This window comes from Acinetobacter sp. G11, assembly GCF_049808495.1.
Lineage (GTDB): Bacteria > Pseudomonadota > Gammaproteobacteria > Pseudomonadales > Moraxellaceae > Acinetobacter > Acinetobacter kookii.
Genome location: NZ_JBNCAT010000004.1, coordinates 1 through 57671 on the forward strand (window position 1 = coordinate 1; position 57671 = coordinate 57671).

General features: G+C 43.7%; 46 protein-coding genes, 2 pseudogenes and 1 riboswitch (1 of these 49 running past the window's edge). Of the genes and pseudogenes, 34 read left to right on the forward strand and 14 right to left on the reverse strand.

Going from position 1 to position 57671, the window contains the following annotated elements; translation table 11 throughout:
• Window positions 1-408: hypothetical protein (locus ACPUEY_RS02530; RefSeq protein ID WP_425121044.1), on the forward strand; the 408-nt coding region annotated here is incomplete at its 5' end.
• A 471-nt stretch (window positions 409-879) separates the two neighbouring features.
• Window positions 880-1344 (forward strand): MarR family winged helix-turn-helix transcriptional regulator, encoded by a 465-nt coding sequence (locus ACPUEY_RS02535; RefSeq protein WP_261183288.1) that lies wholly within the window; start codon window positions 880-882, stop codon window positions 1342-1344.
• Window positions 1345-1720: 376 nt separating this feature from the next.
• Here the strand turns inward: ACPUEY_RS02535 and ACPUEY_RS02540 are convergent, their stop codons facing one another.
• A complete protein-coding gene (locus tag ACPUEY_RS02540) occupies window positions 1721-1912 on the reverse strand; it encodes a DUF3565 domain-containing protein (protein WP_092820543.1) in 192 nt (63 codons plus the stop codon).
• Between the two features lie 116 nt (window positions 1913-2028).
• Between ACPUEY_RS02540 and gshB the strand changes: the two genes are divergently transcribed.
• The 8 genes from gshB (at window position 2029) to lpxC (ending at window position 11413) form a co-directional block, all read left to right on the forward strand.
• Window positions 2029-2973 (forward strand): glutathione synthase, encoded by a 945-nt coding sequence (gene gshB / locus ACPUEY_RS02545; protein ID WP_425121045.1) that lies wholly within the window; start codon window positions 2029-2031, stop codon window positions 2971-2973.
• 324 nt (window positions 2974-3297) lie between these two features.
• Window positions 3298-4395, forward strand: a complete 1098-nt coding sequence (gene murG, locus ACPUEY_RS02550) for an undecaprenyldiphospho-muramoylpentapeptide beta-N-acetylglucosaminyltransferase (protein WP_425121046.1) — start codon at window positions 3298-3300, stop codon at window positions 4393-4395.
• A gap of 14 nt (window positions 4396-4409) precedes the next feature.
• The gene (gene murC, locus ACPUEY_RS02555) at window positions 4410-5858 is read left to right on the forward strand and encodes a UDP-N-acetylmuramate--L-alanine ligase (protein ID WP_261183292.1); all 1449 of its coding nucleotides are present in this window, start codon (window positions 4410-4412) and stop codon (window positions 5856-5858) included.
• A gap of 56 nt (window positions 5859-5914) precedes the next feature.
• Window positions 5915-6844, forward strand: a complete 930-nt coding sequence (locus ACPUEY_RS02560) for a D-alanine--D-alanine ligase (protein WP_092820535.1) — start codon at window positions 5915-5917, stop codon at window positions 6842-6844.
• Between the two features lie 3 nt (window positions 6845-6847).
• Window positions 6848-7702, forward strand: a complete 855-nt coding sequence (locus ACPUEY_RS02565; protein ID WP_092820534.1) for a cell division protein FtsQ/DivIB — start codon at window positions 6848-6850, stop codon at window positions 7700-7702.
• Window positions 7703-7773: 71 nt separating this feature from the next.
• Window positions 7774-9036 (forward strand): cell division protein FtsA, encoded by a 1263-nt coding sequence (gene ftsA / locus ACPUEY_RS02570; RefSeq protein WP_131274195.1) that lies wholly within the window; start codon window positions 7774-7776, stop codon window positions 9034-9036.
• A 159-nt stretch (window positions 9037-9195) separates the two neighbouring features.
• Window positions 9196-10386, forward strand: a complete 1191-nt coding sequence (ftsZ, locus tag ACPUEY_RS02575) for a cell division protein FtsZ (protein WP_092820530.1) — start codon at window positions 9196-9198, stop codon at window positions 10384-10386.
• 124 nt (window positions 10387-10510) lie between these two features.
• Window positions 10511-11413: a UDP-3-O-acyl-N-acetylglucosamine deacetylase gene (gene lpxC, locus ACPUEY_RS02580; protein ID WP_092820528.1), complete on the forward strand. Its 903-nt coding sequence runs from the start codon at window positions 10511-10513 to the stop codon at window positions 11411-11413.
• A 97-nt stretch (window positions 11414-11510) separates the two neighbouring features.
• Here lpxC and ACPUEY_RS02585 read toward each other — a convergent pair whose 3' ends face one another.
• Window positions 11511-11951: a DUF721 domain-containing protein gene (locus ACPUEY_RS02585; protein WP_425121047.1), complete on the reverse strand. Its 441-nt coding sequence runs from the start codon at window positions 11949-11951 to the stop codon at window positions 11511-11513.
• A gap of 108 nt (window positions 11952-12059) precedes the next feature.
• Here ACPUEY_RS02585 and ACPUEY_RS02590 point away from each other — a divergent pair, with 108 nt between their 5' ends.
• The 10 genes from ACPUEY_RS02590 (at window position 12060) to recJ (ending at window position 25719) form a co-directional block, all read left to right on the forward strand.
• Window positions 12060-12749: a M23 family metallopeptidase gene (locus tag ACPUEY_RS02590; protein ID WP_092820524.1), complete on the forward strand. Its 690-nt coding sequence runs from the start codon at window positions 12060-12062 to the stop codon at window positions 12747-12749.
• Window positions 12750-13017: 268 nt separating this feature from the next.
• The gene (gene aceE / locus ACPUEY_RS02595) at window positions 13018-15732 is read left to right on the forward strand and encodes a pyruvate dehydrogenase (acetyl-transferring), homodimeric type (protein ID WP_092820522.1); all 2715 of its coding nucleotides are present in this window, start codon (window positions 13018-13020) and stop codon (window positions 15730-15732) included.
• 2 nt (window positions 15733-15734) lie between these two features.
• Window positions 15735-17768, forward strand: coding sequence for a 2-oxo acid dehydrogenase subunit E2 (locus ACPUEY_RS02600; RefSeq protein ID WP_425121048.1), 2034 nt, complete (start codon window positions 15735-15737; stop codon window positions 17766-17768).
• 245 nt (window positions 17769-18013) lie between these two features.
• Window positions 18014-18160: riboswitch (yybP-ykoY riboswitch) on the forward strand.
• Between the two features lie 73 nt (window positions 18161-18233).
• Window positions 18234-18812 (forward strand): TMEM165/GDT1 family protein, encoded by a 579-nt coding sequence (locus tag ACPUEY_RS02605; protein ID WP_092820518.1) that lies wholly within the window; start codon window positions 18234-18236, stop codon window positions 18810-18812.
• 180 nt (window positions 18813-18992) lie between these two features.
• Window positions 18993-19790: an MBL fold metallo-hydrolase gene (locus tag ACPUEY_RS02610; protein ID WP_092820552.1), complete on the forward strand. Its 798-nt coding sequence runs from the start codon at window positions 18993-18995 to the stop codon at window positions 19788-19790.
• 97 nt (window positions 19791-19887) lie between these two features.
• The gene (locus ACPUEY_RS02615) at window positions 19888-20253 is read left to right on the forward strand and encodes a YkgJ family cysteine cluster protein (RefSeq protein ID WP_092820516.1); all 366 of its coding nucleotides are present in this window, start codon (window positions 19888-19890) and stop codon (window positions 20251-20253) included.
• 173 nt (window positions 20254-20426) lie between these two features.
• Complete coding sequence (gene guaB / locus ACPUEY_RS02620; RefSeq protein WP_092820514.1) at window positions 20427-21893, forward strand: IMP dehydrogenase; 1467 nt, start codon at window positions 20427-20429, stop codon at window positions 21891-21893.
• A gap of 125 nt (window positions 21894-22018) precedes the next feature.
• Complete coding sequence (gene glmM / locus ACPUEY_RS02625) at window positions 22019-23350, forward strand: phosphoglucosamine mutase (protein WP_261183297.1); 1332 nt, start codon at window positions 22019-22021, stop codon at window positions 23348-23350.
• 9 nt (window positions 23351-23359) lie between these two features.
• Window positions 23360-24016: a pyridoxamine 5'-phosphate oxidase gene (gene pdxH / locus ACPUEY_RS02630; RefSeq protein ID WP_131274187.1), complete on the forward strand. Its 657-nt coding sequence runs from the start codon at window positions 23360-23362 to the stop codon at window positions 24014-24016.
• Window positions 24016-25719, forward strand: a complete 1704-nt coding sequence (gene recJ, locus ACPUEY_RS02635) for a single-stranded-DNA-specific exonuclease RecJ (protein WP_425121130.1) — start codon at window positions 24016-24018, stop codon at window positions 25717-25719. Before pdxH ends, recJ begins: the two co-directional genes overlap by 1 nt.
• Window positions 25720-25763: 44 nt before the next feature.
• Here the strand turns inward: recJ and ACPUEY_RS02640 are convergent, their stop codons facing one another.
• Together ACPUEY_RS02640 and ACPUEY_RS02645 are read right to left on the reverse strand one after the other, a co-directional pair.
• Window positions 25764-26519 (reverse strand): putative porin, encoded by a 756-nt coding sequence (locus ACPUEY_RS02640; RefSeq protein WP_425121049.1) that lies wholly within the window; start codon window positions 26517-26519, stop codon window positions 25764-25766.
• 179 nt (window positions 26520-26698) lie between these two features.
• On the reverse strand, window positions 26699-27487 hold the full coding sequence (locus ACPUEY_RS02645) for a putative porin (protein ID WP_092820504.1): 789 nt from the start codon (window positions 27485-27487) through the stop codon (window positions 26699-26701).
• Window positions 27488-27907: 420 nt separating this feature from the next.
• On the opposite strand from ACPUEY_RS02645, the gene prfB reads away from it, so the two are divergent.
• From prfB to ACPUEY_RS02670, 5 genes are all read left to right on the forward strand, one after another.
• A protein-coding gene (gene prfB / locus ACPUEY_RS02650) for a peptide chain release factor 2 (RefSeq protein WP_131274184.1) occupies window positions 27908-29003 on the forward strand; the annotation gives its coding sequence in 2 pieces (ribosomal slippage) (window positions 27908-27979 and window positions 27981-29003; 1095 coding nt in all).
• Window positions 29004-29235: 232 nt separating this feature from the next.
• Complete coding sequence (locus ACPUEY_RS02655) at window positions 29236-29538, forward strand: ArsR/SmtB family transcription factor (protein ID WP_086198995.1); 303 nt, start codon at window positions 29236-29238, stop codon at window positions 29536-29538.
• A gap of 39 nt (window positions 29539-29577) precedes the next feature.
• Entirely contained in the window at window positions 29578-30654 is a 1077-nt protein-coding gene (locus ACPUEY_RS02660; protein ID WP_425121050.1) for an alkene reductase, read from the forward strand.
• 110 nt (window positions 30655-30764) lie between these two features.
• The gene (locus tag ACPUEY_RS02665; protein ID WP_425121051.1) at window positions 30765-32045 is read left to right on the forward strand and encodes a 3-deoxy-D-manno-octulosonic acid transferase; all 1281 of its coding nucleotides are present in this window, start codon (window positions 30765-30767) and stop codon (window positions 32043-32045) included.
• 203 nt (window positions 32046-32248) lie between these two features.
• A complete protein-coding gene (locus ACPUEY_RS02670) occupies window positions 32249-32962 on the forward strand; it encodes a 16S rRNA (uracil(1498)-N(3))-methyltransferase (RefSeq protein ID WP_425121052.1) in 714 nt (237 codons plus the stop codon).
• On the opposite strand, the gene ACPUEY_RS02675 is transcribed toward ACPUEY_RS02670, so the two are convergent.
• Together ACPUEY_RS02675 and ACPUEY_RS02680 are read right to left on the reverse strand one after the other, a co-directional pair.
• A complete protein-coding gene (locus ACPUEY_RS02675) occupies window positions 32945-33922 on the reverse strand; it encodes a mechanosensitive ion channel family protein (RefSeq protein WP_425121053.1) in 978 nt (325 codons plus the stop codon). The genes ACPUEY_RS02670 and ACPUEY_RS02675 overlap by 18 nt on opposite strands.
• Window positions 33923-34032: 110 nt before the next feature.
• Window positions 34033-34614 (reverse strand): DUF805 domain-containing protein, encoded by a 582-nt coding sequence (locus ACPUEY_RS02680; protein ID WP_425121054.1) that lies wholly within the window; start codon window positions 34612-34614, stop codon window positions 34033-34035.
• A 296-nt stretch (window positions 34615-34910) separates the two neighbouring features.
• On the opposite strand from ACPUEY_RS02680, the gene acs reads away from it, so the two are divergent.
• The 3 genes from acs (at window position 34911) to ACPUEY_RS02695 (ending at window position 39040) form a co-directional block, all read left to right on the forward strand.
• A complete protein-coding gene (acs, locus tag ACPUEY_RS02685; protein ID WP_425121055.1) occupies window positions 34911-36854 on the forward strand; it encodes an acetate--CoA ligase in 1944 nt (647 codons plus the stop codon).
• Window positions 36855-36985: 131 nt separating this feature from the next.
• Window positions 36986-38167 (forward strand): acyl-CoA dehydrogenase family protein, encoded by a 1182-nt coding sequence (locus tag ACPUEY_RS02690; protein ID WP_425121056.1) that lies wholly within the window; start codon window positions 36986-36988, stop codon window positions 38165-38167.
• Between the two features lie 702 nt (window positions 38168-38869).
• Window positions 38870-39040, forward strand: coding sequence for a hypothetical protein (locus tag ACPUEY_RS02695; RefSeq protein WP_162622360.1), 171 nt, complete (start codon window positions 38870-38872; stop codon window positions 39038-39040).
• 26 nt (window positions 39041-39066) lie between these two features.
• Here ACPUEY_RS02695 and ACPUEY_RS02700 read toward each other — a convergent pair whose 3' ends face one another.
• Window positions 39067-39435, reverse strand: a complete 369-nt coding sequence (locus tag ACPUEY_RS02700; protein WP_425121057.1) for a hypothetical protein — start codon at window positions 39433-39435, stop codon at window positions 39067-39069.
• A 409-nt stretch (window positions 39436-39844) separates the two neighbouring features.
• On the opposite strand from ACPUEY_RS02700, the pseudogene ACPUEY_RS02705 reads away from it, so the two are divergent.
• Window positions 39845-40096: pseudogene (locus tag ACPUEY_RS02705) on the forward strand (ISNCY family transposase); the annotation flags it as partial.
• A 508-nt stretch (window positions 40097-40604) separates the two neighbouring features.
• Here ACPUEY_RS02705 and ACPUEY_RS02710 read toward each other — a convergent pair.
• From ACPUEY_RS02710 to msuE, 3 genes and pseudogenes are all read right to left on the reverse strand, one after another.
• Window positions 40605-42020, reverse strand: a complete 1416-nt coding sequence (locus ACPUEY_RS02710; protein WP_425121058.1) for a PQQ-dependent sugar dehydrogenase — start codon at window positions 42018-42020, stop codon at window positions 40605-40607.
• A 235-nt stretch (window positions 42021-42255) separates the two neighbouring features.
• Window positions 42256-42585: pseudogene (locus tag ACPUEY_RS02715) on the reverse strand (dimethylsulfone monooxygenase SfnG); the annotation flags it as partial.
• Between the two features lie 97 nt (window positions 42586-42682).
• On the reverse strand, window positions 42683-43417 hold the full coding sequence (msuE, locus tag ACPUEY_RS02720) for an FMN reductase (protein WP_092820474.1): 735 nt from the start codon (window positions 43415-43417) through the stop codon (window positions 42683-42685).
• A gap of 376 nt (window positions 43418-43793) precedes the next feature.
• Between msuE and ACPUEY_RS02725 the strand changes: the two genes are divergently transcribed.
• The gene (locus ACPUEY_RS02725) at window positions 43794-44444 is read left to right on the forward strand and encodes a response regulator (RefSeq protein WP_086196617.1); all 651 of its coding nucleotides are present in this window, start codon (window positions 43794-43796) and stop codon (window positions 44442-44444) included.
• 97 nt (window positions 44445-44541) lie between these two features.
• Here ACPUEY_RS02725 and ACPUEY_RS02730 read toward each other — a convergent pair whose 3' ends face one another.
• Window positions 44542-45309: a hypothetical protein gene (locus ACPUEY_RS02730; RefSeq protein WP_092820472.1), complete on the reverse strand. Its 768-nt coding sequence runs from the start codon at window positions 45307-45309 to the stop codon at window positions 44542-44544.
• 426 nt (window positions 45310-45735) lie between these two features.
• Complete coding sequence (locus tag ACPUEY_RS02735) at window positions 45736-49227, reverse strand: hybrid sensor histidine kinase/response regulator (protein ID WP_131274171.1); 3492 nt, start codon at window positions 49225-49227, stop codon at window positions 45736-45738.
• 182 nt (window positions 49228-49409) lie between these two features.
• On the opposite strand from ACPUEY_RS02735, the gene ACPUEY_RS02740 reads away from it, so the two are divergent.
• The 3 genes from ACPUEY_RS02740 to ACPUEY_RS02750 all read left to right on the forward strand — a co-directional run bounded on the left by ACPUEY_RS02740 (window position 49410) and on the right by ACPUEY_RS02750 (window position 52438).
• The gene (locus ACPUEY_RS02740) at window positions 49410-49739 is read left to right on the forward strand and encodes a DUF485 domain-containing protein (protein ID WP_131274170.1); all 330 of its coding nucleotides are present in this window, start codon (window positions 49410-49412) and stop codon (window positions 49737-49739) included.
• A 4-nt stretch (window positions 49740-49743) separates the two neighbouring features.
• On the forward strand, window positions 49744-51459 hold the full coding sequence (locus tag ACPUEY_RS02745) for a cation acetate symporter (RefSeq protein ID WP_092820468.1): 1716 nt from the start codon (window positions 49744-49746) through the stop codon (window positions 51457-51459).
• 283 nt (window positions 51460-51742) lie between these two features.
• Entirely contained in the window at window positions 51743-52438 is a 696-nt protein-coding gene (locus tag ACPUEY_RS02750; RefSeq protein WP_425121059.1) for an ion channel, read from the forward strand.
• A gap of 47 nt (window positions 52439-52485) precedes the next feature.
• Here the strand turns inward: ACPUEY_RS02750 and omp33-36 are convergent, their stop codons facing one another.
• Window positions 52486-53367 (reverse strand): porin Omp33-36, encoded by an 882-nt coding sequence (gene omp33-36, locus ACPUEY_RS02755; protein ID WP_425121060.1) that lies wholly within the window; start codon window positions 53365-53367, stop codon window positions 52486-52488.
• A 1401-nt stretch (window positions 53368-54768) separates the two neighbouring features.
• On the opposite strand from omp33-36, the gene ACPUEY_RS02760 reads away from it, so the two are divergent.
• A complete protein-coding gene (locus tag ACPUEY_RS02760; protein ID WP_425121061.1) occupies window positions 54769-56475 on the forward strand; it encodes a GGDEF domain-containing protein in 1707 nt (568 codons plus the stop codon).
• A 39-nt stretch (window positions 56476-56514) separates the two neighbouring features.
• Here ACPUEY_RS02760 and ACPUEY_RS02765 read toward each other — a convergent pair whose 3' ends face one another.
• Window positions 56515-57671, reverse strand: the 3' portion of a protein-coding gene (locus ACPUEY_RS02765; protein WP_425121062.1) for an anti-phage deoxyguanosine triphosphatase. The gene runs 181 nt beyond the window's last position; only the last 1157 of its 1338 coding nucleotides appear in the window; its start codon lies beyond the right edge, outside the window; its stop codon occupies window positions 56515-56517.

Below are 57671 nucleotides of genomic sequence, written 5' to 3' on the forward strand. Positions count from 1 at the left end.
TCTGATGTGACAAAACCTGAGTCCTTGGTCGTTAAAGTGTTTGTTCGCACTTATATTTTAACTATTCGGACTCAGGTTTTTTTATTTAAAGTAAACTATGGGACAGCAGTGAGCCCTGTGCTTCCTTTTGATCATTTTTTAACTTATTCAGCGCTAAGACGGGAAAAGATTAAAAGAAAATTCTTCTTTCCTCAGGCTCCGTTGACGGATAGCCCTTTTTTAATTTTGCCCCTCAGAAAATTCGCTATTTCCGAGCAAAAATTCTGCTTTAAATTTATTTTAATAAAGATATCTAATAAATTAGTGAATATTCAACAAACTATACAAAATGCATATTGTGAGAAAGTAAAGAAATGTTATTTTTCTTTTATTTTTTCAACTTTATACTCTAAAAGTATAAAATTTTAATATGTAAAAATACGAAATTAAACAGTATTTTATTTTTATCAAAAAATATAAAAAAATTCATAAACTCAATTTAAACTTATTTTAATAAGCTAAAAATTGTAGAAAATAGACGATTTTTCCAAAATAAATTAATGTTAACTCTGTCACATTTTTACACATCTGCAAAAATAAAATGGTATTTTTTGTGATAGATCATTTAACCATTAAAGTGATTTAATCATTTTGCCTAATAACAATAAATAAATATAAAAGGGAACTGTGCCTGAAATTGGACTCTCTAATTCTTTTTATTAAAAAGAGGCTCGCAGAAGCAAAAAAGAATTAGAGAGTTAATTTTAAAAAGAGAGTAGAAGGGGGATAATGAATCGCAGATATTGAGTGGGTAAAATGTAACAAAGATTAAAGAGAAAAAAAATAAAATGCATTTTAAAAGAGTTTTAATGGTCCTAATGGGTTAAAAGAGGTGAGGTCGTGGCAAAAAAGTACAATAGGTTTTTATCTGGCTCTGCAGATTTTAATTTAGAAAATTCTCTATATCACTGGATTACTCAAGTGCATGCTCAATATATACAAAACGTTGATCATGCATTAAAGAAATATGGTTTAGATAATTCACGCCGTCGTGTCTTGCTGGCATTAAAATCTAAAAATAAAGCCAGCGTATCTGATCTGTCGGAAATGTTGATTTCTAAAATGTCGACCACCACTAAAGTGATCTATCGCTTAAGAGACGAAGGATTGGTGAGTACTTATTGCTGTGAGAAGGATGCCCGAATTACTCGAGTATTATTAACAGAGAAAGGACAACAAACAATTCAGAAAATTAATGATCTCAGCCTGATTGTATTAGAACAGTCCTTTGATGGTTTAACTCCCCTACAAATTGAGAAAATGCTGGATAATCTTAAACATATTTTTAAGAATCTTGCGCCTTAAATTAATGAAAGTAAATAAATGTTTAATAGATTGCTAATTTTTATTTTAAGGGGTAAATGTGATTTATTCTATATGGGAAATAATTTAATAGTAGGGGCTTAAATAAAAAATTAATAAAGTTGATTATAATATCTGGTCAAATCATTATTTTTTTTATTATATAGAGTTTGATTTAACAGGGGTGAATATGTTGAATTGAGGTTTTATTTTTAAATGGTTAATTTAAATGATCTGTTTTTGGGGTTTTAAACTCTTTTAATTTATGTAATTGAGAATAAAAATCATTCTTCTGGCATGGCTAAAGAAAATTGTAATATTATATTTTAGATAAATATCTTATTATTTATGCTTTATCTGAACTTTATATGAGAAAGCATTAATCTGGTTCTTCACATTTCTTGCATTCCAGCATTATCCCGATTTTCTCCTTTCGACCCTGCTCGGTCATGACCCAAGGGCGGTTTTGCCAGGGCGGATTATGTCGCACATGTTGCGTATGACCACAGGCCAGGTCTGCGACCCAATGATTTTCTTCATCTAGATGAAATCCAATAATGGCTTGTTGCATAAAGTATTCCTGTCAGTATTCAAAGTATTCCATACAAGCTTTACTAAAATTGAGAAAAAAGAAAGATTAAACTCCGCTATACTTTTCTCAATTTAAAAATACATGAGCAGATCGATATGCGCGTACTTGTTGTGATGGATCCCATTGAAAATGTAAACCTGAAAAAAGATTCCTCTATGGCCATGCTCTGGGCTGCCAGCCGTCGTGGACATGAGTTGGGTTATGCATTACAGCAAGATTTATACATCGATCAAGGTAAAGCCTTCGGTTTGATTTCACCGCTGAAAGTGTTTGAAGACTATAACCATTATTATGAATTGGGTGAAAAGAAAAAAGAATCGATCGCGGCTTATGACGTGGTGCTGATGCGTAAAGACCCGCCTTTCGACATGAACTTTGTTTATACCACATATATTCTGGAACAGGCCGAGCGTGAAGGGGCGTGGATTATTAACAAGCCGCAAAGCCTGCGTGACTGTAATGAAAAACTGTTTGCGACCCAGTTCCCGGAACTTCAGGTACCGACTTTAGTGACCTCAAATGAAGGTTTGATTCGCGAGTTTCTGAAAGAACACGTCGATGTAATTGTCAAACCACTGGATGGAATGGGCGGCACAGGCATTTTCCGCTTGTATCAAGATGGCATCAATATTGGATCGACCATTGAAATGCTGACCAATAATGGTACCCGACCGATTATGGTGCAGCGTTATATTCCGGAAATTGTCGAGGGCGATAAACGTATCCTGATGGTGAATGGTGAACCAGTACCTTACTGCCTGGCCCGTATTCCGCAAAATGGCGAAGTGCGCGGCAACCTGGCGGCAGGTGGCTTGGGGCAAGCTCGTCCACTTTCAGAAAATGACAAAGCCATTGCAGCAAAAGTAGGGCCTTACTTACGTGAAAAAGGCCTGGTTTTTGTCGGTCTGGATGTGATTGGCAATTACGTGACGGAAATTAATGTGACCAGTCCAACCTGTATCCGTGAAATTGATAGCCAGTTTGGGACTTCCATTGCCGATGATTTATTTGCCGTTCTGGAAGCAGGTTTGCAAGCTTAAGTCTTATTTTTTAAAAGAGCTCCTCATGGGAGCTCTTTTTTTATTCTGTTTGATTCGTTCCTTTTCTTGCTTGTTATTTTGGAATACTAAAGGGACAGGAATTTACGGGGTGTTCAAAAAAACAGGTCGCAAAATTACTTAAAAAATATATATTTTGCTCGATTATCAATAAAACTAGTTTAAACTTTAAAATCTGAAGAAAAAAACAATCAAACGCATGTTGAAAAAAAGTAAATAACCTTTCACGGTTATGCGTTTGTGATTACAATTGTTAGCTTAAAATCAAATTTCGTTATTCCTATTTTAGAATTGAAGAATTAGACTGTGACCGAAGCAACGCAAACAAAGCCGAAACATGTAATGATGATGGCTGCCGGAACCGGTGGGCATGTTTTTCCAGCACTTGCTGTTGCCAAAGAATTACAGCAGCAGGGAATTGAAGTGTCCTGGCTGGCAACACCGACCGGCATGGAAAACCGCTTATTAAAGAATCATAATATTCCAATTTACCAGATTGATATTCAGGGCGTACGTGGGAATGGGGCCGTGCGTAAGTTATTGGCACCGTTTAAAATTTTAAAAGCCACCCTAAGCGCCATGCGTTATATGAAACAGCTTAAGGTCGATGCTGTGGCCGGTTTTGGCGGCTATGTGGCCGGTCCCGGTGGTTTGGCGGCTCGTGCCTTGGGTATTCCCGTGATTATTCACGAGCAAAATGCCATTGCCGGTTTCACCAATACCCAGTTATCGCGTATTGCAAAAAAAGTGTGTCAGGCATTTCCCGACACTTTTCCTGAAAGTGCAAAAATTGTGACCACCGGCAATCCGGTACGTAAAGAAATTACTGAAATTTTAAGCCCGTCTTGGCGTTATCAGGAACGTGAGAAAGCGGGTTTGCCGCTACGTATTTTAATTGTCGGTGGCTCACTCGGTGCGCAAGCATTGAATGAACGTGTACCGGAAGCTTTAAAACAGCTGAATGTACCATTGAATGTGTATCATCAATGTGGTCAAAACCATGCCGAGGCGACCCAGGCACGTTATGTAGATAAGCCTGCATCACTAGAGGTGGAAGTACAGCCTTTTATTGAAGATATGGCCAAAGCCTATTCGGATGCCGATCTGATTATCTGCCGTGCCGGTGCTTTAACCGTGACAGAAATTGCAACGGCAGGGGTGGCAGCCGTTTTTGTACCACTGCCAAGTGCGGTCGATGATCACCAGACGGCGAATGCCGGATTTTTAGCCAAAACTGGTGCGGCAAAAATTTGCCCACAAGCCACTTTAACTCCAGACAGATTAAAAGAACTTTTAGCCCCGTTGATGAATCGCCAGTTGTTGTCTGAAATGGCAGTCAAGGCACGTCAACAGGCTCAACCAGATGCAACCCAACACGTGGTTCGTTTAATTCAAGAATTGTAAAATTAGAGTAATATATGTCTCCATCTACTCCTGCTGACCAAGCAAAAAAGTTAATCAAAGTGCCTGAAATGCGCCGTATCAAACACATTCATTTTGTGGGGATCGGCGGTGCAGGGATGTGTGGCATTGCAGAAGTACTGAAAAACCAGGGCTACAAAGTATCGGGCTCCGATATTAAAGCCTCTAAAACCACGGCTCAACTCGAAGAAAACGGCATCAAGGTCTATATTGGCCATGCGGCAGAAAATATTAAAGATGCCAATGTCCTGGTGGTTTCAACCGCGATTGATCCTGAAAACCCAGAAATCAAGGCCGCCATTGAAAGCCGTATTCCCGTGGTTCGCCGTGCAGAGATGCTGGGTGAGCTGATGCGTTACCGTCACGGTATTGCCGTTGCCGGTACGCATGGTAAAACCACCACGACAAGTTTGGTGACTTGTATGCTGGCGGAAGAAAATCTTGATCCAACCTATGTGATCGGCGGTTTGCTGAACCGTACCGGTGTCAATGCGGCACTGGGGGCCAGCCGTTACATCGTGGCTGAAGCGGATGAATCAGATGCATCATTCCTGCACTTGCAGCCTATGGCCACCATTGTGACCAATATTGATGCGGATCATATGGATACTTATGGCGGCAGCTTTGATGTCCTGAAAGATACCTTTGTGCAGTTCTTGCAGAAACTTCCATTCTACGGTTTGGCTGTGGTCTGCGGTGATGACGCCAACATTCGTGAAATTATGCCACGTATTGGCCGTCCCCTTTTAACTTACGGTTTTAACGAAGACAATGACATCCGTGCGGTTGATGTTGATCAGGATGGTATGCGTACTCACTTTACCGTGCTGCGTAAAAACCGTGAACCACTTCGTGTGACGGTCAACCAGCCGGGTCTGCATAACGTGCTGAATGCCTTGGCGGCAATTGGTATTGCAACCGATGAAGGTGTTTCTGATGGTGCGATCTGCCGTGCATTAGAGGGTTTTAGCGGTGTAGGCCGTCGCTTCCAGGTTCAAGGTGAATTTGAAGTTGCAGATGGCAATGTTAAATTGGTCGATGACTATGGTCACCATCCTAAGGAAGTCGAGGCCACCATTAAAGCGGCGCGTCAAAGTCATCCAGATCGCCGCCTGGTGATGATGTTCCAGCCACACCGATTTACCCGTACCCGTGACTGCTTTGATGACTTCGTCGATGTATTGTCACAAGTCGACCAATTGTTATTGTTAGAAGTGTATCCTGCAGGCGAAAAGCCGATTGTCGGAGCCGATAGTCGCAGTCTGGCACGCAGTATCCGTTTGCGTGGCGATGTTGAGCCGATTTTGATTGACCCTGTAGATGGCAATTTACAAAACGCGATGCAAAAGGTGTTACAGGCGAATGACTTGTTATTAACGCAAGGCGCAGGTAATGTGGGTGCGATCTCGGTTGAGCTTGCACAAAATAATTTGTATTTAAAATAATCACTTTGTGTGTTTTTGCATGTGATCGTTCAGTTATAAAGTTTAAGGATATAAACGTGGCAAATGCTTCAAAATTCGGCAAAGTTGCCGTATTGCTTGGTGGTAAATCAGCTGAGCGCGAGGTTTCTCTAGATAGTGGTCAAGCTGTGCTTGAAGCATTGGTGCGTTCGGGGGTGAATGCCGAAGCTTTTGACCCGCAAGAGCGTAGTGTAACTGAACTGGTCAACTATGACCGTGCCTTTATTGTCTTGCATGGTCGCGGTGGGGAAGACGGTCAAATCCAAGGCACATTGGAATGGTTGAATATTCCTTATACCGGTACTGGTGTGCAGGGTTCTGCGATTGGCATGGACAAGGTAAAAACCAAGCAGGTCTGGCAAGGTTCGGAACTGCCAACGGCACCCTATCGTATTGTGACCAAAGACTCTGACCTGGATGCAATTATTGATAGCATTGGTCTGCCATTTATTATCAAACCGGTACATGAAGGTTCAAGTATTGGTATGAGTAAAGTTGAACGCAAGGAAGACTTTGCGGATGCGATCGCCAAGGCGACTGAACATGATGCCGTGGTGATGGCAGAAAAATGGATCACTGGCCGTGAATTTACCATTGTGATTTTAAATGGTCAGGCCTTGCCGATCATTCGCCTGGAACCGCCAAAAGATGTGGCATTCTATGACTATGAGGCCAAGTACAACCGTAATGATGTGCAGTACGGTATCCCTTGCGGTTTAACCGAGGAAGAAGAAAAACGTTTGCAGGCTTTATGTTTGCGTGCTTTTCAGGCCGTCGGTGCCAGCGGTTGGGGCCGTATTGATGCCATGCAGGATGAACAGGGCAACTTCTGGTTACTGGAAGTGAATACTGTTCCAGGCATGACCAGTCATTCTCTGGTACCCAAGGCTGCCAAAGCTGTAGGCTATAGTTTTGATGAGTTGTGTGTGGCGATTTTAGAACAGACTTTAACGGCTGCGGCTCACTAGAATATGGCTCAACTCCCTGCTTCAATGCGCCGTAAACGAGCGGCAATTACCTCCATTCATGATAAGCCACCTACACGTAAGGAAAAGCTTACGAATCTGGGTGGCTGGTTGTTGATGCTGGTTGCACTTGTGGTATTGGCTGTGGGGATATATGGTCTGTATGGTGTCATGACTGATGCGCGGGTGGCCAAACTGAGTGTGGTGGGTACCCGCTCAGAGGCTGAAAATCGCCAGGTCATGACCCATGTTGCACCCAAGGTTACAGAAAATTATTTTACCTCTGATCTGGAAAAAATCCGGGATCAGGCTTTAGAGTTGTCTTGGGTGGATCGCGTGGTGGTTTCACGTGCATGGCCAAATTCAATTCGTGTACGAGTGATGCCCCGTCATGCCATTGCTCGTTGGGGAACCGGACGACTGTTGAGTGATAGTGGCGATATTTTTACAGAAGTGGTGCCGCAGAATAACCAGAAATTACCTTTGTTGCATGGTCCTGCTTCTCAGTCAAAAATGATGATGCGTCGTTACAATGAAATTAATCAGTTGTTCCTGCCGGTCAACATTCGCTTAAAAGAATTATATTTAACAGAACGTATGACCTGGTTCATGCAGTTTGATTCAGGTTTGCGCATTATTGTCGATCAGGATCAGACCATGGGTAAACTTCAACGCTTGAGTCATCTGGCACAAAGTGATTTAAAACCGGTTTGGGCTAAAATTTCGTCAGTAGACTTGCGTTATAGAAACGGAATGGCCATACAATGGAAGAATGCAGCACCTCCGAATATTGTAAATGGTCATTTTGTTGTAACGATTGATGACACAAGCATTGCAGATACAAGAACGGTAAAGCCATAATTGGGCGGCTTTATATAAAATAGAGGCTTAAGGCCATAAATTAACTAAACACGTAATGGTAGTAGTAGATAATGAATGAAGCTGTTCCCTCGGTTGTTGCGATTGACATTGGGACACACAAAGTTTCAGTTTTGATTGGTAAGGTACATGCGCCAGACAATATCCAAGTGATTGGGATGGCAACCGCTCGTAACCGAGGCATGAATAAAGGAAAAATTGTAAGTCTAGACAAGGTCATCACTGCAATTAAAAATGCCGTACAAGAAGCAGAAGATATGGCTGAATGCCGGGTGCATTCCGCTTGGATTTCCATTCCAAGCGCAGAATTAAAAAGTTTTTATGCTTCAGGCCGTACTCCGATTGAAAATAGCGACCATACAATTACAACAAGCGAAGTGGTTCGTGCACTCGAGTTGGCTAAAGCCAGTCATTTGACTTCAGACCATTATCTGGTGAGTGCTGTACCTTTAGGTTTTGAGTTGGACGATTCTGCTGAATGGGTGCAAAATCCGATTCGCATGTCTGCGCATAGTATGGTGGGGCATTATCAGCTCATGATGTTGCCGATCAGCACCATGCAGAATCTGGACCGTGCCCTGAAAGGGGCCAATATTGGCGTGGAGAAAATGGTGGTCTCCTGTCTGGCGACTGCTGAAGCCAGTTTGCTGAAAGACGAAAAAGAATATGGAGTATGCTTGGTCGATATCGGTGCGGGTACCACCAATATTGCCGTGTATCTGGATGGTCGCCTGGCATTGACACATACCTTGCAACGCGGGGGAGAGCATGTCACCCGTGATATTGCTGCCGTATTGCAAACCACCACCGAAGAAGCTGAACGGCTGAAATTGTTGTATGGCTGTGTTGACCTGAAAGTGGTCAAGCCTGACCATATGATTCAATTTCAGGGTATTGATGGTCCACAGACCATTAGCCGTATTGAATTGGCGGAAATCATTATTGCGCGTTATGAAGAAATTCTGACCCAGGTTCACCAGGAGTTACAGCGGAATGGGGCCATTCATGGTTTGTATCATGGTGTGGTTCTGACGGGTGATGCCAGTCAAATTGAAGGTATGGTGAATCTGGCGCGTCATATGTTGGGGGTATCAGCGCATTTAGGCAATCCGCCGGTGCAAGTACATACTGATGAACAGAATCAGGCCGCTTTACGTCGTTCACAGTATGCGACTGCTGCCGGCTTGTTGATGTTTAGCCAAAGTGATACACAAGATACCATTGTAGAAGCGACAGACCCTGAAAAACTGAGTGTTTTTAAGCGGGTCGGTCGGGCGTGGTCAGCATTAAACAATCAGTTAAAATCGATATTTTAAGTGAAATTTATTGGGAATATTGTAAGGAAGTTGTACGTCTAACGGCTTGCACTTGACAAGCGTGTGGTTGGACAGCATCCTAAACTCAATTTTTATTAAGATCAAGGCAGTATACGGGCTTAAGTGACTGCCAATTACGAATTAGGAAATCCAAAGGTCATGGCCTCATTTGAATTTTTAGAAGATGATCAAAACGATAGCAACGGTCAAGCCCGTTTCACTGTATTTGGTGTTGGTGGTGCTGGTGGTAATGCCGTGCAACACATGCTTGAATCCGACATTCAAGGGGTAAAATTTGTTTGTGCCAATACCGACAAACAAGCTTTAGACCGTATGAATGCGCAATTCAAAATTCAATTAGGTGAACAAAGCACGCGTGGTCTGGGTGCAGGGGCAAATCCTCAAGTGGGCCAGACTGCTGCTGAAGAAAGCCGTGAACTGATTCGCCAACACCTGGAAGGTACCGACATGGTATTCGTTACCGCAGGTATGGGGGGCGGTACAGGTACAGGCGCTGCACCAGTTGTGGCTGAAATTGCGAAAGAAATGGGTATTTTGACCGTAGGTGTGGTGACGACTCCGTTTAACTTTGAAGGCAAGCGTCGTCAACAGTCTGCTGAAAAAGGCATTGAGGCTCTGGAAGCGCATGTCGATTCACTGATTATTATTCCTAACCAGCGTTTGCTTAAAGTCTTCCGCGACATTTCAATGAAAGATGCGTACAAAAAAGCAGATGATGTGTTGTTAAATGCGGTACGCAGTATCTTTGATCTGGTGGTTCGTCCAGGTCATATCAACCTTGACTTTGCCGATTTGAAAACTGCCATGAGTACGCGTGGCTATGCCATGATGGGTGTGGGTTCAGGTCGTGGTGAAACTCGTGCACGTCAGGCAGCTGAACAGGCTATTCGTAGTCCATTACTGGATAACGTCACCATTATGAATGCCAAAGGCATTTTAATTAACGTGACTGGTGGTGATGATGTGACCTTCGGTGAAATTGAAGAAATTACCGATGTCGTCAACCAGATTGTCGATCTGGACGAAGGTCAGGTGTTCTACGGTACAGTCTTTGATCCGGATGCGCGTGATGAAATCAGTGTTACTGTGATTGCAACCGGTTTGACCCGTAATTCTGCGGACTCGGCAGATACGGTAAAACGTCCAGCAGTGCAGTCTGCTACACGTCCAGTCAATCATACAGCACAAGCTGTCGTGGAAGATGATGATGTGCCAGCCATTCAACGTCAGCAAAATGAAGCGGCAACGGCACCTGCTCCTGCCGTTGGTTCATCACGTCCAACGCCAATGAGTATTCAAGATTACTTGAAAAATCAGCAACGTAAATAATGCTAAATTTGTGCAGACTGCACAAATTCAACAGAAAAGGTAGTCTTGCGACTACCTTTTTATTTTTTATCAATGGCTAAATATGCTAACGTATAGCGGTTTGATGAGCAGATGATAGAAAAACATGTTGAAACAACGTACCCTACAGCGTGTCGTGAAAGCGAGCGGTATTGGTCTTCATAGTGGGCAAAAAGTCTTAATTAACTTTGTGCCGCACCATGTGGATGGGGGTATTGTATTTCGACGTATCGATTTAGATCCGCCGGTAGATATTCCTGCAGATGCCATGCTGATTCAAGAAGCGTTCATGTGCTCTAATCTGGTTCAGGACAATGCCAAAGTCGGTACCATTGAGCATGTCATGAGTGCGATTGCCGGACTGGGAATTGATAACCTGATTATTGAAGTTTCGGCTTCAGAAGTTCCGATTATGGACGGTAGTGCGGGTCCATTTATCTATTTGCTCATGCAAGGCGGATTACAAGAACAGGACGCACCGAAAAAATTTATAAGAATTTTAAAACATGTTGAAGCGTTAATTGATGATAAACGTGCAGTATTTCATCCTTATGACGGCTTCCAGCTTAACTTTACCATTGATTTTGATCATCCGGCATTTAAAAAAGAATATCAGTCCGCAACCATCGATTTTTCTACCGAAACCTTTGTTTACGAAGTCAGTGGAGCCCGTACTTTCGGTTTTATGAAAGATCTGGACTATCTAAAAGCCAATAATCTGGCCTTAGGCGCCAGCCTGGAAAATGCAATTGGTGTCGATGAAACCGGGGTGGTCAATGAAGAAGGGCTGCGCTTCTCGGACGAATTTGTACGTCATAAAATTCTGGATGCAGTCGGAGATTTATATCTCTTGGGACACCAGATTATTGCCAAATTTGATGGCTATAAGTCCGGACATGCATTAAATAATCAATTATTACGCAATGTTAAAAGTGATCCAAGTAATTACGAAATTGTAACATTTGATGACATTAAACAGTGTCCAATTTCTTATGTAAGTGTGACATAAGTTATTGTCTTTTAATTTAAGTGTTATAATATAACAAAACGAAATGTTAAGCAGTTCACATCTTTTATTTCTTAATTCAAAGATATGCCTGTATTGGTTACTTTTTATTTCTTGCCAAACGTAGCATAGCTTGGCTAAGCTTAGGGTCACTTACAAAGTCGGCAGCACCACGAAGTAAGTCTTGAGTATCTGGACTAAGGGATCGGGACAGAGATTGGGGTTTTGGAGGGGCTTGCGTCTGAATTCTTAATCGTACTTGCAATTTTTGTAAGTCTTTAAATTCAGGTAATTGTAACAATTGGGCGATATATTGCTTTTGAAGATAGGCAAGCTGGCTAATCATGGCCTGATTTGCACCCGTTATCGTCAAAATGCCATGTTGATAACAAACAACTTGCCATTGCTCTGGTTGGGGCAATATCGGTTGAATGAGTTTTGTAAGTTTCTGCCATGCAGCAACTTGTGTAGAGAGAAACGTAAAGTTTCCTGTTTTTAAGTGTTTTCTTGTTTGTTGAAAGACGTTCACTGGTTCCGACATACATTGTTCCTACATACTTGTGTCTTAATCTTACGCACTTCTTTTAGTGGATATCAAGGAAGAGATCACGCAAGGACATTGACTAAGAACAGTTAAAAGAGGTTTTTTATGCATACGCGACGTATTTTATTAGCGTTTTCATTGGCAGCTTCTGCCGCATCTGTAGCTTTTGCAGATTTAGTTGAATTAACTCCTAGCTCTAACAATGCATCGGAAGATCGCATTGAACAATTGACCCGTACTTTGGCGCAAGGTTCTTATGCAGAATCAAACGATATTGATCTTCCTGCTGAAACCAGAATGAATGTTCAATTGCGTGAAAAAACAATTGAATTAAACAATGAATCTTTAGCGAAAAAATATCGTTCAACCAGCTCAAAAACTTATTCTGGCAATGCTTATTCCTGGTTGGTGTCTCATCCTCTTCCAGACATGAAACGTGTGAGTTCCAACTTTGGCGGACGTACCATGGGCGGTCGCGCTGAAAATCACTCTGGTCTGGATTTGTCCGCACCAAGCGGTACGCCTATTTATGCCACTGGCCCGGGTGTAGTGACCAAATCAGGTTGGGGTACAGGTTATGGTCAATACGTAGAAATTAATCATGGCAACGGTTATTTGACCCGTTATGCACATGCATCACGTTTGATTGCCCGTGTTGGGGATCGCGTAGAAGCTGGTGAACATATTGCCAATGTGGGTTGCACGGGTCGTTGTACCGGTCCACATTTGCATTATGAAGTCGTGAAAGATGGACAACGCAAAAATCCATCAACTTATTTAGCAATGTTGCCATAAGTTGATAAATACAGATTTGTATATTCGTTAAAGAGTAACTCTAGGACCTTTAGAGCTTTCGAATATAATAGTATCATTCAAGAGAATAGTTATTGTATAAAAAACCGCCTTTATTGGCGGTTTTTTGTTTTATTGCGTAAAGAATGGTCAACGAGTATTTATTATCTAAATAATAGTGGTATTCCGTATTCAGCTGTAGCGATAACTGATGCCCTCTAAAGTATGGTACATATAGAGACTATAAATAAGCTCAAGGAATAGGTGAAATATGGCGTTTTATGGTGATACCGACGCGCAAGAAACCCAAGAATGGCAAGATGCATTTGACTCGGTTTTACAGCATATGGGTACAGAGCGTGCTGCATTTTTGTTAGAAAAGCTCTATCAGCGCGCGATTGCCAAGCATGTTCCTATTCAGCGTCTAAATACTCCTTATCTTAATACCATTTCAGTTGAAGAAACTCCGGCTATGCCAGGCGACCAGGATATGGAGCGCCGTATCCGTGCCCTGATTCGCTGGAATGCCTTGGCAATGGTGTTGCGTGCCAATAAGACCGGTGACGACCTGGGTGGTCACTTGGCCAGCTTTGCATCTTCTGCAACCTTGTATGATGTTGGTTTTAACCACTTCTTCCGCGCCAATAGCGACCACTTTGGTGGCGATATGATCTATTACCAAGGTCACTGTGCGCCAGGGATTTATGCACGTTCATTCCTGGAAGGCCGTTTGACTGAAGAGCAACTGAACAATTTCCGCCGTGAAGTCGGTGGCAATGGTTTGCCAAGTTATCCGCATCCTTACTTGATGCCGGATTATTGGCAGTTCCCGACCGTATCGATGGGTCTGGGTCCGATCATGTCGATCTACCAGGCGCATATTCAGAAATACCTGATGAACCGTAGCCTGATTAAAGAAGAAGACCGTAAGGTTTGGGCTTACCTCGGCGATGGTGAAATGGATGAACCGGAAAGTCTCGGTGCAATTTCTCTTGCCGGTCGTGAAAAGCTGGACAACCTGATTTGGGTGGTGAACTGTAACCTGCAACGTCTGGATGGTCCTGTTCGCGGTAACGGTAAAATCATTCAGGAACTGGAATCCTTGTTCCGTGGTGCCGGCTGGCGCGTGATTAAAGTGGTGTGGGGACGTCATTGGGATCCGCTGCTTGCCAAAGATGAATCCGGTGCTTTAAAAGCCGTGATGGAAGAGGCGGTGGATGGGGATTACCAGCGTTATCAAGTGAAAGGTGGCGCGTATACCCGTGCACACTTCTTTGGCAAATATCCAGAAGCTGAAGAACTGGTGAAAAACCTAAGCGATGAAGATATTGATAATCTGAACCGCGGTGGACATGACCCGTACAAAGTGTTTGCAGCCTATGCCGCGGCAACCCAGGCCAATGGTCAGCCGACCGTCATTCTGGCAAAAACGGTTAAGGGCTATGGTCTGTCCGAAGAAATTGAAGCGGTCAATAAAACGCATCAAATCAAGAAAATGCAGCTTGAATCATTAAAGTATGTACGCAACCGTTTCAACCTGCCATTTACCGATGAACAGCTTGAAGAAGTTCCATTCTACCGTCCAAGTGAAAACTCGCCTGAAATTAAATATATGAAGGCACGTCGTGAAGCGTTGGGTGGTTATTTACCAGCGCGTCGTAAAGAAAGTGAATCATTGGCGATTCCTGATCTGTCTGTCTTTGATGCCGTATTAAAAGGTTCAAATGGCAAGCAGCAATCAACGACGATGGTGATGGTGCGTTTAATCTCTGCATTACTGAAAGAAAAAGCAATTAAAGACCGCGTGGTTCCGATCGTACCGGATGAAGCCCGTACCTTTGGTTTAGAAGGCATGTTCCGTCAGCTCGGTATTTATGCTGCTCATGGTCAGAAATATACGCCTGAAGACCAAGAACAGCTGATGAACTATCGTGAAGCCAAAGATGGTCACATGTTGCAGGAAGGGATTAACGAAGCTGGTGCGATGAGTGCATGGGCAGCCTTGGCGACCAGTTATTCAACCAATAACCTGCCAATGATTCCGATGTACATGTACTACTCGATGTTCGGTTTCCAGCGTATTGGTGACATTGCCTGGGCAGCCGGTGACGCTCAGGCACAAGGTTTCTTGCTGGGTGCAACCGCGGGCCGTACCACATTGAACGGTGAAGGCTTGCAACATCAGGATGGTCATTCGCATATTCTGGCCAATACCATTCCGAACTGTGTGTCTTATGACCCATGTTTCGGTTATGAACTGGCGGTCATCGTACACGATGGCTTGCAACGCATGTATGTCAATCAGGAACGCGTGTTCTATTACCTGACCGTCATGAACGAAAACTATGAGCATCCGGAAATGCCGCAAGGCGTGGAAGAAGGCATTAAGCGCGGTATGTATCTGCTTGAACAGGATGAAAAAGCCACGGTTCAGCTGATGGGTTCAGGTGTGATTCTTCGGGAAGTGATTAAAGCGGCGAAAATCTTACGTGATGAATACCAGATTCACTCGAACGTATGGAGTGTCACCAGCTTCAACGAACTGGCACGTGACGGTATGGCGTGTGAAGAATACAACCGTCTGCATCCATTGGCTGAAGAGGCGAAGGAATCCTGGGTATCACAACAACTGCGTGAAACTGACGGTATTGTAGTTTCTGCAACCGATCATATGCGTGCCTACAGCGAACAGATCCGTGCCTATCTTCCAGACAACCGCCCATTCGTAGCCTTGGGCACCGATGGTTACGGCCGTTCAGATACCCGTGGCAATTTGCGTAGTTACTTCGGTGTGGATGCCGCGCACATTGTCGTGGCAACCTTGAAGAAACTGGCCGATGAAGGCGAAGTGGATGCGCGTCTGGTGAAAGATGCCATCTCCAGCTTCGAACTTGATACTGATCGTCCAGTCGCTTGGGCACCTCAAGCACACCCTGAAGTTCAGGCGGTTGCGGACTATAAAGAACAATCAGGTGAGGAGAACTAAGCATGCAAATCAAAACACCTGATATTGGAGTTGATAAAGCCACCGTTGCTGAAATTTTGGTAAAAGTGGGCGATAGCGTCGCGGTAGATGACAGCCTGGTTTTGCTGGAATCCGATAAAGCCTCTGTTGAAGTGCCAAGCACTTCGGCAGGGATTGTGAAAAGTATTACGGTTGCAGTAGGCGATGTGGTTTCAGAAGGTTCGGTACTGATTGAACTGGAAGCTGAGGAAGGTTCAACCGGCGCGACTGAAGTTCAAGAAGCAGACGCTTCACAAAAGACTTCGGAAAACACGCCGACCTCGCTGCCTGATCAGGAAATTATGCAGGAACTGGCATCCCATCAACCCGCAGCTGCAGCAGCGAAGACTCCGGCCGGCAGCGCTTCAGTGGTTGAAGTACAAGTCCCTGACATTGGGGTAGAAAAAGCCTTGGTCGGCGAAATTCTGGTCCAGGTAGGTGATGAAATCACTGTCGATCAAAGCATTGTGGTGGTGGAATCCGATAAAGCCACGGTTGAAGTGCCAAGTACCGTTGCTGGTACAGTTGAGAGCGTTGAAGTTCAGGCAGGCGACACGGTCAAAGAAGGTGTGGTTCTGCTCAAGGTGAAAACAGCATCTTCAGCTGCTGAACCAGCGCCAAGTACGGCTTCTACAACAGCATCTTCTAAAGAAACCGCTGCTGTGAATGCGCCAACAACAGAAACATCAGTTCAGGCACCTGTAGCCTCTGCACCAGGCGGAGAGGTGGAAATTGCTGTGCCTGATCTGGGTGTAGACAAAGCTGTAGTGGCGGAAATTTTAGTTCAAGTCGGTGACACGGTCGAGGCGGATCAAAGCATTATTGTGGTTGAGTCCGATAAAGCCACGGTTGAAGTGCCAAGCTCATCGGCAGGGGTGATTAAAGCCATTCACGTACAAATGGGGCAAAATGTCTCACAAGGTATGGCCTTGGTAAGCATCGAAGCGAAAGGACAGGCAGCTGCTGTAGCTCAGCCAGCCAAAGTTGAAGCTGCCCCCGCAGTCAAGGCAGCACCTGCTCCGGCAGCAGCGCCACAAGCGGCTACATCTGTAGAACAAGCACCAGTCCAATCGGCCGATAAGCTGAGCAAGGAGCAGAATGCTGCCAATGCCAAAGTCTATGCAGGTCCTGCGGTACGTAAGCTGGCGCGTGAGTTGGGCGTGGTCTTGGCTGAAGTCAAAGCTTCGGGTGCCCATGATCGCTTGATGAAAGAAGATGTGTTTGCCTATGTGAAAACACGCTTAACCGCACCTCAAGCTGCACCGGTAGCGCAGACTGTAGCGCAAGTTTCTGGTTTACCTGCATTGCCAGATTTCTCGGCATTTGGCGGTGGTGAAGTGAAAGCCATGACCCGCCTGCAACAGGTTTCTGTGCCGCAATTGTCGTTGAATAACTACATTCCACAGGTAACCCAGTTTGACCTGGCAGATATTACCGAACTTGAAGCATGGCGCGGCGATCTCAAAGCCAAGTTTAAACAAGAGGGTATTAGCCTGACGATTCTGGCTTTTATTGCCAAAGCAGTCGCGCATCTGTTGAAGGAAGAGCCGTATTTTGCCGGCCATTTAGCGGATGACCAGAAATCGGTATTGCTGCGTAATGAAATCCATATGGGCATTGCTGTGGCAACACCAGACGGTTTGACTGTGCCGGTACTGCGTAATCCAGATCAAAAATCAATTAAGCAAATTGCAGTTGAACTGGGTGAACTGAGCAAGAAAGCACGTGACAAGAAATTGTCACCGAAAGATTTGCAAGGTGCAAACTTCACCATTACCAGCCTGGGTTCAATTGGCGGTACCGCATTCACCCCGTTGGTGAACTGGCCTCAGGTGGCAATTCTGGGTATTTCGCCAGCCACCATGCAACCGGTCTGGAATGGTACAGGTTTTGATCCTAAGCTGATGCTGCCGCTGTCATTGTCTTATGACCACCGTGTGATTAATGGCGCAGATGCAGCACGCTTTACCCATAAGCTGACCAAACTGTTGTCGGATATTCGTAGCCTGTTGCTCTAATTTTACGTCATACTCGTTAAAACCCTGCTTCGGCAGGGTTTTTTTATGAAAGGCGTGGGTAGATTGAGAAACACACAGGCTTGTTCCTATGACAGGAATAAGACGGTGAACACAGCCGCGTAAAATACTGCTTGGCTTAAAATGATTTCTAATGCAATTTTTGCCCTGGATAACAAGGTCGATTGTTATCCTGAAATGATATTTTTAAAGGCATTTGAAAATTTTTATCTTTCAGCTTAAAATGCATGCACTTCATTGGGGAGTAGCCGCTTTTTACGCAATGTAAAAAGGTGATGGTCAACATAATTGTTCCACAGAACATGGTCATCATAGCAAAGAACCAAATGATCTTTTTGATCATGATTTTCTTTTTGTTGGCAAGACCTTTGATTTACCACTCTGCTCAATTTGGCTAGCAGGAGGGGTGAGTCACAGGTTTTATTATGCTAGCCAGAGAAATACATCATGCTTTCAGCCTTCCTGATTTCTTTAGCTGTTGTTGCCTTGTCCGAAATGGGTGACAAAACTCAATTGCTGGCTTTGCTGCTGGCCGCGCGTTTCCGTAAACCTGTCCCAATTCTGATCGCAATTTTCCTGGCGACCGTAGTCAACCATGGTGTTTCCGCTGTCCTGGGGCAATGGATTACAACCGTTCTGAGCCCGACCGTATTGTTATGGATTGTTTCCCTAGGATTTATTGCGATGGCGGCCTGGATGCTGATTCCAGATGAACTGGATGATGAAACTGAAAGCATTAATAAATGGCAAAAATATGGCGTTTTTGGTGCCACGTTTGTTTTGTTCTTTCTGGCAGAAATTGGTGATAAAACTCAGATTGCTACCGTGGCACTTGCCGCGCGCTTTGACAGTATTGGCTGGGTAACACTGGGAACCACGCTGGGCATTATGCTGGTCAATGCTCCTGCAGTCTTTATTGGCAACAAACTGGCGGAAAAACTCCCGATTTCACTAATTCATAAAATTGGCGCACTTGTGTTTTTAGTGATTGGTGTGGCAGCACTGGTTCAGCATTATTTCTTTTAAATTTGAATAGCGTTAAAAAATCCTGGCATTTTTGTCGGGATTTTTTATTGTGAAATACCGCACAATTTGCTGATAAATCTACCAATATTCAGGTGTTATTTTGTTGTAAATTCCCATGAATCCCTATATGTTGAGAGGAATTAAAAAGTTAGTTTAAAAACGATATTTTGGGGAATGGGTATGGCGTTTGATCGCACCACATCACAGGTACTATTTGATAATGGTACGCATAAATGTATTAGTTTTACCAGTTTAGTGAAAGGTGAAGGTGTACAGGCAAACCAGTTTCTAATCCTGGACAATGAACGTGCTGCAGTGCTGGATCCAGGGGGCGACTTGACCTATGTTCCATTGACGATGGAACTGAACAAATATACTCGTCTAACCAATCTTGATTATGTCATGGCCTCCCATCAGGACCCCGACATTATTACCTCTATGCCACGCTGGCTGGTCTACACCGAGGCCAAGGTGGTGGCATCAAAATTATGGGCGCGTTTCTTGCCGCACTTGAACTCGGCTTTCATGAGTGACCGTATGAAAGGGAACTGGCTGGATCGTCTGGTCGAGTTGCCTGACCATGGTCAGGTGATTCCATTGGGTGAATCAAGCATTATTGCCGTGCCGGCACATTTCCTGCACTCGGTTGGTAATTTCCAGTTTTATGACCCGATTGCCAAAATTCTGTTTTCTGGCGATATGGGCGCATCCATGGTTGAGGATGCGTCTAAACCGCTGGAGAATTTTGCTGCGCATATCCCGAAGATGAAAGGCTTCCATCAGCGTTATATGTGTTGCAATAAAGTGATCCGTCTTTGGGTGCAAATGGTTCGTACCATGGACGTTGAAATGATTGTGCCACAGCATGGCACGCCATTTATTGGCAAAGAGCAGATCAATCAATTTTTGGACTGGATTGAAACCCTGGAATGCGGTGTCGATTTAATGGATGAAACTGTATTCACCTGTCCTGAATAGTTCAAAAAAATTAAAAATTTTTCTTGAGTGAAAAAACAACATTTTTTATATTTTCTATCCCAAAAAAACTTTTTTTGATGACGAGAATCTATAAGAAATGTTGTCTCAAGTACCCACACAGGATGCCTGTTTAAGCTGTGGCGCATGTTGCGCCTATTTCCGTGTCTCATTCTATTGGGCAGAAGGCATTCATATGCCCGAGCACTTTACTGAGCCGGTGACAGCAGTGTATTCATGTATGGTGGGAACCAATCAAAAAAATCCACGTTGCATTGCACTCGAAGGGGAAATAGGCAAGCAGGTCAGCTGTGGCATGTATGAGGCACGCAGTTCCTCATGTAAAGAAGTGCAGATTGCCGATGAACAATGTAACAAGGCAAGACGGGCACATCACATGATCCCCTTTGTGCCGCTTGAATCTTTTGAGTCGACCAATGATGAAGATTTTGATCAGGTCTGTTAATCGAGTATTTGCCTAAATTTAAATATTCATGCAGTAAAATCACTGTTTTTGAATAAAAAAGTTGGCCAATATCCAGCAATGTAAATTTATTTTGCATTGCTGTTTGAAATTAGCATGAATAAAACTGTTTTTTTTGTTTATAATAGCGCACGGAAATTACCAGTGAGACTGTTATGTTGACCATCGTTCAAGAAGCTCTAACCTTCGATGATGTCTTATTACTCCCTGCCTACTCAACTGTTCTCCCAAAAGATGTCTCCTTAAAGACACGCCTCACTCGTGGCATTAACCTAAATATTCCTCTTGTGTCAGCCGCTATGGATACGGTGACTGAATCCCGTATGGCGATTGCAATGGCACAAAATGGCGGTATCGGTATCTTGCACAAAAACATGGATATCGCTGCGCAAGCTGCAGAAGTACGCCGTGTGAAAAAATTTGAAGCAGGTATGGTGAAAGATCCTATCACCGTAACGCCGGAAACAACGGTTCGTGAACTGATTGCAATTACCCAAGCCAACAACATCAGCGGTGTACCTGTTGTTAAAGATGGCAAAGTGGTCGGTATTGTGACGGGTCGTGACACGCGTTTCGAGACCAACCTGGAACAACCTGTCAGCAACATCATGACTGGTCAAGACCGTCTGGTGACTGTTCGCGAAAACGAATCCAAAGAAAATATCCAGGCCCTTCTGCAAAAAAATCGTATTGAAAAAGTACTGGTGGTGGGTGATAACAACGAACTGAAAGGTTTGATTACGGTCACTGATTTCCGTAAAGCGGAACTTTATCCAAACAGCTGTAAAGATGACCTCGGTCGTCTACGTGTGGGTGCGGCAGTCGGTACTGGCGCAGAAACGCCAAGCCGTGTTGAAGCACTGGTTGAAGCGGGTGTAGATGCCATTGTTGTCGATACAGCCCATGGTCACTCTGCTGGCGTGATTGAACGCGTACGCTGGGTAAAAGCCAACTATCCGCAAGTTCAGGTGATTGGCGGTAACATTGCCACTGGTGATGCGGCGCTTGCCCTGCTTGATGCAGGTGCGGATGCGGTAAAAGTGGGTATTGGTCCGGGTTCGATCTGTACCACACGTATTGTTGCCGGTATTGGTATGCCGCAAATCTCTGCGATCGACAGCGTTGCCAATGCATTGAAAGACCAGATTCCTTTAATTGCTGACGGCGGTATCCGCTTCTCTGGCGATATGGCGAAGGCAATTGGCGCCGGTGCAAGCACCATCATGGTCGGTTCATTGATGGCCGGTACTGAAGAAGCACCGGGTGAGGTTGAATTCTTCCAGGGCCGTTATTACAAGGCTTACCGTGGTATGGGTTCATTGGGTGCAATGGCGGGTGCAACAGGTTCTGCTGACCGTTATTTCCAGGACTCTAAAGCCGGTCAGGAAAAACTCGTACCGGAAGGTATTGAAGGCCGCGTACCTTACAAAGGCCCTATGGGCAATATCGTTCATCAAATGATGGGCGGTCTGCGTTCTTCTATGGGTTATACCGGTTCTGCGACTGTGAACGATCTTCGTCAAAATGCCAAGTTTGTGAAAATTACCGCAGCAGGTATGTCTGAATCGCACGTGCATGACGTGACCATTACCAAAGAAGCACCGAACTACCGTGTTGGTTAATTTTTAGTAATCAAAGTCAGGAAAAGCCGTCATTTATATGACGGCTTTTTTGATTTTGGTGTAAAGTAATTAGGACTAAAATTGGATGATCAATCCCATCTACATGTATAAGAAGTGAGCAAAAAATGAGTTATTTTGGAACAGATGGAATTCGTGGAAAGTTTGGGGAACTTCCGATTACACCTGAATTTGCCCTGAAATTGGGTTTTGCTGCAGGTAAGGTTTTAAAACAATTCAGTAATAAGAAAAAACCGATTGTTGTGTTGGGTAAAGATACGCGTTTATCGGGCTATATTTTAGAATCTGCATTACAGGCGGGCTTAAATGCGGCGGGTGTATATGTGCATTTGCTTGGCCCTTTACCGACACCTGCCATTGCCCATTTAACCCGTGCTTTACACGCCAGCTTGGGCATTGTGATCTCGGCTTCGCACAACCCTTATTTTGATAATGGCATCAAGTTCTTCTCTAGCGAAGGCAAGAAACTGCCCGATGAATTACAGGATGCGATCAATAAAGAGCTCGAAAACGAACTCAAAATTGAAGATACCGCAAACCTGGGTAAAAGTGTGCGGGTGAAAGATGCCAATGGCCGTTACATTGAATTCTGTAAATCGACTTTCCCCTACCATTTTGACCTGAGTAACCTGAAAATTGTGGTGGACTGTGCCAATGGCGCTGCCTATAACGTGGGACCCTCGGTGTTTAAGGAACTGGGTGCCAAAGTTGTAGCGCTTTATAACGAACCGGATGGCTTAAACATCAATCAGGACTGTGGTTCAACCCATCCGGAAAACCTGCAAAAGGCCGTGCTTGAACATCAGGCGGATGTGGGGATTGCCTTTGATGGCGATGCAGACCGCGTGATTATGGTGGATAAAAACGGTCAGCAAATTACTGGTGACCATATCCTGTACATTTTGGCCACTCAGGGCAAGCACAAGCCGGCGGGCATTGTCGGTACGGTCATGAGCAATATGGCACTTGAATTGGCCCTGGAAAAAGCCCAGGTTCCATTTGTCCGTGCCAGCGTGGGTGACCGTTATGTTCTGCAAGCCCTGGACGAAAAAGGCTGGGTGATTGGTGGTGAACCATCAGGGCATATTCTGACTTTAGACAAGAGTACGACAGGTGATGCCATTATTGCCGCATTGCAGGTATTAACCGTGATGGTCGAGCAGCAAAAAGCCCTGCATGAACTGGTTGAAGGTTTTACCTTATTGCCGAATGTATTGGTCAATGTCCGTCTGGCAGAAATGTTTGATCCGTATGCTGTACCTGCATTGGTGGCTGAATTTGATCAGGCTGCAGCACAACTGAAAGGTCGGGGCCGTTTACTGATTCGTAAATCGGGAACAGAACCTGTGATTCGCGTGATGGTAGAAGGTGACAATCTTCAGGAAGTCACCGATTTGGCCAATCACCTTGCAGACAGTGTACGTTCTAACGCAGCTTAAGGGGACAATATGAATGATCTGATTAAGGACTTAAGCGAACTGCGCTTGAGTTACCAAAAAGGGGAATTGCATGAAACTCAGGTGGTTGAAAACCCGCATGAGCAATTCTTGAACTGGTTTAACCATGCCTTAGAAGCAAAACTGCATGAACCCTATGCCATGTCGCTGGCAACTGCGAGTGCACAAGGCCGTCCGCATGTGCGTACCCTATTATTAAGGGGCGCGACTGAAGCAGGCTATGATTTTTATACCAATTACGACAGTCAAAAAGGCCTGGATCTGGCAGACAATCCCTATGCCGAACTGCTGTTCTATTGGCCTGAGCAAGAACGCCAGATTCGTGTCGGTGGCCGCGTTGAAAAAATCTCGTTAGAGGAATCAACCGATTATTATCATAAACGCCCGCGCGACAGCCAGATTGCAGCGCATATCAGTACGCCGCAAAGCGGTGTGATTGCCAGTCGTGAGGAACTGCAAACCCGTTTTCAGGCTTTGCAAGACCAGGTGGCGGAAAAAGCGGAATTGGCGAAACCTGAATTCTGGGGCGGCTATCGCCTGCAACCGGATTATTATGAATTTTGGCAAGGTCGTCCAAACCGTTTACATGACCGCTTGTGTTATGAAAGAATCGACGGTAAGTGGAAATTACAACGACTCATGCCTTAATGCCAAAAACACTGATTCAGCAAAGACCGTTTATTACACGCCCTGAAAACTTTCAGGGCGTGTCGCCGTTTATTGCGCAAATTTTAGCGCGCCGTGGTGTGCAATCGGAACAAGAACTTGAACTGAAATTGAAGCATCTTTTAGCGCCAAGCATGAAGGGTTTGCAGCAAGCGATTCAGCTGATTGACTTAGCCATTGAACAGCAAAAGAAAATCGTGGTTGTAGGCGATTATGATGCTGATGGCGCCACCAGCACTGCATTGATGATTTTAGCCTTGCGGGATATGGGCGCGAATGTCGCGTATCTGGTGCCGGACCGTTTTAAATATGGCTATGGTTTAACACCGGCCATTGCCGATTTGGCTTTTAGCACTTTCCAGCCAGATGTGCTGATTACGGTAGATAATGGCATTTCCAGTCATGCCGGGGTGGAACAGGCGCAGGCACATGGCATGCAGGTGATTATTACCGATCACCACCTGACCACTAAAGAAACGCCTAAAGCCGAAGCCGTGGTCAATCCGAACCAGTTAGGCTGTGAATTTCCCAGCAAGGCTTTGGCGGGGGTGGGTGTGGCATTTTACCTGCTCGCCAATTTGTCCAGCTATCGCGGCCAATTAGGCAAATCGACCTCAAAAGTGGCTCAATATCTGGATCTGGTGGCTTTAGGCACCTATGCCGATGTGGCCAGCCTGGATTATAACAACCGGATTCTGGTCGATGCCGGGGTCAAGCGCATACGGCAAAATCAGTGCCGTGCAGGGATTAGTGCCTTGCTGGATATTGCCGGACGTGACCCAGCCTCCTTAAAGGCGCAAGATCTGGGTTTTGTATTAGGTCCGCGTATCAATGCAGCCGGACGCATGGAAACCATGGATATTGGTATTGAATGTCTGCTGGCTGCCGATCTGCAAACTGCTTATCCCTTGGCACAACAGTTAAATCAGTTAAACACCGAGCGCCGTCAGGTCGAGACCCAGATGAAGCAGGAAGCTTTGTCTGAACTCACTCAGCTGGAACTGGATCAAGAACATTTACCAGCTGCGCTCATTCTGTTTGAGCCGCATTGGCATCAGGGCGTGATTGGGATTGTGGCTGGCCGCTTAAAAGAACAGTTTCATCGCCCCAGTATTGTTTTTGCCGCAGATGAAGATGGCATACATATTAAAGGCTCCGCCCGCTCTATAGATGGTGTGCATATACGTGATGCAATTGAAATGATTGCCGAACAGCATCCCCATTTGGTCAGCCATTTTGGCGGACATGCCGCCGCTGCCGGTTTGACCATTCAGAAACAGCATTTTGATGAATTTAAGCAGGCCTTTGAAGCTTTAATCTCAAATATGGATGAGTCCCTGTTTCATGCCACTTTATGGACCGATGGTGAATTACCGACAGAAAATTTTCACATTGAAACCGTCGATTTTCTGCAAAATTTAACCCCTTGGGGACAAAAATTCCCATCACCGATTTTTGAGGGAGTATTCAAGGTTCTGGATTATCGCTGGCTGAAAGAAATGCATTTGAAGCTGCGTCTGGCTTTGCAAAATGGTCAGATTGTAGAAGCCATCGCCTTTAATGCGCGAAACAAGTTTGAATTTGATGCCATGCAAGACCATGTACGGTTGGTCTATGAAATTGATAAAAATGAATTTAATGGCAATGTCAGTTTACAGCTGCGCGTGATTCATCTGGAACAGTAAAAAAAACCGCTCGGTTGAGCGGTTTTTGTTGATCACTTTAAAAATCAGAAGCGATATGCACCACGGACCGCAAAGACATTGCCAGCATCGGCAAAGTGAATAGAACCTTCTAGGCTAACTTGTTGATTCAGGAATTTTTTTGTGCGAATGCTAAATACGTTGCTATCTTTTACATCGCTGTCCGCAAAACCGAGACCTAGGCTGAAGGTATTATCCAGATACACGTCGGTGCCTAAAGTATAGGCATCAAGATCGCCAAAATTTGCGCCTGCTTCAAAATTCATATCGTACTGACCGACCCGAGTCACATATTTGGCACGTACAGTGGGGTCAATACCATCATCCATATCATTGTCATAGCCGGCAAGGCCAACGGCAAGCAATAAGCCTGGTACCGGTAAATAGCCTAATTCTGCTGAATAAAGCGTGGTATCAAAATCCTCAAAGCCTTCAGTTTCTTCACTCATCTGACCCAGATTTCCGCTGATATAGAAATCGGAATTTGGTACAAAGTATTCAATACCGGCATTCAAGGTCGTATTTTCATAGCCGTCATAATCTACATAAGAAAGGCTGGCATTCAGATTACTGGCACGGTTTAAGAATGCAGCTTCATTGTAGGGATCATTTTTAAGGTGCACTGAATCAAAGTAGTAAGTCCCATCCACGCCAAAACCGGTAGACGTATCCCCATTATCTGGATCTATAATTGCAATTGTGCCTCCCAGTTCAGCCTGATAAGCATGAGCAGTTCCCAAACTGGCAAGTAACGCTGTAGCGAGAGCAATTTTTTTAAGCATTTAGAGTTTTCCCCTGGTGATTAAAGCTATTTAATATCGTTTTATTTTATAGTTGTAACAAATTGTATGTTAAATAATCGCACAGTCAATCTGCATTTTCTATTTAAATCCTTTATTTAAGGCCAAAAAAATGGCCCATCCGAAGATGAGCCATTTGATGAAAAGGGATTAAGGCGTGCTTAGAAGCGGTATTTAGCAGCTACACCAAATGAGTTGTAGTCGTTGTTACCGACTTCACCGAAACCAACTCGACCTTCAAGGCTGACTTGTTGGTTAAAGAATTTACGCGCATTAACGCCAAATTCATTTTGATCAGTTAAGTCGTTGTTGTAGTAATCCGCACCAACACTTAATGATTTGTCAATGAAGTAATCTGCTGCAAGATTGAACTCGTCTAGATCACCAAATGATGCACCTGCTTCAAGGTTGATGTCTTTACCATTACTAAGCTGAGTCACGTATTTGGCACGAAGAGTTGGATCTACACCGTCATCATTGTCATTGTCATAACCTTTTACACCAGCAGCAATTAACAGGCCTGGTGCTGGAAGGTAGCCGACTTCGGCAGAATAATAAGTGGTATCGAAGTCATATTTTTGACCCAATACATCACGGTATTCAGTGTTGTTACGGCTTACATCACCACCCAGATAGAAATCTGAGTTTGGAACGTAGAATTCAGCACCGACACCATACGTGTTGTCATCTACATCACCACGGTCAGCAAATGTTGCGTGCGCATTGACGTTGCTGGCACGGTCAAGGAATGCCGCTTCTGCAAGTGGCGCATTACGAGTTTGAACGGGGTTAAAGTAATAAGTACCATCTACACCGAAAGCACTACCTGAACTGCCGTTATCTGGATCAATATAAGATGCTGCTGCACCGACTTCGGCCTGGTAGGCATTGGCTGTACCTGTGACTGCTAGAGCAGAAAGAAGTGCTGAAGCAATGGCTAATTTTTTCATGGATACTACCCCTCAAATTTCGGTTAAAAATAATACATTTTTTGTTACAACTTTTAGTCTAGACCAAAACAAAAACAGGTCAATCCATTGAAAGTTACAGAAATGTTTCTAAGGTAATGTTGTGTAATTAATATTAAATAAATATTTGAAAATTATAAAAATATTTAAATGTTTTATTTTATTAAAATTGTGGAGTTTTTATGGATTTATACGGTTTTTAAATAAAAAACCAAGTATTTTGTAACATAAAAATGATTTGAATCTTAAAAATGCTCTCTCAAATAAGGGTTTTGGATGAGCTGTTTTTTATTCACTATTTGCTCAATTGTTATTGAATTAAAGTGCTTTAAAACTCCCTCTATGCTCTGTGCTATAATTGACGGCTATTTAAGCCTAATATTCTGATTGAGAGTAATTCACGTGGAAATTAATCCTTATCTAAACCAATTAAAAGACTTAAACGACCGTGGTCTGACATTACGGGGGTATCTTTGACTACGATCTGAAAAAAGAGCGTTTAGAAGAGGTTCTGCGTGAACTGGAAGATCCGGCGATCTGGAATGACCAAAGCCGTGCTCAAGCCATGGCCAAAGAAAAAGGCGAGCTTGAGAACGTACTGAATGTACTGGATGGCTTAGCCACTCAGCTTGAAGATGCCCAAGCCATGCTTGATCTTGCTGTAGAAGCAGACGAAGAAGCCATGCTTGAGGATGTACAGGCTGAACTTGATGTTGCAGAAGCAGAACTGGCAAAACTTGAGTTCCGCCGTATGTTCAGTAACCCGATGGACCCGAATCCATGTTATGTGGAAATTCAGGCCGGTTCGGGGGGGACGGAAGCACAGGACTGGGCTTCAATGCTGCTTCGTATGTACTTGCGCTGGATTGAACGTCATGGCTTTAAAGCTGAAGTGATGGAAGAGTCTGACGGTGATGTGGCCGGAATTAAGTCGGCGACCATTCGCGTAGAAGGCGAGTATGCCTATGGCTGGCTGCGTACCGAATCCGGTGTACACCGTTTAGTGCGTAAATCGCCATTTGACTCGGGTAACCGTCGTCATACCTCATTCTCTGCGGTGTTTGTATCCCCTGAGATTGACGACAATATCGAGATCGAGATTAATCCGGCAGACGTGCGTACCGATACCTATCGTGCATCGGGTGCCGGTGGTCAGCACATTAACAAAACCGACTCTGCGGTGCGTTTAACCCATGCACCAACCGGTATTGTGGTGGCGTGCCAGAACCAGCGTTCACAACATGCCAACCGTGACCATGCCTGGAAACAGTTACGTGCCAAACTCTATGAGTTAGAGATGAGCAAGCGTAATGAAGCGGCTCAGGCCCTTGAAGACTCGAAGTCGGATATTGGCTGGGGTAGCCAGATTCGTTCATATGTACTGGATGACTCACGTATTAAAGACTTGCGTACCGGTGTGGAAAATTCCAACACAGGTGCGGTATTGGATGGTGATCTGGATAAATTTATTGAAGCCAGCTTGAAACAGGGTCTATAAGTTTATTGCATGAAAAAGCAGAGGTGGGTCCTCTGCTTTTTTAGCTTTAGCATTTGTCGATCGGCAGGATGAATGCCCCTGACCAGTCAATGCTAGAATGATCTGGATTTGGATAAAATGACAGCAATTTACAAAATGACTCATAATATCGAAAATTTTCGATATTAATATCGTGTAAATTCGATATAATGATTTTTGCGAAGGTGCTGATCATGAACATGAGTGAAATGAGATGGACACAGAAGCGATTTATAAAGCCTTAGCCAACCCGATTCGACGCCAGATTCTGCAATGTTTAAAAGAACCTAAGCGTTTCATTTCCACAGAAGAATGTGGAGATGATTTTAGTCGTGGCGTATGTGCAGGGCATATCGAAAAAATCGCGGATATTTCCCAATCGACCATGTCCAATCATTTATCGGTGTTGCAGCAGGCAGGACTGATTCAGGTGACCAAATATGGGCAATGGTCTTATTTTTCTCGTAATGAAGCACTGATTCAGGAATTTTTACAACATTTACAGCATGCGCTCTAGACTTCCATCAGTCCAGGCCAGCTGTAAGAGGATGGCTTGATGACAGATTTTTCCACCCCCATTCAATTTGGTGAACTCAAACTTAAAAACCGTGTGGTAATGGCACCATTGACACGTAGCCGTGCTACCGCAGACCGTGTTCCGACAGCGATGATGGCGGAATACTATGCACAGCGTGCCAGTGCAGGTTTAATCATCTCTGAAGCGACAGTGATTTCAGAAGAAGCCAACGGTTATGAAAAAACTCCGGGTCTGTTTACCGATGAGCAGGTGGAAGGCTGGAAACTTGTCACCGATGCGGTGCATGACAAAGACGGTTTGATTGTAGCGCAGTTGTGGCATGTGGGACGTGTCTCCCATCCTGACCTGTTAAAGGGTGCAACACCGGTTTCAGCCAGTGCTGTACAACAGGCTGGCTATGTCAGCCTGCTGCGTCCAAAACGTGAATATGTGGTGCCACGTCCACTGGAAATTTCGGAAATTCACGCCATTACCGAACAATATAAACAGGCGGCAATTAAAGCCAAAGCAGCCGGTTTTGATGGGGTAGAACTGCATGCAGCCAACGGTTATTTAATTGACCAGTTCCTGCAAAGCAAAACCAACCTGCGTGAAGATGAATACGGCGGTTCAGTTGAAAACCGTGCCCGTTTCCTATTGGAAGTGGTCGATGCACTGATTGAAGTGTGGGGTGCAGGCCGTGTCGGTATACATCTGGCACCGCGTGGCGATGAGCATGATATGGGTGATGCCAACCCTAAAGAAACCTTTGGTTATGTCATGCAAGAATTGGGTAAACGTCAAATCGCCTTCTTCTTTACCCGTGAATATCTGGCCGATGACAGCATCAGTCTGGAAATGAAGGCACGTTCCAACGGTGTGCCGTATATTGCCAATATGCGTTTAAGCCGTGAAGATGCGCTTGAGCTGCTGGCATCGGGCATAGCCGAAGCGGTGTCTTTCGGTAAGGCTTATATTGCCAATCCTGACCTGTTTGAGCGTTTGCTGGAAGATGAGCCGCTCAATGAATTGAAACTGGAAAACATGATTGGAACCGATGTGGCAGAGGGCTATATTGACTATCCATTCCTGAATAAACAGCTTGCTGAAAGTTAAGCAGCTACTTCCATAAAACAGAATAAATGATGTCACAGAGCAGAATTCATTAACATGTGAAGGCTGCTCTGTTATATTTTGCCGATTGAACATGATTTGAGGCAACTTGTTTGGCTACTCCTTTTTGGTACAACGCAGCACTTACTCTAATTAAGCCATTGTATAAATGGCAGATTAAAAAACGTGCGCTGAATACGGAGCAATTGCAACAAGAGTGTCTTGAGCGCTTTGGTCCATTTCAACAGCCGAAAAACCTGCATGCGCTCTGGTTTCATGTGGTGTCGGTGGGAGAAACCAATGCGGCACAGCCTTTAATTGAACATTACCTCAAACTGGGCCATCCGGTACTGGTCACCAATACCACCAAGACGGGGCAGGCTCGGGCCAAATCCCTTTTTTTAAAAGCACCTTATGAACATTTGTTTCAGGCGGTGTATTTACCTGCCGATCAGAAAAAATTAGTCCAGACGTTTTATCAAAAATATCAGCCAAAAGTCCTGGCTTTGGTCGAAACTGAAATCTGGCCGAATTTAATCGACCAGGCACAGCAATTTAAAGTGCCATGTTTACTGATTAATGCCCGGCTTTCGGAAAAATCGGCCAAAGGCTATGCAAAGGTTCAAGGGCTGACCCAAGGTATGCTGATGGGTCTGGAACGCTTGCTGGCTCAGGACCAGGCCACTTTAGACCGCTACCGCAATTTAGGCATGCCAGAGGATAAAAGTCAGGTACTCGGCAGCATTAAATTTGATATTCATGCGCCACAAAGCTTTATTCAACAGGCGCAGCAATTGCAGCAGGACTGGCATTTATCGGCACGTAAAATCATCACCCTTGCCAGCACGCATGCCCCTGAAGAACAGAAACTGTTAACGGCTCTAAAGCCTTATCTGAAAAAACATCCAGAACTGCTGGTCATTGTGGTGCCACGTCATCCGGAACGCTTTGATGAGGTTTTTCAAGCCACACAAAGTTTAAATCTCTCAACACAGCGTCGTAGTCTAGGACAAAAAATAGAAACTGATACGCAAGTCTATTTGGCCGATTCGATGGGGGAAATGTGGCTGTGGTACGCTTTAAGCCAGGCCTGCTTTGTGGGTGGTTCGCTGAATGAACCAGGCGGCGGGCATAATATTCTGGAGCCGATTGCCTTAAATGTGCCGACAGTTTTGGGTAAAAATTATTTTAACTTCCAGACCATTGTGGATGAATTTGTCGCGGTAGGCGGCGTGCAAGTCATGGACGATGCCGAACAGACAGCAAAGGTATTAATTGAACTTTTGACCGATCAAGATAAAGCTGCCAGATTAAACATTGCGGCGCAGCAGATCATGCTTAAAAATGCAGGGTCTTTAGCAAAGCATATTGCGGTGATTGATCAGTATATTTAAATATTTCAAATGCACCATACGGCCTCATTTTGACAGAAAAGTTTAAATGTTGATTCGTAGGCAATCTCTACTTTTGAGGGATCAAAAGTAGCAAAAATCCTTTGCTGATCTGATACAGCATCCATGCTGTACAGATCAGCGGGCGACATCCCTGTCGCCTTCCGCGTATCCTAATATGTTGAATGATTCTTTAGCAGAAGATTATGAATATTGTCCTCCTTGACCCACGGCAAACTGAATCTGAATATTGGTCCATTAGCAGCAAACGTCAGTTAGAGCATCTACAGCAACATCTGGAGATTAGCGTAGGTGACACGCTCAAAGTGGGTATTCGTGAGGGAAATCGTTACCTGACCGAAATTGTGGAAGTAACGGAACAGGCCATAAAATTAAAACCGATCAAAGAAGAAAGTGTACCGACTAAACTTCCCGTGACTTTAATTGTCGCCATGCCACGTCCAAAAGTGCTGCGCCGCCTGATTATGGATAGCGTGACTTTAGGGGTAGAAAAAATAATTTTGCTGCATAGCTACCGCGTCGATAAAAGTTATTGGCAAACCCCATTTCTACAGCAGCTGGATCATTATGTAACCTTGGGTCTGGAACAGGCAGGGGATACGGTTGCACCGCAAATTGAAATCCATAAACGCTTTAAGCCTTTTGTTGAAGATGTGCTGCCCGGTTTAATCACCGCAGAACGTCCTGCCTATGTGGCCCATCCTTATGTGGAGCAACCCATGCCTTTTGCGATTGATCATCCCTGCACAATCGTGATTGGCCCAGAGGGCGGTTTTATCCCTTATGAAATTGATTTACTTATAAAAAACGGCTGCCAGGCGTTAAGCCTAGGCAACCGTATTATTCGGACCGAAACGGTAATTCCCTACGTATTGGGCCGTTTATTTAGCACGTGCTGATTCAGCGACTTCTGTCGTGTCATTGCCACGATAGATTTTGACTTCCTGGACCGGATAGGGAATTGAAATCTCGTGTTCAGCAAAAGCTTTAATCACGCGTTCCTGAACTTCGCTGATTGAACCTGCAGTGGTGGTTTCTGTGGTATCGACCCACCAACGTACATTCAGGTTAATCGAGAAGTCGGCAAGCGCATTGACGTTCACTGCAAATCCAGGCTGGCTCAAAATGGTCGGGTCTTTATCTAGAATGCTTAAGATAATGCTCTTGGCTTTTTGTACATCATCTTCATAGCCAATTCCGACCACAAATTCACAACGGCGGCGTTGATAGGCCGTGTTGACAGTTACTGCACTGGTATACACCGTCGCATTGGGAATCACGATACGGCGACCATCGGGGGAACGTAAGTAAGTCGCGCGAATCTGGATATCCTCAACCGTTCCTTCCATGCCCGAAACAATAATGTCATCGCCAATTTTGAATGGTTCGCCCAGCAGGATTAAGATGCCAGAGAGCAGGTTCTGGAAAATGTCCTTGAATGCGAAACCGATGGCCACCGAACCGATCCCCAAGGCGCTCATCAGCTGACCCGGGGTAAAACCTGGAATGGCAATAACCATGGCAATTAAAAAGCCAATGAAGATGATGGCAGAACTGCCGACACGGTTTAGCACCAGGACCAGGTTCTGCTTGGTATAACTACGGTCCGCAAGCGCTTTACGGACAAAGAACTTAAACAGTTTTGACAGCAAATAGAAAATGGTAAACACCACCAACGCGATACACAAATAAGGCAGGCGTTCCCAAAAGGCATCGACAAATTTGTCGATGGTGGAATAGGCATCATTGTATTTTGCCGTATGTTCAATGACAGTTTGCGCTGTCTTTTCTGTTGCTTCTTGCAAAAGTTGAGACGTGTCTTGAGTTACTTCATTCAAGGCGTTTTGTTTTTCAGCCACAAGTGTTCCGGATGATGATCAGTGGGCGCTATTTTGCCTGAAACTGAACAAAAATTTAACCAACCATACATCGTATTCACTGCCGTTTTGTCAAAAATTGTCAGTCGGCTTTAGAAATACTGGGTGCCTTTTTGAATGACTTGTGGCGGTACTTCCAGCTCGCCGGTACCAAACATATAAGACACCATGCTGCCTGAAGCCAGGAAACTCAGTACCGTGATGATAATCATCAACCAGGCCAATATTTTTTCCCAGACCGGCGTTTCACGCGGCAATCCATAGGTGTTGATGCCTTTGGTCCCAGCACCCAACAGCAAATATAGCCCCATAAAAATATTCACCAGTGGCAGCAAAAACAGCAGGATCAGCCAGCCGCTACGGTTCAGGTCATGCAGGCGGCGTACCGTAATCACGATCAGAAAATACAGATAAATCACCAGAATGACCACAAAACCCAGTCCGGCGATTCCTGTCAGGGTATTGACGAACTGATTGTCCATGGACAAGGTATGCATATTAAAAATGCCCAGTGCCAGACTGAAGGCAAGGGTGGCAAAAAAAGCAATCAGATGCACAAACCCATACCAGCCAATTGAACTCAGACGACCGAAACGACCTTCTGGAGAAAGCGGATTATCTGCCTTGGCCGGTTGGGATCGGGAAAAAAATGGGGAAGCATCTTGCGGTTTCATACGCTTTTTCCGGTTAAAATAAAAATAAGAAAATGATGAATTCTGCAAAGTTAGAACACTATCTTCTGCTTAAATTATAAGATTAAATAAACAGATCAGATACGAATAAAACCATATTTTTTGTTGAATACGATAAGGGGTATGTGTTTTAAATTGTATAAATAAACTACGACCAAAGCATGATTGAAGCGGTTGAAAAATAATCGTCATACTGTAGATATGCAGTCAATAAATAAAGCAATAACAACGCGGCATAGCATCTCGTGATGAGATGAATAAGATCAAGGAAGTAAACAATGAATGAGATCTATCCTGTACCAGAAGAATTTAAAAAAACCGCTCGCACCAATGCGTCTGAATATTTCGAGCGTTATCAGAAATCCATCACGCAGCCTGATGAATATTGGGCTGAACAGGCCAACAAGCTGGACTGGATCAAACCTTTTACCCAGGTCAAAAATACCAGTTTCGACAAGGACAATTTCAAGATTGAATGGTTCGCTGATGGGCAGCTGAACCTCAGTGCCAACTGTCTGGACCGTCATCTCAAGGAACATCCGTATAAACCGGCCATTATCTGGGAAGGCGATCACCCGTCCCGTCACAAGATTATTTCCTTTAACGAACTTTATGATGAAACCTGCCGCTTTGCCAATGTGCTGAAAAAGAACGGGATTAAAAAAGGCGACCGGGTGGTGCTGTATATGCCGATGGTTTCGGAAGCCGCAATTGCGATGCTGGCCTGCGCCCGGATTGGCGCGGTGCATTGTGTGGTGTTTGGCGGTTTTTCTCCCGATTCACTGGCCAGCCGGATTGAAGACAGCCAGGCCAAAATGGTCATTACTGCCGATTCCGGCATGCGCGGCGGCAAGCCGATTCTGCTTAAGGCCAATGTGGATGAAGCCTTGAAAATTGCCGGAACTGAATCGGTTGAACATGTGATTGTGGTACACCGTACCGGCAACCCGATTGAAATGCAGCCCGGGCGTGATTTGTGGTATCACATGGAAATCATGTCGGTGAATGAAATCTGTCCGCCTGAACCGATGAATGCCGAAGATCCGTTATTCATTCTGTATACCTCGGGTTCGACCGGCAAGCCGAAAGGGGTGTTGCATACGACCGGTGGCTATCTGACCTATGTGAATTCCACTTTCCGCGAAGTGTTCGATATCAAGCAGGATGATGTGTTCTGGTGTACCGCAGATGTGGGCTGGATTACCGGGCATTCCTATGTGATTTATGGCCCGCTTTCCAATGGCACCACCACGGTGATGTTTGAAGGCGTGCCACAATATCCAACCTGGGCGCGTACCGGTCATATTGTCGACAAGCACAATGTTTCCATTCTCTATACGGCACCCACAGCCATTCGTGCCATGATGCGCGAAGGCGATGCCTTCGTCCGGGAAAGTGACCGCAGCAGTTTGCGCCTGATCGGTTCGGTGGGTGAGCCGATTAACCCGGAAGCCTGGAACTGGTATTACACCGTGGTCGGTGAAAGCCGCTGTCCAATTGTCGATACCTGGTGGCAAACCGAGACAGGAGGAATCCTGATTTCACCTTTGCCGGGTGCAACCGATTTAAAACCGGGTTCTGCAACCCGACCATTGTTTGGCATACAACCGGCAATTGTCGATGCTGAAGGTAAGGAGCTTGAAGGGGAAGCCGAAGGCAACCTGATCATCAAGGATTCCTGGCCGGGTCAGATGCGTACCATCTGGGGTGATCCTGAGCGTTTTATTGAAGCCTATTTCTCGACTTATCCGGGAAGCTATTTTACCGGAGATGGTGCTCGCCGTGACAAGGATGGCTATTACTGGATTACCGGACGTGTCGATGACGTGCTGAATGTTTCCGGACATCGTTTAGGTACGGCAGAAGTGGAAAGTGCTCTGGTAGCGCATGAGCATGTGGCTGAAGCGGCCGTGGTTGGTATGCCGCATGATATTAAGGGACAAGGCATCTGTGCATTCGTGACCTTACAGGCAAATTTTGAGGAATCCGAAGAACTACGTAATGAACTGATTAACTGGGTGCGTAAGGTGTTGGGCCCTGTGGCTACACCGGACGCCTTGCATTGGGCACCGGCTTTACCGAAAACCCGTTCCGGTAAAATCATGCGCCGTATATTAAGAAAAATTGCCGCCAATGAACTGGACACTTTGGGAGATACTTCAACCCTGGCCGATCCACAGGTGGTGGATAATCTGATCGCGACGGTCTATCCTGACAAATAAGTGATTGATTAAAATATCGTCTGCATGTTCAGGCGGTATTTTTATTTTATGCATAAGCACTGCAGGCATTCAGATAAAACATGAAAACATCATCTGCTAAGCTAAAAATACAGCAATAATCAGATCATATTATGAATGCTTCATCCCCGCTTTTAACGTCAAATCCATTATACATTGCCGGGCAACTGGCGGAACAGTTTGCCACCACTGCTGCAGAACGCGACAAGCAGGGCGGTAACCCAAAACAGGAGCGTGATTTAATCCGTCAAAGTGGCTTGCTGGGGCTTGCCATTCCAACCCAATATGGCGGTCAGGGCGCGGACTGGAAAACGGTATTTCAGACCATTCGAACCATTGCCCAGGTCGACAGTTCTCTGGCGCATGTGTATGGTTTTCATCATTTGCTGATTGCGACGGTGCAACTGTTTTCCCAGCCTGAACAGTATGGAAAATGGTTTGAGCAAACTGCAAAAGAGAACCTGTTTTGGGGCAATACCTTAAACCCCTTAGACCGACGAACCACCGCAGTCAAAGTGTCTGAAAATGAATACCTGTTTCAGGGTGACAAAAGCTTCTGTTCAGGTTCGATCGATTCCGACATCTTGCTCTGCTCAGGCTATAACGATGAAGGCAAATTGCTGATAGGCGTGATTCCGACAGCCCGAGAAGGGGTGAGCTTTTTAGGGGACTGGAACAATATGGGACAACGCCAGAGCGACAGCGGTACCAGTCATTTCGAACAGGTTAAAATTCAAAAAGATGAGTTATTGCTCAATCCGGGACCACTGAGTACGCCATATTCGAGTTTACGTCCGCTGATTGCGCAACTGATTTTTGTGCATCTGTTTTTAGGCGTGGCAGAAGGCGCTTTTGAAACCGCCAAGCACACCGTACAAAAGCAGAAAGCCTGGTCCAAATCTTTGGTGGAAAATGCCGTGAATGATCCGTTTACGCAAAAGCACTTTGCCGAATTTTATATGCAGCTGGAAGGCGTGCGTTTACTGGCAGCTAAAGCGGTAGAGACACTACAGAAGGCTTGGGATATTGGTGCAGGCTTAACAGCTGAACAGCGTGGTGAGGTGTCCATTGCCATTGCGACTGCCAAAATTGCTGCGACCAATACCTCGCTGTATATCACACAGAATATTTTTCAGGTGATGGGTGCACGTGCCACCACAGCCCAATTAAACCTGGACCGTTTCTGGCGCAATGTGCGTACCCAAACTTTGCATGACCCGGTGGATTATAAATATCAGGAAATTGGGGAGTGGGTGTTAACGGCTAAAGTTCCTGATCCGAGTTTTTATTCGTAATGAAATAAGAAAATGCCATTTTACGAAATAGAAGTCTTTTTTGCTTCTCGGTTTAAAAAATGAATTAAGGGCGTGGAACGTGAAAAATCACTTAAAAAAGCCTAATTTGTGAAGATTAGGCTTTTAGTTGTATTTAAATAATTGATTTTTATAAAATAAATTTTAATTTCATATAAGGTGTATTATGTTAATTTTAGAAAAACTAAAATTTAGTGAGTTTTTTTGTGATTAATAATGCATTAACGTGGTTGGGGCTCTTACTAGGGTTCTTACTCTATCCAATAATTATGTTCTTTCTGCTCGCTCAAAGACACAGTGGTTTAAACTATATTAATGATTTATCTAGTTTTAATAAAATAGTTGTTTTCATATCTTGTGCTTTAATATTTCTCATACCAACTTGGAATAAAAGATGTCTTATAGACAGTGAAGGGAAAAGCCCACATTGGTATCAAAGATATTTTGTGCCTTTGATATATTTCATAATTGGAACCATTTTTACAGGAATGTTCTTCATTTTAATTATTAGATAGCTTTTCCAAATGACCTCTATAGCTAAATTACTTTTTATGATACAATATTATAATTATAAAATATTGATATAATTAAATTTATTAAAGATATTCTTCGTAACATGCAAAATCAGTTTAGCTATATCTAACATAATGGCTGTTATACGAAATAAAAAAGGAAGGAAAGGCAGTGGGAGATTTTTTAATATTTATTGGACTAATCATCAGTATTGTAGGGACGTTTATTGGTCCTCATGTATTTCGTGAAAAAGTAAATAATCATATGGATGCAAAGGCAGCAAGCTTCTTAGGAATGTTACCTGGTGTCTTAGTTATGTTTGTTGGTTCTTTCTTTAAATAAAAAACCTATAGCCATCAAGTATATCTTTAGAGTGAATAGCCATCGATCTGACGATTTAAACGTCTTTTTAATACAAAAAATGAAATAAAGAGAATAGATAGGATTAATAAAAAACGTATTACATAAATCGGAAATACTAACGATTTCTCCCAGCGCTTACTTACATTCGGATCAGTAATAAATACAAAATTATCATCTGAAGTGGTACTCTGAAAAATAATTTTTTTTATCAAAATATTAGATTTTGAAACTGAGTTAGTATCAATTATTTCGCCTTCTATTTTTATTATATTTTTCAATTGGTTGATCTCACAAAAACTCTCATTTTTACTTTCCAAATATGCACAATTAGCTATGTATTTTTTCTTATCTTCAACCAAAATTAGAGATGTCATTCTCCCCTGTTTTATATCAAAAGTAGGGCTTTCTAGATAAATTGGCAGCTTAGATATAGGAGTTATAAGATAGGGATTCAGAAACAATATTAGCGACCAAAAAATAATTGTTGGGATTATAAAAATAAAGATATTCTTGTAAAAAAATAGATATATTTGGGATAAGGGATACTTTATTTCCTCTGTAACCCAATTTCTAATGTTTCGCATGTATTCCTATTCTAAGTAATGATCAATCACAAACATAATATACAAGTACTTAAGTATGCTCCTCTATTTAACATAATGGTCGTTATACGAAACAGATTTGTTAGAAACCATTTAAAGTGTCTGTATTCTCACCAATAAAAATGTCTGGTCTATGATGCGCATCAACATCATGGACTGGATATGAATCGAGATGCTGATCACTGTGGCCCTCATGCATGAAGGACGGAAGATCAACTATAGCGTCTTCAATAAACTGGCTGGACTACAGCAAAATGCAGTGGTTGAGAATAAACGATTAGGCTCGGTTCTGGCCCATATCCAGCAGCAACATGAGGAATTGGAGAAACAGAATAAACGTTCCCGTCTCAAGAAAAGTATGCCGAGTCGTAAAGCTCAGAAAGCCATCATTGAACAAAGGAATTTAAATCCTGTTCTTGACTCTTGTAGTTAAAAACAGGACATTTTAAATGGTTTATCGCATAGACATTTTAATTGGTGAATAACAATATTTTTAAAATATTATTGTTTATCAAAAACTTAAATCCATAAATCCCAAACCCAAGAGATCAAAAAACACACGTTTTAACAACTCGTGTATTTTTTAGCCGGATATGTAATGTTCTGTCAATTAAATTGATCAATAAAAATTCAATTTAACAGTTCTTTGTGAGTTATAAATCCGTTCGGGACAGAAAGAATCCATATATTTTATGCATAAAAATTGGCCGGCTCTGTAAGCTTTGGCGCACATCAATTTAAGGATTTTGCGGATGGGCACAGCCAGATTTTTTTCCTATGATGAATTCATGCAGGAACAGGATGTTCCGGAACATCAAACAACAATAAAACGTTCAGACACCAGGACCGTGAAGCAAGACAGGAGTCATGCTTAACTAACCCATACGAAAAAGCCCGACAGGATGTCGGGCTTTTTTTTATGTCATTTTATTTGGCCATGACTACTGGGCTGCTTTTTCTGAATCAGGTTGTGAACTCACAGGCTGTTGACTCGCAGAAGCAGGGCTAATCGTTTTATTGATTGGCCGGTTATCCATCATGGTACTGATGGGCGATACGCGCCAAATCATGTTGCCGACATCATCGGCGACCAATATTGCTCCCGAACGATCAACCGCCACCCCGACAGGCCGTCCAAATGCATCTCCCTTATTGCTTAAAAAGCCAGTGAGTACATCTTGTGGCTGACCTGAAGGTTGGCCATTTTGAAAGGGCACAAAAATAACCTTATAGCCGCTATGCGGTTTACGGTTCCATGAGCCATGCTGACCAATCAGCGCACCACTGCGATACTGCGGCATCAATTGAGCCGTATAAAATGTCAGGCCTAAGGAAGCCGTATGGTTACCGAGTGCATAATCGGGTTTAATGGCGCGCGCGACCAGCTCGGGGTTTTGAGGTTTCACCCGTGTGTCCACATGTTGCCCATAATAGCTATAGGGCCAGCCATAAAAAGTGCCATCCTGGACTGAGGTCAGGTAATCGGGAACCAGGTCATTGCCAATTTCATCCCGCTCATTCACGACTGTCCAGAGCATGCCACTCTGCGGTTGCCAGTCCATCCCATTCGGGTTGCGTAACCCTGTGGCAAAGGGCCGTGCTTTGCCGCTGGCAATATCAAACTCCATAATCAGTGCGCGGCCAGCTTCCTGGTCCAGGCCATTTTCAGCCACGTTACTGTTTGAACCCACGGTAATATAGAGTTTGCTGCCCGCAGAATTGGCAATGACGTTTTTGGTCCAATGATGATTGAGCGGGCCGCCGGGTAAATCCAGAACTTTGCTGCCGCCTGCGGTAATTTGAGTTGCATTTTTTTGATAAGGAAAGCGCATTAAGGCGTCCGTATTGGCCACGTACAGCGTATTGCCGACCAGCGCCATGCCAAAGGGGGAATTCAGATTTTGCAGGAACACGGTTTTTTGCTCTGCCACCCCATCGCCATTGCTGTCACGCAGCAGGCGAATGCGGTTGGCACTCGGATGCGATGACCCGGCACGCTTCATCAGCAGTTTCATGATTTTGCCCCTAAAACCTTTACTGTCATCCGGTTTGGGCGGTGCATCGGTTTCAGCCACCAGCACATCGCCATTCGGCAACACATACAGCCAGCGTGGATGTTCCAGTTCTTTGGCAAAGGCCTGAACTTTCAAACCTGGAGCCGGGGTGGGCATGGTGCCGGCAGGCCAGCCTTTGGCCGGGGCAATATTGACTGTAGGAAACAGACTGGATTTGGGTTCAGGCAGATGCGGCTGAGGACCATAACTGTCTGTAATGGGAGACCTGGATGGTGAGGCACATCCGGTGAATGCCAATACAATGGCAGCGCCCGCAAGGGACAGTAAAAATTGAGCAGACATCTTTATTTCCAGCTTATTTTTTGCCGCTATCGGCTTACTTTAAAATTTTGTTGAAGCAGCCACCATGCGGTTCTTGTTTTTTCTGGTTGACGATTGGTTATTGCGTTCGGTTTGAGTAAAGCTAGCTCTGCTGCATAATTAAAAAAATCCCCCAAGCCGAGCCTTGAGGGAAAGATGGAGAAGCCATTTGATTATTATGATTTGAGTTCGTGTACGGTCTGTTTGCTTACCGAGATTAAGCAGACTTAGAGGTGAAAACAGCGAGTTGCTGCGCTTCCAGTTCACGAACCAATGGCAACACTTTTTGTCCAAAATATTCAACTTCTTCAATAAAATGTAAGAAGCCGGACAAAATCAGATCCACACCGACTGCTTTCAGTTCAACAATACGTTCCGCAATTTGCTGCGGTGTACCAATTAAATTGGTTTTAAAACCATCGTTGTACTGCACCAGATCTTCAAAGGTCGATTTAGCCCAGTTACCTTCACCCTCGAATGTTGCAGCACCTGCTTCACGGGTGGCATTCCCAAAAAATTTTACGGCCTGCACATTGGCTTTGGCCACAAACCACCGCTGACCTTTGGTACCCAATAAGAAAACAGGATGTTTTTATCTTGTACTGACATTCTGTGTACCCTCAGGATGTAATTGCTTAGCTGCTTTAAGCCACTTGTGGCTTCGGTGCTTTTTTGCTGTGCAGGCGCGCTTCGGCAGCGTCCAGGCTTGGAACAGCAGCAGAAGGAAGCACTTCTTCCTGCTCAATCTGTTTGTTGATGCCGAGGTTCTGGTTGGCTTGCTGAGATTTCTCTTTGACCACTTCAGCGCGTTGACCTTTGGCAGGTGCCCACTCAAGGATTGGTAATGCACGTGCTACAGCGAGTGTAATGCGGTCACGCAGCAGTTCACTGTGAATGGTATATTCAGGGGTAAAGTCACGGTCGGTTGCATAGACGCCAATTGGTAAAGTCTGCGCCTGGAAAAAGCTGAACAATGGACGCAATTGATGTTCCAGCACCAAGGCATGACGTTCACTGCCACCCGATGCAGCAAGCAGTACCGGTACATCGACCAGTGCAGTTTGTTCTACGAAGTCAAAGAAATGTTTGAAAAGTCCGGTGAATGATGCACGGTAAACCGGTGTGCCGACAATCAGGGCATCTGCCGCTTCAACTGCGGCCAGGTCATCCTGTACACGTTGTGGCAACTGGTTACGGTAAATTGCACCGCCCAGTAAAGAGCCGATTTCGCTAAATTTAATAAAGTGCACATGAATTGGCGTTGCTTCACCTAACTCATCAATAATGGCTTGTACCAACGCCTCGGTTTTGGAAGGATTGTTTAAGCCGCCTGATACAGCAACAATATTCAATGGTTTTTGTGCGTTTAAAATAGACATTTTTGAATAACCTAAAGCATAGAATCTCGGAATAGCTTTATTAATCAACAGCCGGGATATTCTGTAAAATAAGCAAATCAATAAAAGTTATCTGATTTTAAGATATAAAATAAAAAGTCACTAAAATGTGCTTTTATGGAACCTAATATTCTGATTTTTATATTTATATTCATTGTTAATAAGTATTTTGAGCTAGCCGATAAAATTTATATCAAAATATGATTAGGTTTGATGATTTTTCGAAAAACCTGAATACAAGCAGTTTTTTCATAAAATAATGCCATATTGGATGAAAAAAGTGATTGTTTGCATATCCTTAATAGTGCTTGTGTGGTTAGAATAGCTCTTAATGTGCACCAGATCTTTCATGCTGCTTATGAATATTTTAATCGTAGATGATCATCCCCTGTTTCGTCATGCCTTGATTCAAGCTGTTCGTTACAGTTTGCCGCAAGCGCAAATTCAGGAAACTGCTGCAGTCAATGAGTTTTATGAGCGCCTGGATAATGGACCGGAACCAGATTTGGTTTTACTGGATCTCAATTTGCCGGGAGCTTCGGGCTTTTCGGCTCTGGTGCATGTCCGTGCCCAATATCCATCCATTCCGATTATTGTGGTGTCTGCGCATGAAGAAGTATCGATTATTCAACGTGCCATAGCCCATGGTGCAATGGGTTATATTCCGAAATCTGCACATCCAAGCCATATTGGTGAGGCAATCCGTCAGGTACTGGAAGGGGAAATCTGGTTACCGCCAAACTTGCCTGCCAACATGAACTTTGACCCGCGTGCAGCGGATGAAACCGCATTGGCAGAACGTATTCAGTCACTTACCCCGCAACAATTCCGCGTATTGATGATGGTGGCGGAAGGTTTGCTGAATAAGCAGATTGCCTATGAGCTGGATGTTTCTGAAGCGACCATTAAGGCACATGTGACGGCCATTTTCCGGAAACTGAATGTGCAAAATCGTACTCAGGCCGTATTGGCCATCAGTGCGCTGAATATCGAAGAAAAGAAAATGTAATCTGCTGCATAGAGCATTGAACAAAAAAAGGCACTTGATAAAAGTGCCTTTTTTTGTTGGAAATGACTTTAAAAAACAAAGCTTTTAATGTCTTGCATTAGGCGACGCAGCTTTGTCTGGGAGTACTGTCTGTGCAAAATAAGGGGTTCAATGCACATTGCAGATCATCAATTTGCTCTTGAGTGACATAGGCTTTCTCTTTCAGATATTCAGCCACACTGTCATCGCGCAAACTCAAGAAGGCAGCATCATATACGCCCAAATCGACAAACAATGCTGCGGTTTCCAGACTGTTAAAGCGGTCTAAATAGACATCGCTGCCATACAGCAGGAAAATATGATCTTCATCGGCATGGGCATTGATGCCTAAATGTTTTGCCAATTCCAGGGGTGGGGTTTTAATAAACAGCAGATCAGAGAGTTCATCAAACTGGGTGGTGTCGAGCAGATCCTGATCGGTTTTGACTTTTCCAAGCCATGCCTTAAACACCAGCACGGCACCACCACGCAATAACATGCTCCAAATCTGGTGACGGACTTTATCCGTTAAGTCTTTAGCTTCAGCGGCTAAAGACTGAATCAGCTTGTCTTCCTGTTCAGCGAGTTTCTCAAATAAACCCAAGCCTTGCGGTTTATAGGCTGCAGGGCTAAAGACGTCAAAATTCAGCTCATCGAATACCTGCAAGGCAAGCGGGACGGCGCTTTGATACAGGGTATTCAGGGCTTGAATATGAGTGTCCTTTAAGTGGCTGGGTCTAAATAGTTCGGTCCATTGAATTTCGGGCAACAGGGCATTGGCCCCATATTGACGGTAAAATTGTTGCGATTGATCTACGCCATAACTTCCGGCTTCAGAAATGTTCATCTTAAACTCCTGTATTTTCTATGATGATCAGTTTCTTGGGCAGCGTTTTGAGGCAGACTGATAGACAGATTAAACTGATCACTTATTGCTCTCATATATGAGCCAGGCTGACCCCAAACGGAATACGACTAAAGTTATATAATGGATTTTTCTTCTAAAAATATTTTTAATAATAATGACTTGAAAAAATTGTAACCAATTATACAAGTGTATATTTAAATTTTGATCATCTTTGCCATAGGAAATGCAAGGTTGAAATTTTTGGTCAATAAAGGAGCGGCTAAATTAAAAAATTTGAGCAGTTTTGCCTAGAATAGAAAATAAATTGCCAGTGAGGTAAAGAGAGGGTGTTTTTATGTAATGAAAACGCCCATTTCACATACATGAAATGGGCGTTTGATCTGCAGTGATTTCTGAATAAGTCGCTTAAGAACCGGAAATTTTTAAGCCCGATAACCAGGAACGCAGTGATGCCGGTTTTAACGGCTTTTTCAGCAGCACAATATTGAGATCTTTCAAATGGTGTGGCAGTTCAGGATCGGAATCTGCGGTAATCAGTGCCACCGGAACCTGTTCCTGACGGTTGGCCAGAATGAAATCCAGACCAATTTTATTGTTGTTCAGGTGCTGATCGACCAGCCAGACCTGAATATTTTCTTGCTGAATGAGTTCTAGTGCCTGTTCAGGTTCAGTGGCTTTAAAGACCTGATAGCCCCATTTGGTCAGTAAGGTGGTCATTCCTTCCAGAATGGTTTCATCATTGTCCAGACATAGAATCTTGTAGGCCTTGCTTTTCAGTGGGGTCGCCTGTACTGGCGCTGCCACCACTTTAGGCGCATCCACAATCGGCACTTCAATCATAAAACACGAGCCCTTGCCATATTCAGAGTAGACATGTACCGGATAGTCCAGCAGGCTGGTCATGCGCTGCACAATGGCCAGGCCGAGTCCAAGACCCTGCTCGCCCCAAGGCGAAGTATGGCCACAGCGTTCAAATTCCTGAAACAGTTTGATGCGCTGTTCTTCGGCAATCCCCGGACCGGTATCCCAGACCCCAATCCGGATATGGCGCGGTTTTTCTGCAGAGCGAAGTACCCCCACCACAACCTTGCCTTTAGCGGTATAGCGTAGGGCATTGCTGACAAAGTTCTGAATGATCCGGCGAATCCACTGTGGATCGGTATCAATCCAGAACTGTGCATCATGCACGCTGAATTTAATGCCACGTTGAGCGGCAATGGATTTAAATTGCAGTTCCAGGTCACTTAACAGGTCATGCAAGGGATAAGGCTGACGTTTCGGCTGGATGGTACCGCCTTCGAGACGGGCAATGTCCAGCAGGGCAGACAGCATGCTTTCTGCACCATGCAAGGCACGGTCCAGCTGTTGCAGGGTCTTGCGGTCTTCATCCGACTGTACGCTTTGTTCTAAAGCGGTACTGAACAGGCGCGCTGCATGCATTGGCTGCAACAGGTCGTGACTGGCCGCTGCAATGAAACGGCTTTTGGACATGTTGGCACGGTCAGCCTGTTCGCGGGCCAGTTGCTGCTCGGAAAGTGCATCGGCCAGCTGTTGGGTACGGTCCTGTACCCGTGCTTCAAGTACCGCCTCATTTTCACGGAAAGCGGTAATGTCGGCGAAGGTGGTGACGAAGCCGCCGCCTTCAATCGGATTGCCGCGCATCTGGATCACTCGGCCATCTTTACGGATTCGTTCAAATTCATGTGCGCTGCCCATGGCCATCCAGTGAATCCGTTTGCGCACGTGTTCTTCGACCGAACCCGGCCCGCATTCACCGCGCTCGGCGTTATAACGGATCAGGTCGGCAATCGGACAGCCAACATAGACAATATCTTTGGGATAATCGAACAGTTTCAGGTATTGATTGTTCCAGGCCACCAGACACATGTTTTCATCGACCACGCTCACCCCCTGGGTCATATGGTCAATCATGGTCATGATCAGGTTCTGGTTAAAACGCTGCCATTGCGAGGCCTGATCCAGAATATTGGCGACCTGACCGAGTGCCAGACCATTATTCACCATGGCGGTGGTGAGCAGGGTACGCGCCGAAGCAGCACCAATGGTTCCGGCCAGATACTGTTCGGTAAAGCGCCACCACATGCCATTGGCATTGCTGTTTTCATTCAGTATGACGTTGTTTTGGGCGCAGAACTGCTGAAAGGCTTGGGTAGCCGGTCCTTCACCGGTAATCCGTTTGGCCAGGGTAATTAAATCGCCAACTTTCAGACGGGCCACATCCTGGTGAGAATAATTGATTTCACTCGAGGCATTGTGGGTCGGCAAAGGTTTGGTTTCATAATAGAAAAAACTTTCCGCCTGAATTTGCTCGGCAATACTGGGACGGAAAATTCGCGACACCCAGATATACAGCAAAATATTGAGACCCAATGCCCAGGTCACGCCATGGGTGAGGGGAGCAAAAGACTGAAAACCAAACAGCGCTTCGGGGCGTAACCAGTCTATGCCTAAAGGCCCTGCAAGCAGGAACTGCTGGCTAAAATAGCTGTATTCAGCAGGCAGGCTGCGCAGTACGGTAGGCAACAGCAAGGTATAGGCCCACATCACGAAACCGGCAATCAGACCTGCATATACGCCCTGTTTACTGCCACCACGCCAATACAGGCCACCAATCAATGCTGGAGCAAACTGGGCCACGGCACTGAAGGCCAGCAAGCCAAATACTGAAAGCTGGTCAATGTCATTAAAGAAATGGAAAAACAGGAAACCCAGCAACATGACCGCTAAAATGCACACCCGACGGGTAAATTTCAGCACCAGAGGCAGACGCTTGTCATGACGTGAAAGTATGCCGGTACGCCATAAGGCAGGCATAATCAGGTCATTACTGAGCATAATCGACAAGGCCACGGAAGAGACCAGCAGCATGCCCGTAGAAGCGGAAAACCCCCCCAGGAAAGCCAGAAGTGTCAGCCACTCCTGATCATAACTGAGCGGCAAGGACAGTACGGCGACATCGGGAATTGCAAGAAAATGCGGGGCAGCATGCAACGCCCAGCTGGCAATCGGAATAATTGCCAGTGTGGTCAGAATCAGGTAAGTGGCAAACCAGCGACGTGCACCCCGAATATGTTTTTCATCCCGCAGTTCAACCACCGCGACATGGAATTGTCGTGGTAAGCAGATAATCGCCAAGGCTGCGAGCAAGGTTTGCACCCAGAAGGTTTCGGGAACACCAAACAGCTGAACCTGTTTAAAGGTTTCTACCACATCCGTGGAAATTTGCCCCAAATTTTCGGGTGCATCAAAGACAAAGAACAGGGCCACGCACAGCAGGGCAAACAGTTTGACAAACGACTCAAATGCCACGGCCAGCATTAAACCGCCATGCTGTTCGGTATTGGCAATTTGCCGGGTACCAAACAGCATGGCCAGAATGGCTAAAATTCCAGTCAAGAAAAGCACACTATTGGTGGTGCCCTGAATCCCGCTATTTTCTTGCAGAATCACCGATGCACTCAAGGCAATGGCTCTGAGCTGCAAGGCTAAATAGGGAATAATCGCGATGACTGCCAGAATGGTGACCAGGGATGCCAAAGGGCCGCTTTTACCATAACGTGCAGCCACAAAGTCTGCAATAGATGAAATGGCATGATGCTGGCGCACACGGCCTAAACGGCGCCAGATATCATAACCGACACCGACAAAAATCAGGGGACCCAAGTAAATTGGCAGAAAGATAATGCCTTCACGAACCGCAGCCCCGGTTGCACCGTAGAATGTCCAGGATGAGCAATATACCCCTAAGGTTAGACTAAAGAGTAACATGCGACCACGAGTACTTAGGCGACTCGCATGTTTTTCACCAAAAAATGCACAGATAAAGAGTAACGCGATATAAAGGGCGAGTACCCCGATAATGAGCCAGCTATTCATATTGCCTACAGCATAAATTTATGTCGTAATAATACCCTATCTAATAATCTCGCCGCTTTAATTGATCAAAATTTAACACCAAAGTAGTAATTACAAGAACCTAATAAGATTGTTAAGTTAGACAACGAAATAATTCGAATTAAAAAAAACACCTATGGCTGGGTGCACACAGGAGCATGATTATGGATGAGGCACATGTAGAACGTATTCTACAGAATCCCAAATTTAAAGAAATGGTCAGCAGAAAAAGCAGATTAAGTTGGACACTAACAATCATCATGTTGATTGTTTATGTAGGCTTCATGCTTTTAGTTGGTTATAACAAAGAATTCTTAATGAGTTCGGTTAGCGGCGGCGTTACCACTATAGGTATGCCACTCGGCTTGAGCATTATTGTATTGTCTTTCATTCTATGTGGTGTTTATTCGTATATTGCAAACAATAAACTGGATGCATTAAATGAAGAAGCGATGCGAGAAGTTGAAGCAATTGCGAATGAGAAAGGACAGTAATCAGATGAAATGGAATTCATTGAAAGCGCAAGCACTCGCTGCTTCTACGCTACTGATGTCAGGTATGGCAATGGCAGGTCCGGATTTGGGTGCAGCTGAACAGCAAGCAACCAACTGGCATGCGATTATTATGTTCGCGATTTTCGTGGGCTTCACCTTGCTGATTACCAAATGGGCAGCAAGACAAACCACCAGTACTGCAGATTTCTATACTGCAGGTGGTGGTATCTCAGGTTTCCAGAATGGTCTGGCGATTGCCGGTGACTATATGTCAGCAGCATCATTCCTGGGTATTTCCGCAATGGTATTCAGCTCAGGTTTTGACGGTTTGCTTTACTCACTCGGTTTCATGGTGGGCTGGCCAATCGTATTGTTCCTGGTTGCAGAGCGTTTACGTAACCTGGGTAAATTCAACTTGTCTGACGTGGTTTCGTTCCGTCTGGAAGAAAAACCGGTACGTACTCTGGCAGCTCTTAGCTCTTTGGTTGTTGTTGCCTTTTATCTGATTGCTCAGATGGTAGGTGCTGGTCAGCTGATCAAATTACTATTCGGTCTGAACTACAACATTGCTGTCGTGATTGTGGGCCTTTTGATGATGGCTTACGTAATCTTCGGTGGGATGCTGGCAACGACTTGGGTACAGATCATCAAAGCGGTGATGTTACTTTCAGGTGCAACTTTCATGGCTTTCATGGTAATGAAAGGCGTGGGCTTCAGCTTCACCAACATGTTTGAACAATCAATCCAGGTGTTCTCTAAAGTACATGAAATAAGCCTTGCGGAAGCAGGCAATATCATGGGCCCAGGTAAACTGGCTGCTAACCCGATTGATGCAATTTCACTTGGTCTTGCATTAATGTTTGGTACAGCAGGTCTACCACATATCCTGATGCGTTTCTTTACCGTAAAAGATGCGAAAGAAGCACGTAAATCAGTGGTTGTGGCTACAGGTTTCATCGGTTACTTCTATCTTTTAACTTTCATCATCGGTTTCGGTGCGATCCTTTACGTATCAAACAACCCGCAATTCATTGATGTAGCGAAAATGGCTGTAACTGGCAAGTTGGAGCTTGTTGGCGGTAACAACATGGCTGCAGTTCACTTGTCTGATGCTGTTGGCGGTGACTTGTTCATGGGCTTCATTTCAGCGGTAGCATTCGCAACGATTCTTGCGGTTGTGGCTGGTTTGACCCTGTCTGGTGCTTCAGCAATTTCACATGACTTGTATGCAAACGTATTCAAGAAAGGCCAAACGACTCCTGAATCTGAACTGCGCATGTCTAAAATTGCAACTTTAGGTCTTGCGATCTTTGCGATGATTTTGGGTATCCTGTTCGAGAAACAAAACGTTGCCTTCATGGTGGGGCTGGCATTCTCGGTAGCGGCATGTGCCAACTTCCCGGTACTGGTACTGTCAATGTTCTGGAAAGGTTTGACCACTCGTGGTGCGGTAATTGGTGGTGTTGTAGGTCTTGTTGCTGCAGTGACTCTAATCATCTTGTCTAAAGCGGTTTGGGTAGATACGTTCGGTATTTCTGAGACACCAGTCAACCCATTCAATGGCCCAGCAATCTTTGCAATGCCATTATCGTTCCTGTGCTGCTGGTTATTCTCTGTGACTGACAGCTCGGCTCGTGCGCATGCAGAACGCAAAGCTTTCGATGCTCAGTATGTACGTTCACAAACAGGTATCGGTATCTCTGGTGCATCAGATCACTAAGATAGCGTTACTTTAAAAAAGCCCCGTCAGGGGCTTTTTTTATATCAGCGCAAATAACACATCGCCTGATTGTAATATGCCTGTTCAAATGGATATCGCTGTTTAAATTCCCTTTCGGCAGATCATAAGAGTGACTGCATCCACCTTGAACGGATCAAAATAACGGTTTTTTTTTCAATCTTTTTCATACAAATATTTCGCTTGTCGCTTCAGCATTCATGCTAAGTTGATTAAAAGGAACATAAAAATTGAGACATAAAAAAGCGATCTTCTGGAGCAGAAAATGCAGGCAATTATTGATGTGTGGAAGGTATTTCGCGTATTGCCTTCAGCTTGGCTACTTTTATTACAATTTATTATTTTGATCCTGTCCGTTGCAGTCAATTACAGCATGCCTTACCGTACGCTCACCTGGCTATTGGGGGTGCTGGTTTTACTGGTCATTGCCAAAGTGATAAAACAAACCCCAATGTTTACCATTTTGGGCTTAAGTTTCGTGAGTGGCGCCGTGATTTTTTCTTCCCTGATGTTATTAGGCATAGAAAATCTCTGGATACAGGTTATCGCCCATGGCTTTGAAGCAGCCGCTTATTTTAGCGCGGCTTATGGCCTGTTGCGTTATATGTTTGAAGACCGCTATTTAACCCGAGATGAACTGTTTGCTGCGGGTGCGGTATTTACCCTGTTGGCCTGGGGATTTGCATTTTTGTATAACGTCTGCCAGCTGCTGGCGCCGGGAAGTTTCCTGAATCCCAATGTTGCAGGTTTACAAAGCTGGCTTGATTTATTGTTTCTGAGCTTTAGTTTACAGTCCGCAACCGGCTTATCGGATTTAATGCCCATAAGTGCCCCTGCACGGGTACTGGCACTATTGCAAATGTTTTCTGGGGTGATGTATCTGGCCCTCATTGTGTCACGCTTGATTGCCTTGCAATATATTGCCCATTTACCCAAGCATCCTACAGATAAAGACCAATAAAAAAGGACGCTTTAAGCGTCCTTTTTTACTCTTTTTCTAATTCAAAATTAGAAACGGAATTTAGCGTTAACGCCTACAGTTTCTGTATCGTATACAGAACCTTTTTCAGCATTCGCATTTACGTAAGAAGCACCAACTGCAACAGCAGGAGTGATGAAGTAATTTACGTTCGCACCCCAAGCTTTGTCTGGTGAACCAGCGAAGCTAGATTCAGCGTAAGAAGCGCCAACGCTTAACTTAGGCGTAACGAAAAGAGTTGTACCTAGGTTATAAGCAGTGTCTTCACCATAAACTAAACCTGACTCAAAACCGATTGACATGTTCGTACCGTCAATTGCACCTACGTATTTAGTACGTGCAGTGATTGCATCTTGGTCTCGACCAATTGTCTCAGATTCTAAACCAGCTTTAGCAACGCCATTAGTAAGGATGTTGAAAGCATCTAAAGAATATTGGTTTGCAACGCTGGTATAACCCACAGCCACCAAGAAGTTGTCAATTGGAAGAATACCAACTTCTAAAGCATAACGGTCGCCGTGATCGTCGGCATTTCCATCTTTGTTGTCAGTAATGGTGTTGCTATAAGCAGCGCTAGCGTATACAGGAACAACTTTAGTTGGAATATACGCTTCAGCTTTGGCACCAATAGTGTGAGAAGTGAAATCAGCATTTTCTGCATCTACATCGTATTCACCGTAGTTATAAGCTACAGACACGTTAGACGCTTGGTTTAAAAACGCTGCTTCAGCCAATGGACCTTTAGAAGAATCAACATTTTTAAGGTAATAAGTACCTTGTACAGCACCAGTAAAGTTTTTGTCATTTACTGTGTTGTCGATGTACTCAGATTGACCTTGTACTTCTACTTGATACGCTTGAGCACCGGTCATGGCTAATAATAAAGCAGTGGCTAAACCGAGTTTTTTCATAGTAATTTCCAGTTCTATTTTCTATTGCAGATGGATTAAACTATGTTCATTGTATTGTAACAAAACATTAAGTCAATGAACTAAAAAGACATTATTTTGTTGTTTTTTTGTTATGAGTAGCATACGTGGTTAAAAAAAGTACAAATGATCTATGCTATGTCAACTTTGAAAATTGTATTTTAGAACAAATGAATAAGCCAGGTTTTATAACTTATCTGCTTGGGAATAAACAGAAATTAATGGATAATTATAATGTTAAATTGAATTAATTTTAAGAATTAATTGTAAAATTCAATTGAAATATATTTTGTTACGTGAGCTATGCCTCATCTTGGAAATGTTTGTTCGATTTTCGCAATGAAACTTTCAAAACTGATAATTTTTGGTTGAAAAATAGACACATTATTTCTTGTTTTGTGATGTATTTAACATAAATGAAGGGAATTTTAGTTTATTTAATACCTTACTACTTTAATAGGCTTTACTTATTTGGTAATTTTTACCATAATGTATCTATCAATTCATACTACATTGAAATAATGTGATGATGATCTGATTCTCCATAAGCAAGTTTTTGTTTTATATGCCCAACTTTCCCCAAGGTTGGGCTTTTTTTTATTTAAATCAAACAATTTCATTGAGTTTAAAAGAAAATAAATAGCAGAATAGAAACCAAGACTGCTGAAGTTAAAGCTTATTTTTTTTCATGATTAAATAATTTATTTTTTTAGTCATCTATTAATTGATAAAGCACCAATATAGTGCAATAAAATATAATATTTTTAACCTGTTTATTAAGTTCTAAGCATAAAAAACCCCAATTTTCAAAGAAAACTGGGGTTTTTCGCCAAAATCTTCGGAAAAATTAAATAATCTGCTGAGGAATATATTTAATTTGCCCTAATGCAGTGCATTATGCACTTATTTGTAGCACGTGTAAATGTTTTCTTACAACTGTCGTAGAAAATTTTTTAAATCTTTATAATTTATAAAAAAATTTAGAAAAATAAATAGTTTATATTCTCAATATTGGCAGCAGAAAGCCGAGGTTTAATTTGGACTGTGTGCTGACTTCAGGGTAATTCAATCATTTCCAAACTCTCCAATTACATAGTGAAAAGCGATCCGATGCTGTAAGCAAAAAAACAGGCAAATACGGAGATAAATTCGGTTAAAACGATAGCCCGAGGAGCTGTGCTTTAAAGCTTTAGTCAAGAAATACAGGATTTTTAATTTTTATTTGAAAAAAGATTATAAGTGATTGATAAAATAGAAATGTTTAAAAATTTTGATTAAATTTTAACTCTTTTTAAATTAAAATCATGTAATATATATAATTGTATTTGCATATGATTATCAAACATGATTGATCAGCCGTGTTGTATGGAGCGTATTTGATTCATGCATAAATTACGCTCGGAACATATCAGCCAGCGACTGTTCTGGTCAATGATCATTATCATCCTGTCTTTACTATTTTTGTCTGTTCCTTTAATTGTCAGTAGTTATCAAAGCTATCAAAAAGCGGATCGAGCTTTAACTGAAATTTCTGCGCTTCGTGCAGTTGCCGATTTAGCCAATAAAATTTCCCGGGAACGGGCACCTGCGAATAAGGTCATGTCGAGTAATGCCGATGAATTCGCAGCAAATCTAAAAGAATTAAAAGCTTACCGTAAAGAAGTGGACCTGCAGATTGAACAGACACGCGTAATTTTAGCTGCAGCGGGCTTTACTGGTCAGGCTCAGGCATTATCTTCCCAGTTAAAAGCCGCTCTGGCCCAAGGTCGCAATGCGGTCGATGCTTATGGTGCCTTGCCTCGATCTGAACGGCGTGCATGGCAGCTGGATCAGGCGATTCAGCACATGTTTAAGGCGTGGGACAGCTGTAAGGGAATTATAGAAAATGTATTGGTACATTCTGAAGCTAAAGGGACTTCAGTTTCAGACTATTATACGCTGATTTTAATTTTGGCTGATTTGCGTGATCAGGCGGGTCGAACTGCATCGAATATTATGGCAGCAGTGACTTTTAATGAAAAAATCCCTGAAGATAACTTGGCGCGGTCGTTACAGACGCAACATCAGGCCTATTATTTATGGGCTTTAGTGAATACCATACAGCCCGAACAGGATAAAACCCCCGAATATCTGGCTTTACATCAGCAAGTAAAAACACAATTTTTAGACCAAGGCATTCCAATCGTTGCTCGCTTGATGAATGAAAGTATACACAATCAGGCATATTCATTGACCGGTACGCAACTCACCGAGGCAATGGTTGATAAGTTTGTAACAGTGGTCGATCTGCAAAGCTATATTCTGGATTACAGTGTTACGGTGGCTCAAAGCCAGAAAAAACAAGCCCAGCAAAAATTGATTTTAACTTTATTAGTGGCGCTGATTTGCCTAGTAACGGTTATTTTTACCATGATCCATGCGCGCAATCATGTTTTTATACCTTTAATTAAAGCCAGAAATACCATTCTTCGGCTGGCCCAGCATCAGGTTATAAAGACCGAACGGGAACCATTATCTGCTGCAGAGCCAGTCACCTTATTAAATGCCCTTAAAGAATTAAAGCGCGTGTTACAGCAGCGTGATGCACTGGAATTTCAGCTCAGAAATATTGCCAATACGGATAATTTGACGGGTGTATCTAACCGTTTGGCTTTAGATGAATATATTCGTTATCTGGAGAATAAGCCGAATCAATTGAAACAAACCGGCCTAATCATTTTTGATGTAGATGACTTTAAGCATGTGAATGATACTTTTGGGCATATTGTGGGTGACGAGGTGATTAAGCTGATTGCAGAAAAATTGCAATTTAATGTCAGAACTTCGGATTTAATTGTACGTTATGGTGGTGATGAATTTTTGGTGTTAATTGAGCAAACTACTTTTGAGGAGGCTTGGGGTGTTGCAAATAAAATTCTTAAAGAGATTGGTGGTTCTGAACTGTATATTGCTGAACTGAACCAGAATATTCATGTTTCTGTCAGTGCTGGAGTAGCGGTAGGGGCGGCATCGTGGATGGCATTACTGGAAAAAGCCGACAAGTCTTTGTTTCAGGCCAAAGAAAATGGGAAGAATAAAGTGGCGGGGTGATCTATTGGCATTAATTATTCATAGTCACCCGTGCATCTATTAAAGTCTATCGAAAACAGAACCCATATTCGGTGTAAATAATTTGTGATAAAGGCGTGAAGCATAAGCATCAGTCATACCTGAAATATAATCACAAATGACACGGTTTTTATTTTCAGCTTTTTTATATTGTTCCAGTGTAGATTGAGGTAATAAATTATTTGGATTATTAGATAAAACTTCAAATAATTCGACCACAATCTGCTGACCTTTATAATCTAAAATTTGTATTTCGGGTTGCCGGATTACATTATTTATTACAAAGTCTTTAATTACCTCAAGGGCTTCTGTATTTTCTTCATCTTCTAGAACTACGTTATAGTCTAATAATTCATGTTCAAAAATATTCTGTTTATAAATATATACTTTTTTTAGAAAATAACGGATCAATTTACTGATAGCATGTTTTCGTTCTTTATTGGAGCTTCCGAATAATAATTTCGTAATGTTTTCTAAATCATTATTAAGTTCTACCTTAATATTTTCAATTTTTTTAACTACTTGATCACGCCATTGCTTTTCTGTAATAAGCTTTAATGCAACAGCATCTTCTAGGTCATGGATACCGTAAGATATATCATCAGCTAATTCCATTATTGAGGAATCAAAAGATGTATATTTGGGTTTTGTGCGTTTTTCAGTATTGATTGTCATAAACTTTTTTAGATCATTAGAACTAAAAATATTGGATACCCATGTTGTAAAAAGATCAGCTTCAGTATCAAGAATACATTTCGGTGGTTGATAATCTTTAAGTTGTAAAGGAAGTACTAGATTTTTAGTCAACTCTTTAGAGGGATAATTAATCTTAAACTTTGAAAAAGGAACAGGATATTTAATCAATCCTAGGAGAGTTCTTCTTGTTAAATTCATTCCATTTTCAGGTGTATATTCAGCCAATTTAGAGACAATTCTTAACGTTTGTCCATTTCCTTCAAAGCCTCCGTCATTCACCATGCAATAATTAAGGGCTACTTCGCCACCATGACCAAAAGCAGGATGCCCTATATCATGAGCTAGGCAGATACTTTCAATTGCATTTTGAGAAGGTATTAAATCTAATAGTAATGGATCATTTTTGTATCTAGCTTTCAAACTTTCTGTTATTCCAAATCCTAATTGAGCGACTTCCATTGAATGAGTAAGTCGAGTTCGAT

Bases quoted from the DNA above. Each gene is read 5' to 3' on its own strand.
- ACPUEY_RS02610 (WP_092820552.1), top strand. From the start codon at position 18,993: ATGGCGTTTGATCGCACCACATCACAGGTACTATTTGATAATGGTACG.
- ACPUEY_RS02735 (WP_131274171.1), bottom strand. From the start codon at position 49,227: ATGAATAGCTGGCTCATTATCGGGGTACTCGCCCTTTATATCGCGTTA.
- recJ (WP_425121130.1), top strand. From the start codon at position 24,016: ATGCCAAAAACACTGATTCAGCAAAGACCGTTTATTACACGCCCTGAA.
- ACPUEY_RS02725 (WP_086196617.1), top strand. From the start codon at position 43,794: ATGAATATTTTAATCGTAGATGATCATCCCCTGTTTCGTCATGCCTTG.
- ACPUEY_RS02605 (WP_092820518.1), top strand. From the start codon at position 18,234: ATGCTTTCAGCCTTCCTGATTTCTTTAGCTGTTGTTGCCTTGTCCGAA.
- ftsA (WP_131274195.1), top strand. From the start codon at position 7,774: ATGAATGAAGCTGTTCCCTCGGTTGTTGCGATTGACATTGGGACACAC.
- ACPUEY_RS02740 (WP_131274170.1), top strand. From the start codon at position 49,410: ATGGATGAGGCACATGTAGAACGTATTCTACAGAATCCCAAATTTAAA.
- ACPUEY_RS02750 (WP_425121059.1), top strand. From the start codon at position 51,743: ATGCAGGCAATTATTGATGTGTGGAAGGTATTTCGCGTATTGCCTTCA.
- acs (WP_425121055.1), top strand. From the start codon at position 34,911: ATGAATGAGATCTATCCTGTACCAGAAGAATTTAAAAAAACCGCTCGC.
- ACPUEY_RS02565 (WP_092820534.1), top strand. From the start codon at position 6,848: ATGGCTCAACTCCCTGCTTCAATGCGCCGTAAACGAGCGGCAATTACC.
- ACPUEY_RS02590 (WP_092820524.1), top strand. From the start codon at position 12,060: ATGCATACGCGACGTATTTTATTAGCGTTTTCATTGGCAGCTTCTGCC.
- ACPUEY_RS02615 (WP_092820516.1), top strand. From the start codon at position 19,888: ATGTTGTCTCAAGTACCCACACAGGATGCCTGTTTAAGCTGTGGCGCA.
- ACPUEY_RS02600 (WP_425121048.1), top strand. From the start codon at position 15,735: ATGCAAATCAAAACACCTGATATTGGAGTTGATAAAGCCACCGTTGCT.
- ACPUEY_RS02670 (WP_425121052.1), top strand. From the start codon at position 32,249: ATGAATATTGTCCTCCTTGACCCACGGCAAACTGAATCTGAATATTGG.
- ACPUEY_RS02660 (WP_425121050.1), top strand. From the start codon at position 29,578: ATGACAGATTTTTCCACCCCCATTCAATTTGGTGAACTCAAACTTAAA.
- ACPUEY_RS02690 (WP_425121056.1), top strand. From the start codon at position 36,986: ATGAATGCTTCATCCCCGCTTTTAACGTCAAATCCATTATACATTGCC.
- gshB (WP_425121045.1), top strand. From the start codon at position 2,029: ATGCGCGTACTTGTTGTGATGGATCCCATTGAAAATGTAAACCTGAAA.
- ACPUEY_RS02540 (WP_092820543.1), bottom strand. From the start codon at position 1,912: ATGCAACAAGCCATTATTGGATTTCATCTAGATGAAGAAAATCATTGG.
- ACPUEY_RS02760 (WP_425121061.1), top strand. From the start codon at position 54,769: ATGCATAAATTACGCTCGGAACATATCAGCCAGCGACTGTTCTGGTCA.
- ACPUEY_RS02745 (WP_092820468.1), top strand. From the start codon at position 49,744: ATGAAATGGAATTCATTGAAAGCGCAAGCACTCGCTGCTTCTACGCTA.
- pdxH (WP_131274187.1), top strand. From the start codon at position 23,360: ATGAATGATCTGATTAAGGACTTAAGCGAACTGCGCTTGAGTTACCAA.
- lpxC (WP_092820528.1), top strand. From the start codon at position 10,511: ATGTTGAAACAACGTACCCTACAGCGTGTCGTGAAAGCGAGCGGTATT.
- ACPUEY_RS02585 (WP_425121047.1), bottom strand. From the start codon at position 11,951: ATGTCGGAACCAGTGAACGTCTTTCAACAAACAAGAAAACACTTAAAA.
- glmM (WP_261183297.1), top strand. From the start codon at position 22,019: ATGAGTTATTTTGGAACAGATGGAATTCGTGGAAAGTTTGGGGAACTT.
- ACPUEY_RS02730 (WP_092820472.1), bottom strand. From the start codon at position 45,309: ATGAACATTTCTGAAGCCGGAAGTTATGGCGTAGATCAATCGCAACAA.
- ftsZ (WP_092820530.1), top strand. From the start codon at position 9,196: ATGGCCTCATTTGAATTTTTAGAAGATGATCAAAACGATAGCAACGGT.
- ACPUEY_RS02680 (WP_425121054.1), bottom strand. From the start codon at position 34,614: ATGAAACCGCAAGATGCTTCCCCATTTTTTTCCCGATCCCAACCGGCC.
- murC (WP_261183292.1), top strand. From the start codon at position 4,410: ATGTCTCCATCTACTCCTGCTGACCAAGCAAAAAAGTTAATCAAAGTG.
- ACPUEY_RS02645 (WP_092820504.1), bottom strand. From the start codon at position 27,487: ATGAAAAAATTAGCCATTGCTTCAGCACTTCTTTCTGCTCTAGCAGTC.
- ACPUEY_RS02700 (WP_425121057.1), bottom strand. From the start codon at position 39,435: ATGACATCTCTAATTTTGGTTGAAGATAAGAAAAAATACATAGCTAAT.
- msuE (WP_092820474.1), bottom strand. From the start codon at position 43,417: ATGTCTATTTTAAACGCACAAAAACCATTGAATATTGTTGCTGTATCA.
- ACPUEY_RS02640 (WP_425121049.1), bottom strand. From the start codon at position 26,519: ATGCTTAAAAAAATTGCTCTCGCTACAGCGTTACTTGCCAGTTTGGGA.
- omp33-36 (WP_425121060.1), bottom strand. From the start codon at position 53,367: ATGAAAAAACTCGGTTTAGCCACTGCTTTATTATTAGCCATGACCGGT.
- ACPUEY_RS02655 (WP_086198995.1), top strand. From the start codon at position 29,236: ATGGACACAGAAGCGATTTATAAAGCCTTAGCCAACCCGATTCGACGC.
- guaB (WP_092820514.1), top strand. From the start codon at position 20,427: ATGTTGACCATCGTTCAAGAAGCTCTAACCTTCGATGATGTCTTATTA.
- ACPUEY_RS02710 (WP_425121058.1), bottom strand. From the start codon at position 42,020: ATGTCTGCTCAATTTTTACTGTCCCTTGCGGGCGCTGCCATTGTATTG.
- aceE (WP_092820522.1), top strand. From the start codon at position 13,018: ATGGCGTTTTATGGTGATACCGACGCGCAAGAAACCCAAGAATGGCAA.